Below are 57,671 nucleotides of genomic sequence, written 5' to 3'. Positions count from 1 at the left end.
TCGACAAACCGATGGCGCCCAGCCCGACACCCGCGGCGACGCGGAGCTTGGAGACCTTCTTGGCCTTGGTGGCGCCGGCGATGTTGTCCTTCATGGTGATGATTCCTATCTGCCGTACTTTGCGTGTTTGCGTACTTTTCCTGGGACCGATCTTGCGGACCGGCACCACCAGGTTGCGACAGACGGCTTGCCAGATGGTTCAGAGATTCTTGCGGAATTCTTGCGTCCCCCGGTTGACCTGCGCCGCAACCCTTGAGGCTCGAAATCGATGGGTCTAGATTTACGGTTCGTGGCCGCTGCAGCCGGGGGCGGCCCGGACCGTTGATGGTGACCCGCGATGACTTCCGATCTGATGGGCATGGCCAGTGCCGAGCGCGCCGACCTCGCGGAATTCCTCGCCACGTTGACGCCGCAGGACTGGGAGGCGCCGACGCTGTGCACCCGCTGGAACGTCAAAGACGTTGTCGCGCATGTGATCAGCTATGACGATCTGGGCGCGCTGGGACTGCTCAGACGGTTCGCCAAAGGCTGGATCGTGCGGGCCAACCAGGTGGGCGTCGACGAATTCGCGGCCCTCACGCCGCAACAGCTGCTGGACTTCCTGCGCAGTCATCTCCAACCACGCGGTCTGCCAGCGGGTTTCGGCGGAATGATCGCCCTCGTCGACGGCACCGTCCACCACCAGGACATCCGCCGCGCGCTGGGGCGGCCGCGCGCGGTGCCACCCGATCGACTCGAGCGGATTCTTCCCCTGGTGCCCGGCAACCCTCGGCTCGGTGCGGGACGCCGGATCAGGGGCCTGAGACTGCGTGCCACCGATGTCTCGTGGACACACGGCGACGGGCCCGAGGTGACCGGCCCCGGCGAGGCACTCCTGCTGGCGATGACCGGTCGTCCGGCCGCCCTGGCCGACCTCGAGGGCCCCGGGCTGGCCACGCTGGCGGACCGGGTCCGCGGATAGCGTTCAGGCCGGGCGGATTTCGAAGACGAACTCCGAGTTGCCGATGCGGATGTGATCGCCGTCCTCCAGGGTGGTGCTGCGCCGCACGCGCCGGCCCCGCACCTGCACGCCGTTGGTGGACTTCATGTCGGTGATCAGGAAATCCGTTCCGGTGTCGATGATCACGGCATGGTGGCGGCTGACCTCGGTGTCGTCCAGCACAATCTCGTTGTCGTCCAGCCGTCCGATGCGGGTGGTCACGCCGTTGAGCGGATAGTGCCGGCCGGCCTTGTCACGCAACCGGGCGACGACGCGATCGTCGACCAGCGCCCCCGTCAACTCCGACCGCACGGCGCTCTGCTTGTGGGTGGCCATCACGGCCCGCCTGCCACCCCGCTTGGGTTGGTCGGGGCCCAGCGGCTCCTGGCGCAGGATGCGCTGTTGCAGCGCGTTCACCGTCGGGCCGGGATCGATGCCCAGCCCGTCGGCCAACGCCGTCTTCAAGCGCCGATACGCGCCGAGCGCATCCGACTGCCGCTCGGTGACGTAGTAGGCGGTGATCAGCTGCGCCCACAGCGGTTCGCGATAAGGATGCCGCGCGACAAGCGCTTCCAGCTCACCGATGACGCCATCGGCGCGCCCACAGGCGATCTCGGCTTCGGCGCGTGCGGTGTAGCTTGCCACCCGTTCCTCGAGCAGCATGCTGGCGAACGCGTCGACGAAGGCGAAATTGTGCAGGTCGTCGAGCACCGGCCCGCGCCACTCGCCCAGCGCCGCCGACAGGTGGCTGCTGGCTTCCTCGAAGCGGCCCAGGCTGGCGGCCTGGACACCCGCGGCCTTGTGGGCGCGGAAGCGTCCCAGATCGCAATCGGCGTCGGCGACGTTGAGCTGATAGCCCGGCGGGGCGCTGGCCAACACCCCGTTCGGGTTGGCCACCGCGCCGCGCAGCAGCCGGCGCAGCGTGGAGATGTAGGACTGGATGCTGGTGCGCGCCGCCGGTACCGGGGCCTCGCCCCACACGGCGTCGATCAACGCGTCGACGGACACCGGCCGGTTGCGGTGGACCAGGAGCATCGCGAGCACCGCCCGCTGTTTCGGGGCGCCCAGCGACAACGGCGTGCCGTTGGCCGTCATCGACAACGGTCCCAGGACGCCAAATCCCAGACCTGCGTTCGTCACGCGCTGTCAGCCTCCCGGGGTGTTCGGCGGCCGCACTCGAGGCCTCAGCCCCCCATTTTGAACGCATAGACGCAACGAATGCTGAATCGGCAGGCAGGTTTTGCTGTGATTCGCGCCCGGCCCTCCGGCGTGTGCGGTACGCCCTGGCCGACGATCACGCGGGGCGGCGCGGCCACGCGTCCTCATCGGACAAAGCCGCGTCGCTTACGATCGAGCCTCGTGCCCCACGACGGTAAAGAGCGATCGCAGCTGATCCCCCGGTCGGTGGCCGCCATCGCGGGCATCGTGGGCCTGCTGCTGTGCCTATCCGTCCCGCTGCTTCCGGTCAAACAGACCACCGCAACGGTGCTCTGGCCGCAGGGCAATACCGACGGGCACGTCAGCCAGATCACCGCGCCCCTGGTCTCGGGGGCACCCCGCGCGCTGGACATCTCCATTCCCTGCCCGGACATCGCCACCCTGCCCGCGGGCGGCGGCCTGGTGGTCTCGACCTTGCCGCCCGGCGGCATGGACGCCGGGAAGAACGGGCTGTTCGTGCGGGCCAGCACCGACGTGGTTGTGGTCGCGTTCCGCGACACCGTGGCCGCGGTCGCACAACGCTCGGCCGTGGCCGCCGGGGCCTGCAGCGTGCTGCACGTCTGGGCCAACGCCGGCGCGACCGGTGCCGACTTCGTCGGCATCCCCGGCGCCACCGGGGTGCTGTCACCCGAGAAGAAACCCCAGGTCGGCGGCATCTTCACCGACATGAAGGTGCCCCCGGGGCCGGGGCTTTCGGCCCGCATCGACATCGACACCCGGTTCATCACCGCGCCCACCGCCATCAAGGAAGTCGTGATGGTCCTGGGCGCCCTGGCGGTGCTGATGGCCATCGTCGCGCTCGCGGTGCTGGACCGTCGCAGCCGGGGCGGCAGCTTGATACTGAACTGGCGCTCCCCGATCGCCTGGCTCTCCCGGTACCGGCCCGGCACGCACCTGGCCAACTGGCGCCGGGTGGGAATCGCGACGTGGATCGCCGACGCCGGCGTGATCGCGACCCTGCTGCTGTGGCACGTCATCGGCGCGACCTCGTCGGATGACGGCTACAACCTGACCATCGCGCGCGTGGCCCCCGGCGCCGGCTACATCGCCGACTATTACCGCTACTTCGGCGCCACCGACGCGCCCTTCGACTGGTATCTCGGGGTCCTGGCGAAGATGGCCTCGGTGAGCACGGCCAGCGTGTGGATGCGGCTGCCCGCCACGGTGGCCGCGATCGCCTGCTGGCTGATCATCAGCCATTGGGTGCTGCGCCGGCTCGGACCGGGCCGCGGCGGCCTGGCGGCCAACCGGGTCGCGGTCTTCACCGCGGGTGCGGTGTTCGTGGCGGCGTGGCTGCCGTTCAACAACGGCCTGCGACCCGAACCGCTGATCGCCCTCGGCGTGCTGGTCACCTGGATGCTGGTGGAACGTGCGATCGCGCTGCGGCGGTTGGCGCCCGCGGCGGTGGCCATCGTCGTGGCGCTGCTGAGCGCGACGCTGGCGCCGCAGGGCCTGATCGCCGTCGCCGCGCTGCTGACCGGGGCGCGCGCCGTCGCCCAGACGATCCGGCGCCGCCGGGCGACCGACGGATTGTTGGCGCCGCTGGCGGTGCTGGCGGCCTCGGCGTCACTCATCCTCGTGGTGGTGTTCCGCAGCCAGACGCTGGCCACGGTCGCCGAATCGGCCCGCATCAAATACAAGGTCGGCCCGACCATCGCCTGGTACCAGGATTGGCTGCGCTACTACTTCCTCACGGTGGAATCCAACCCCGACGGGTCGATGGCCCGGCGATTCGCGGTGCTGGTGCTGCTGCTGTGCATGTTCGGGATGCTGGTCACCCTGCTGCGCCGCGGCCGGATCCCTGGCGTGGCCAGCGGCCCGGCCTGGCGGTTGATCGGCACCACCGCTTTCGGCCTGTTGCTGTTGACGTTCACCCCAACCAAGTGGGCGATCCAGTTCGGTGCGTTCGCCGGGCTGGCCGGGGCGCTGGGTGCGGTGACCGCCTTCGCCCTGTCGCGGATCGGCCTGCACAACCGCCGCAACCTGACGCTGTACGTCACGGCGCTGTTGTTCGTGCTGGCCGTGGCAACCTCGGGCATCAACGGCTGGTTCTACGTCGGCAACTACGGGGTGCCGTGGTACGACATCCAGCCGGTCGTCGCCAGCCACCCGGTGACGTCGATGTTTTTGGCGCTGTCCATCGCGACCGGCCTGCTGGCCGCCTGGCAGCACTTCCGGATGGACTACGCCGGGCACACCGAGGTCAAGGACAACCGGCGCAACCGGGTGCTGGCGTCAACGCCGCTGCTGGTGGTCGCGACCATCATGGTCGTCGGCGAAGTCGCCTCGCTGACCAAGGGCGCGGTGTTCCGCTACCCGCTCTACACCACCGGCAAGGCCAACCTCGCCGCGATCACCTCGGGGCTGTCGAAGACCAGCTGCGCGATGGCCGACGACGTGCTGGTCGAGCCCGACCCCAATGCGGGCATGCTGCAGCCGGCGCCCGGGCAGACGTTCGGGCCGGACGGCCCGCTGGGTGGTGTCAACCCGGTCGGCTTCAAACCCGACGGCGTGGGCGACGACCTGAGGTCGTACCCGGTGGTGACCAAGCCGGGCGTGGTGAATTCCACCGGGTCGCCCAACAAACCCAATGCCACCATGACCGACTCCGCGGGCACGGCCGGCGGGCGAGGCCCGGTCGGGGTCAACGGGTCGCATGCCGCGCTGCCGTTCGGGCTGGACCCCGCCCGCACCCCGGTGATGGGCAGCTACGGCGAGAATTCGCTGGCCGCCACCGCGACCTCGGCGTGGTACCAGCTGCCGCCGCGTAGCCCGGACCGGCCGATCGTCGTGGTGACGGCGGCCGGTGCCATCTGGTCGTACAAAGAGGACGGCACCTTCACCTATGGGCAGCAGCTGAAACTGCAGTGGGGTGTCGCCCGTCCCGACGGCACCACCCTGCCGCTGGCAGAGGTGTATCCGATCGACATCGGGCCGGAGCCGGCGTGGCGCAACCTGCGGTTCCCGCTGACCTGGGCGCCACCGGAGGCGAACGTGGCCCGCATCGTCGCCTACGACCCGAACCTGAGCTCGGATCAGTGGTTCGCGGTCACGCCGCCGCGGGTGCCGGTGCTGCAGACCCTGCAGCAGTTGATGGGATCGCACACGCCCGTGCTGATGGACATCGCCACGGCGGCGAACTTCCCGTGCCAGCGTCCGTTCTCCGAACACCTTGGCGTTGCGGAACTTCCGCAGTACCGCATCCTGCCCGACCACAAGCAGACGGCGGCGTCGTCGAACGGGTGGGAGGCCAGCGAGGACGGGGGCCCGTTCCTGTTCACTCAGGCGATGCTTCGTACCTCGACGATCGCGACGTACCTGCGTGGCGACTGGCATCGGGACTGGGGATCGGTGGAGCAGTACTTCCGGTTGGTGCCGGCTGATCAGGCGCCGGACGCCACAATCGAACAGGGTGTGATGACAGTGCACGGCTGGAGCCGGCAGGGACCGATTCGGGCACTGCCATGAGCGATCGCAAGGGCGGCGAAGCCGGGCGCAGCGGGTCGCGAACCGACCAGCAAATGAGCGTCAAGACCCTCGACAACCGCGCGGGCAAAACGGCACCCCGCCAAGACGTGCGCGTGACGCGGTGGGTCGCGACGATCGCCGGGCTGATCGGTTTCATCCTGTCGATCGCGACGCCGCTGCTGCCCGTCGTGCAGACCACCGCGACGCTGAACTGGCCGCAGAACGGCCAGCTGAACAGCGTTACCGCACCGCTGATTTCGCTCACCCCGGTCGACGTGAAGGTAACCGTGCCGTGCTCGGTGGTGCGCGGCCTGCCACCGGAGGGCGGGGTCGTGCTCAGCACGGCGCCCAAGAAGGGCAAGGACGCCGCGCTCAACGCGTTGTTCGTGGTGGGCAACGGCAAGCGCGTCGACGTCACCGACCGCAACGTGGTGATCGCCAGCGCGGCCCGCGACCAGGTGGAGTCCCCACAGTGTCAGCGCATCGAAATCACCTCGACGAAGGCGGGCGCTTTCGCCACGTTCGTCGGGCTGACCGATCCGGCGGGCAAGCCGCTCGGCGGCGGCTTCCCCGACCCGAACCTGCGGCCGCAGATCGTCGGGGTGTTCACCGACCTGAGCGGCCCGGCCCCGGCGGGTCTGCAGCTCTCGGCGACCATCGACACCCGATTCTCCACCACCCCAACGACTTTGAAACTGGCCGCGATGGTGCTGGCCATCGTGTCCACCATCGTCGCGCTGATCGCCTTGTGGCGCCTCGACCAGCTGGACGGTCACCGGATGCGCCGGCTCATTCCGGCGAACTGGCGCACGTTCACCCTGGCCGACGTCACGGTGATCTCCGGCTTCGTGCTGTGGCATGTGATCGGGGCGAACTCGTCGGACGACGGCTACATCCTGGGCATGGCCCGCGTGGCCGACCGCGCCGGCTACATGTCGAACTACTTCCGCTGGTTCGGTAGCCCCGAGGACCCCTTCGGCTGGTACTACAACCTGCTGGCACTGATGACCCACGTCACCGACGCCAGCCTGTGGATGCGGTTGCCGGACTTGATCGCCGGCATCGTGTGCTGGCTGCTGCTCTCGCGGGAGGTGCTACCCCGGCTGGGGCCCGCCGTGGCCGCGAGCAAGGCGGCGAATTGGGCGGCGGGCATGGTGCTGTTGACGGCGTGGATGCCGTTCGACAACGGCCTGCGCCCCGAGCCGATCATCGCCGTCGGTTCGCTGATCACCTACGTGTTGATCGAGCGCTCCATGCGCTACAGCCGGCTGACGCCCGCCGCGCTGGCCGTCATCACCGCGGCCTTCACCCTCGGCGTTCAGCCCACCGGGTTGATCGCGGTGGCAGCGCTGGTCGCCGGTGGCCGTCCGATCCTGCGGATTCTGGTGAAACGCCATCGCCTGGTCGGCACCTGGCCGCTGGTGGCGCCGATGTTGGCCGCCGGCACGGTCATCCTGACCGTGGTGTTCGCCGATCAGACGCTGTCAACGGTGTTGGAAGCCACCAGGATTCGCACCTCGATCGGCCCCAGCCAGGCCTGGTACACCGAGAACCTGCGCTACTACTACCTGATCCTGCCCACCGTCGACGGCTCGCTGTCGCGCCGCTTCGGCTTCCTGATCGCCGCGCTGTGCCTCTTCACCGCGGTCTTCATCATGTTGCGGCGCAAGCGAATTCCCGGAGTTGCGCGCGGGCCGGCCTGGCGGCTGATGGGCGTCATCTTCGGCACCATGTTCTTCCTGATGTTCACCCCCACCAAGTGGGTGCACCACTTCGGGCTGTTCGCCGCGGTGGGAGCGGCGATGGCCGCGCTGACCACGGTGCTGGTGTCGCACGAGAGCTTGCGCTGGTCGCGTAACCGCATGGCCTTCCTGGCGGCGCTGCTGTTCGTGCTGGCGCTGTGTTTCGCCACCACCAACGGCTGGTGGTACGTGTCGAGCTTCGGTGTCCCGTTCAACAACGTGATGCCGAGGATCCACGGAATCAGCATCAGCACTGTCTTTTTCGCGCTGTTCGTGATCGTCGCGCTGTACGCGGCGTACCTGCACTTCGCGCCCAGGGACCGCGGCGAAGGGCGACTCGCACGGGCGCTGACCGCCGCGCCCATCCCCCTCGCGGCGGGCTTCATGGCGCTGGTGTTCATCGCCTCGATGGTGGCCGGCATCGTGCGCCAGTACCCCACCTACTCCAACGCCTGGGACAACCTGCGGGAGTTCAGCGGCGGCTGCGGGCTGGCCGACGACGTGCTCGTCGAGCCCGACAGCAATGCCGGCTTCATGGTGCCTTACCGAACAGGAGAGCCGGACAATTACGGCCCGCTGGGCCCGTTGGGCGGGGTCAGCCCGACGGGATTCACGCCCAACGGCGTACCGGACCGGACCCTGGCCGAGTCGATCAAGGAGACGGAGGTGCCGCAGCCCGGCACCGACTACGACTGGGATGCGCCGACCAAGCTGAAGGCCCCGGGCGTCAACGGCTCGACGGTCCCGCTGCCCTATGGCCTCGACCCCAGCCGGGTGCCGCTGGCCGGCAGCTACACCACCGGCGCGCAGCAGCAGAGCCGGCTCACCTCGGCGTGGTACCAGCTGCCGAAGCCCGACGACGGACACCCACTGGTCGTGGTGACCGCCGCGGGCACTATCGCCGGCAACAGCATCCTGCACGGCCACACGAGCGGGCAGACGGTGGAGCTGGAATTCGGCAGGCCCGGCCCCGGCGGCGCGGTGCAGCCGGCCGGCCGGCTGGTGCCCTACGACCTGTACGGCGAGCAGCCGAAGGTGTGGCGCAACCTGCGCTTCGCGCGTTCCCAGATGCCCGCCGACGCGGTCGCGGTGCGGGTGGTCGCCGAGGACCTGTCCCTGACGCCGGACGACTGGATCGCGCTGACCCCGCCGCGGGTGCCGGAGCTGCGTTCCCTGCAGGAGTACATCGGTTCGAAGCGGCCGGTGCTGATGGACTGGGCGGTCGGGCTGGCGTTCCCGTGCCAGCATCCGATGCTGCATTCCAACGGCGTCACCGAGATCCCGGAGTTCCGCATCACCCCGGACTACAACGCCAAGAAGCAGGACACCGACACCTGGCAGGACGGCGTCAACGGCGGCCTGCTGGGCATCACCGACCTGCTGCTGCGGGCCCACGTCATGTCGACGTACCTGTCCCATGACTGGGGCCGCGACTGGGGATCGCTGCGCAAGTTCGACACCATCGCCGACGCGACCCCGGCGCAGCTCGACCTGGGCACCGCCACCCGCACCGGTTGGTGGTCGCCCGGACCGATCCGCATCAAGCCGTAGCGCGCACGTGTGCAATTTGCGCCGTCATTATTCACCGGTGCAATAACGCGCTGAATTAACGGCGGAGTAATTACCGGTCAGGGGTTTAATTCCGCCATTTTCGGGTTAATACTTTTCCGCTGTGATCCATTTCACATGACAGAAAAGGATAGCCCCGATGCACGCGCTGACACGCCTGGGAACCCGCGTGGCCGCGGCCACGCTCTTGATCGCGCCCACCGCGAGTCTGGCCATCGGGCGGGCGGCCGCCGAGGGCGGCGGCACGACGGTCGTTTTCGACAACTACCTGCGGAGATGCGACTTCAGCAAGGTCAGCACCGCCCCCAAGGTGCCCAGCCCGATGCTCGGCACCGGTTCGGCCATCGTCCGGGCCAGCGGGTCTCGGGCCGTCGCCGAGGTCCATCTCGTCGATGGGCCCGAGCCCGGCATGCATTTCGACGTCGGCCTTATCGAAGAACCCCGACCGTCGTCGTCCACCTGCGGGCCGGGCGACCCGGGGACCGCCTTTACCGGCATGGATCTCGACGGCGCGGGAAACGGTACGGCCACGGTTGCCGACACCATTCGGCCGGGTACCACCGGTGTGTGGGTGATTATCGAGCGGGCGAATGCAAACTCGCAGAACCCGGCGGAGTTCTACACGTCGGAGTTCGTGGTGCCGGTCGGGTCGTAGCCGCCCGCACACCGCCTCTGGCAACGACCGCGAGAAACAGGGACTTCGGTCCCTATCTTGTCGCTCACGTCAACTGCTGCGATGGAGGTATCGACGAGACCTCGGTGAAAGGGAGCGGTGACGGCGTCATCCGGGGAGGCAAGCCAGCAACCGATCGCGCCGGACGAACCCACCGGCGACATCGGTTCGGTGCTGCGTGCCGACATCCGCGACGAGATAGACACATCGTCGGCCGTCGCCGAAGCCGCGGCGACGCTGGCCCGCGGCTCGGCCATGCTCGTGGTGAAGCGGGGTCCCAACGTCGGAGCGAAATTCGTGTTGAACGAACCGGTGATGAACGCCGGGCGCCACCCCGCCAGCGACATCTTTCTCGATGACATCACGGTCAGCCGCAGGCATGCCGAATTCCGTAGCGAGGGCGGCGAATTCCGCGTGATCGATCTCGGCAGCCTCAACGGTACCTATCTCAACCGCGGCGCCATCGACTCCGCGGTGCTGACGAACGGCGACGTGCTCCAGATCGGCAATTTCCGCCTGGTTTTCCTGACCGCGGTGTGACGGGCGATGCGAGCGCGCAGCAGTCGACCCGAGCCGACCTGATGGACGCACGCCGTTTGCGCTTCGGCAGTGCGAGTAAAACCGTTACTAATGTGTCGAAATAGACCGCTCGCCGGGCCCATGGCGGTGTACTTTTCGCCCAATTCGCTTGCGGCCCAGCATATTTGACGGCCAGCCGATGTACGGCACAGACTGGGCGGCCGCGATGGGACCGGTCGTGACGTTTGATCAATTGAGCCGCCACTGCCGCCGAGGCGCGACTGTTGTTGCTTGTCGGCGACTTTTCTTCCATGCCGCCACCGTGGGCGGCTGAATCGCTTAGCGTGGAGGCACCGGATACCAGCAGCCGAGGGTAGGAGACGACGCCGGTGAATGCCGAAGGACACGGCCGCGCTATGGGCGATCCACTCGACGTCGGACCGGCGCGCTCAGATGTGGGCGGCGACGGGCAGCGGGGGGCGCGGCTGACTCGGGACGCGATCCTGGATACCGCGATCGCGCTGATTGACCGTGACGGTCTACCGCAGCTGACGATGCGCCGCTTGGGGGCGGCCTGTGGGGTAGAGGCGATGTCGCTGTATCGCCATGTGCACAGTCGTGGTGATTTGTTGACCGGGATCGTCGATCACATTGTTGACCGGCTGCACGCCGATCAGTTGGCGGCACGGCGCCAGGAGGACGGCTGGCAAGACTATCTGCTGCGTCTGGCCCAGGGGGTGCGCCAGGTGGCCCTCGATCACCCCGAAGTGTTCCCGTTGTTGGCCACGCAGGCGCCCGAGGCGCCCTGGGTGCGTCCGCCGCTGCGCAGTCTGCGCTGGATGGAGAGCTTCCTCGACACGTTGCTCGCCTACGGTTTCAGCGACACCGCAGCGGTGGCCGCCTACCGCACCTACACCACGTTCTTGTTGGGTCAACTGCTGCTGGAAGTACATGCCCAAGGCGCCGAGCTGCACCCCGATCAAGCCCTCCTCGAAGAATCGGCGGCCTCGACGCAGAGGTTGGCGGGCTATCCGCATCTGCAGCGGCTCCAACCGATGCTGTCGCAAGACCACAGCACCGCGGAGTTCGAAGAAGATCTCGAAGCGCTCCTAGACCGCCTCGAACTGTTGCTGGCTCGCCGATAGCCGTTTCTGTGCTGCGGTTTACAACGTAAGCCCGCTGCGTTTACGCTGTAAGCGGCACCGTGCGGCGCTTGTGAGTGGCGGGCAGCGGTTCCGGTGTTCAGCGGCCAAAAAGTGTGCTGCCGTTTCCCGTTTCGCGTCGAAACAATCAGGGGGCTATCGCCGTGCGTGCACATCGAGTGGCCGGGTTCGTCAGTGTCGGGTTGGTGCTGGCGTGGGCGCTGCCGGTCAGCTGGATAAGTGCGGCGGTCGCCGCGGACTGTCCCGATGTGCAGGTGGTGTTCGCCCGCGGTACTGGGGAACCGCCGGGGGTCGGCCCGACCGGACAAGCCTTCGTCGACAATCTGCGCTCGCGGGTTGGAGCGGCATCGTTGGACGTGTATCCGGTCAACTACCCGGCCAGCGACCAGTGGGACACCGGTGTGGACGGGATCCGAGACGCCGGCGCTCATGTGGTCTCCACCGCGCGTGACTGTCCACGTACCAAAATGGTGCTCGGCGGCTACTCCCAGGGCGCCGCGGTGATGGGCTTCGTTACCTCTGCGGCAGTACCCGATGGGGTGGATCCGGCCACCGTGCCCAAACCGCTGGCCCCACAAGTGGCCGATCACGTCGCCGCGGTCGTGCTGTTCGGCATGCCCAACGTGCGGGCCATGAACTTCCTCGGTGAACCACCGGTGGTCATCGGCCCGACCTACGTGGCCAAGACTGTCAAGGTGTGCGTTGCCGAGGACCCGGTGTGCTCGGACGGGCTGAACTTCGCCGCCCACAACGCTTACGCCGATGACGGCAGCATGATCGACCAAGGGGCGGCGTTCGCCGCCGCCCATCTGGGGCAGAGCAACAGCCGCGCCCAGGCACCCAGCCCCGCAGGACCGCCCCCCGCGCCCGGCGAGTGGTCCCAACCCGCTGGCCCCCAGGGCACGGGCTAGGCACCGTGGTCGACGTCGACAGCGGCATCGGGGCCCCTGCGCGCGGCCTCCAAACACCGCGGTATGCCCTCGCCGCCGCCGAGCCCATCACGCAGGATCGTGTGATGAGCCAAACCCCCGCGGCGCTCACCTCGTCCGCTGGCCTGGTCCCATTCACGCACGTGGGTTGGGGATTCGGCCACCGCGAACAGTTTTGGGCCCAGGCCGCGCAGTACATTCTCGAAGGGCTTGGCCACAACCAGCGGATCGAATTCGTGGCCGACGGCAGCCGCGAGCAACTGCACGCCGAATTGGCCAACCTGCCTGGCTTGAGTGAGCGGATCCGGGTCAGCGGTATCGGGGTGACGCCGATAGCGCAGTTCTACGGTGTGCTCCCCGGTACGCAGGTGATGGACCCGGGGCTGGCCGTAGCGACCTGCGTCGCTGCTGTCGACAAGGCGACCGAGGACGGCTACTCCGGTCTTCGGGTGGTCGTGGATGCCACCGCGCTCGCGCGTGCGCATCGTCAGCGAGATGCGTTGGCGCGCTTCGAGTTCCTCGTCAGCCAACAGATGGCGGTGCTGCCGTTTTCGTCGCTGTGCGCCTATGACCGCGGCCAACTCGGCGACGCCGGCGCCGAGGAACTGATCTGCCTGCACCCCCAGGCCGGCCCGCAGCCGCCCCGTTTGCGCTTTCACCCCGTACCCGGGGGCTCGTTCGCGCTCAGTGGCGACATCGACGCCGCCAGTGACGCGCTGTATACCGCTACGCTGCACCGCATCTGGTCGCTGACCGACGATGACCCCGTGACCATCGACGCTTCGGACCTGGAATTCATCACGCACCGGCAGCTGTGCACCCTCGACGACTGCGCGCGCACCGACGGCCGACGCGTCATCGTGCGCACCCACCAACCGATCCCCGCTCGGCTCGCCGGCCTGCTCAACCTCAGCAACGTCGATGTGGCTGCACTGCCACAAGCCGATGCGAACACTGAACCCACCCCGCAACCACTCGAAAGACCACACCTGACGTTCTCCACAGCGCTTAACCAACATGCCTGACAACGGCGAAATCCAGGCCCAGCCAGGGCTATCACCGCAAGGCGTCGAGCCGGCGACGGTGTTTAGCGCCATTGCCGACATCGTTTACCAGGGCTCCACCGCCGAGGAAATCTACGCCGCGATTTGCGTGGCGGCCACCTTGATGGTGCCCGGTTGCGACCACGCCAGCGTGATGCTGCGCGGAAATGACATCGCTACGACGGTGGCGGCCACCGATGCCGTCGCCCGCACGGTCGACAAACTCGAGCAGTCCCTCAATGAGGGCCCCTGCCTGGATGCGATTGCCGCCGAAACCCCCCAAATCGATCCCGATCTCACCGTGGGCAGCCAGTGGCCCACGTTGGCGTCCCGCGTCATCACCGAAACACCGGTGCGCGGCATCATGGGCTTTCGACTGCTCGTCAGCCACCGCAAGGTCGGCGCCCTGAACTTGATGGCCGATCAACCCGACGGCTTTGACGCCACCTCCGTAGAGCGCGCGGTCCTGTTGGCCGCGTTCGCCGGCGTGGCCGCCAACGCGGTCGCCAATGGCGAGGACGCGGCCACTCTGCACCGCGGCCTGCTCAGCAACCGCGAAATCGGCAAAGCCATCGGCATGCTCATGACGCTCAATAACATTGCCGAAGAACAAGCCTTTGATCTGCTGCGACGCATCTCCCAAGAAACCCACGTCAAACTTGCCGACATCGCCGTACAGATCGTGCAGCGCCACAACCGGCCATCGACACAACCTTAGAACCATTGAAGCGTCGGGCTCCGTCGGGCGCGACGTGCAGCCTGTTCTTGAGCTGGTTGTGGTCGAACGCTTCTCGAGTGATGAGCCCTGTGGTGTCGGTTGCGTTATCTCTAAAGTGACTGCGACACAACATTTTTTGTTGCGCATCGACCGGATGCGCAATGTGTCGTAGTGTTGATTAGGCTGGCGGCCTGCCGGTGTGCTGCCCCGGAAGGAAAGGGGTGTGAGTTTATGTACGCGCGCTCCACCACCATCGAGGCGCGACCGTCGGCTATCGATACAGGCATCGCATTTGTTCGCACCACGGTCGTACCGGCACTCCAACACATGGATGGGTGTATCGGCCTGTCGCTGCTAGTCGACCGCAGGACAGGCAGATGCATAGCGACAAGCTCGTGGGAGACCGACAAAGCGATGCACGCGAGTGGCGAGCAGGTACTGCCGCTGCAACACCGGGCCGCCGAAGTATTCGGCGGCAGCGTGGCCGTCGACCGATGGGAAATAGCGTTCTTGCATCGTGATCACCGTGCCGATGCGGGTGCCTGCGTACGGGCGATCTGGTTTACGGCACAGCCCGCTCAGTTCGATCGAGTCATTCAGTTCTATCGAGAGTCGGGACTGCACGCTATGGAGGCGTTCAGTGGGTTCTGCAGCACCAGCCTGATGATCGACCGCGTGTCGTATCGCGGCGTGTCGTCATCGACATTTCAGAGCCTTGGCGCAATGCAGCGAAGCCGCGATCAGGCAGGGTCCCTCATGGGCGGGGAGCTTCACGACCTCGGCGCCGACCAGCATGACGTCGGCGAATTCGACTTAGCGATAGCGGGTTTGCGGGTACCCGAGGTCGTCTGAGCGGCAGCCGAAGCGACAATCGCCGGCGGCGCCCGCTGCGCGCTACTGCGTGACGATCGGCTCGGCGCGTAGCGTCTGACTCATGAGCGACTACGCCGTAGAGGCCGTGGACCGGCTGCCGTTTTCCACCGACGAGAAATCGCAGCGCTACGCGACGGAGAACTACCGCGGGGCGGTGGGGCTCAATTGGTACCTCACCGACCCCACGCTGCAGTTCACCATGGCCTACTACCTCGAGCCCGAGGAACTCAAGCTGGCCGAACGCCACCTGACGCGCATCGGTGAACTGATGGGCGGCCCGGTGGCGCAGTGGGCCGAGGAGACGGATCGCAATCCCCCGCGGCTGCGGCGCTACGACCGGTGGGGCCACGACATCAGCGAGGTGGTCATGCCGACCTCCTTCACCCAGTCCAAGCGGGCGGTCCTGGACGCCCAGCAGGCCCTGCGAACCGAGGCCCGCGAGGCGAAGATGAGCTCGTCGTTCACCATGTTCGCGTCGAATTACCTGCTCAACCAAGCCGATATCGGGATGGGTTGCGCGTTGGGCACCGGCGGCGGCATGGTCCAGTCGCTGGTGGCCGCCTACGCGCCGCCCGATGTGGCCGAACACGTGCTGGCCAAGTTCGCCTCCGGCGAGTGGGCCGGCGAGACGGCGCAGCTGCTGACCGAACGCACCGGCGGCTCGGATCTGGGCGCGCTGGAGACCACCGCGACCCGGCGCGGGGACGCGTGGGTGTTGAACGGCTTCAAGTGGTTCGCGTCCAACTGCGCCGGAGAGGCGTTCGTCGTCCTCGCGAAACCCGAAGGCGCACCGGACTCTTCGCGCGGCGTCGCCAACTTCCTGGTGCTGCGCACCCGCCGCGATGGCTCGCGCAACGGGGTGCGGGTCCGGCGGCTGAAGGACAAGCTGGGCACCCGCTCGGTGGCCTCGGGTGAGGTCGAATTCGTTGATGCCGAAGCCTTTTTGCTGTCCGGCGAACCCACCGACGCCGCCGCGGGGCCGTCGGACGGCAAGGGGCTGGGACGCATGATGGAGCTGACCAACGCCGCGCGCCTGGGCATCGCATTGTTCGCGCTCGGCAACGCGCGGCGCGCCCTGGTCGAATCGCTGTGCTATGCCCGGCAGCGCCGGGCGTTCGGCGGCGCGCTCATCGACAAGCCGCTGATGCGGCGCAAACTCGCGGAGCTGATCGTCGACGTCGAGGCCGCGCAGGCGCTGGTGTTCGACGGGACCGGCGCCACCAACCATCGTCAGCCCCGCAGCATGCGGCAACGGATCGCGGTGCCGGTCACCAAGCTCCGGGTGTGCCGGCTGGGGATCACCGCGGCCTCGGATGCGATCGAAATCCACGGCGGCAACGGCTATATCGAGACCTGGCCGGTGGCGCGGCTGCTGCGCGACGCTCAGGTGAACACCATCTGGGAAGGGCCGGACAACATTCTGTGTCTGGATGTGCGGCGCGGGATCGAGCAGACCCGCGCGCACGAGACGCTGCTGGCGCGGCTGCGCGATGCGGTGTCGGTTGCCGACGACGGCGAGGCCACCCGGCTGGTCGCCGGCCGGATCGAGGACCTCGACGCGGCGATCACCGCGTGGACCAAGCTCGACAGGCAGACGGCCGAGGCACGGCTGTTCCCGCTGGCCCAATTCATGGGTGACGTCTATGCCGGTGCGTTGCTCATCGAGCAGGCCGCCTGGGAGCGGGCCGCCCGCGGCGGTGAGCGCAAGGCGCTTGTCGCGGGACTCTACGCGCAGCGCTGCCTCGCCGATCGCGGGGCGCTGCGCGGGATCGACGCCGACTCCGACGAGGCGCTGGAGCGCTTCGACGAACTGCTCGACGGCGCGCTGAAGATATAGCCAAGGCGTGCAATGGCCAGTCACCGGTTATACCGACCCAGTCCCCAACTCGCCCAACACATCGAGTATTTCGGCTACTGGGCGGGCGCAAGCGCGACCGGCCCGCACACCAGCCGCGCGCTACCGCGAGGGGCGGTCACCGCGATCATCGACGTCAATGGCCGCACCGACCTCGGCTTCTACGCCTCCGACGGTCACACGCCGCTGACGGTCCCGTCCGCGTTCGTCGCCGGTGCGGGCGTGGCCTCCTACGTCATCCGGATCATGCCCGACCACAGCATCATGACCATCCATTTCCGACCCGCGGGTGCTTTGGCATTCCTCGGGCATCCGCTGGGCGACCTGGAGGATGCTCTCGTCGGACTGCAGGATCTGTGGGGTTCGAGCGCAGAGCGGCTACGCGAGCAACTCATCGCGGCGGGCTCGGCACAACGGCGGTTGGCGTTGCTGGAGGCGTTTCTGGTCCGGCGGATGCGCCCGGATGCCGTAGGTCCGCATCCGCGCCTGGCGTCGGTATTGCGGTCCGCGGATCTCGACCCATCCATGCGGGTCTCGAGAGCCCAGCTGCTGACCGGACTTTCGCGCAAAAGGTTCACCGCGCTGTTCCGTTCCGAAGTCGGACTGTCCCCAAAGGCCTATCTTCGGGTGCGCCGTTTGCAGGCGGCGCTGCGCGCGCTCAACACCCCGACGCGGGGTGCGACCATCGCCGCCGATCTCGGATATTTCGACCAGCCCCACTTCGTGCGCGAGTTCGGCTCGTTCACGGGTTTTTCGCCCACGCAGTACTCGCGGCGACGATCGTCGATGCCCGGCCACGTCCAGCTGGGCGCGATGCCGGACTGATTCGCGAACGGGGCCAAAATATCCAAGCCGTACCGCCGCGGGGCGCCGATGATGGCGTCATGGACAGGAACCTCATGGCAGTCGCGGACACCGGGCTGTTGGTCGCGGCGATCCGCGCCCACGAAACCGCCCGGGAAGACCGGCTTTTCGCTGACCCCTTCGCCGAACGGCTGGCGGGCGAGCGCGGACGCGAGTTGCTTGCCGCGGCCCTGGCCTCAACCGGCGAACGGTCCACCGTACAGATCATTGTGCGCACCCGACTCTGGGATGAGGCGCTGCTGCGAGCCGCACGGAAAGCCCGGCAGATCGTCATCCTTGCTGCAGGCATGGATGCCCGTGCCTACCGGCTGTCCTGGCCCGCCGGTACCGTCGTTTACGAACTGGATCAGCCGAAGGTGTTGTCGGCCAAAGCCAGTCTGCTTGCCGGTGAGCAGCCTCGGTGCCGGCGCGTCCCGGTGAGCGTCGACCTGACCGACGACTGGCCCGCCGCCATCGGCTCCGCCGGCCTGGATTCATCGGCGCCGTCGGTCTGGCTGATCGAAGGCCTCTTGCAATACCTGGACACGACCGCGGTGGATGCATTGTTCGATCGGGTCGACGCTCTGGCGGCGCCCGGCTCGATCCTGCTCTACGACGTCGTCGGCAAGACGCTCCTGGAATCGGCGGGCATGGCGCCGCTGCTCGAGTCGATGGCGCGCAGCGGCGCCCCGTGGCTCTTCGGCACCGACGAGCCGGGTCGGTTGGCGCAACGCCTTGGCTGGTCGGCAACGGTCACCGACGTCGCGGAACCGGGCAATCGGTACGGTCGCTGGTATGCGCCGGCGGCGCCGATGGACGAGGCGAATGTGCCTCGCGGCTATTTCGTCGAGGCCACCAAGTAGCACGACGTCGGTCGGGCGATCGCGGACTAGATCGGGATGAGCCCGTGCTTGCGCGCGGTGCGGAACCAGAGTTGCTTCTCCCGCAACAGTTTCAGCGACTTGCGCAGCAGCAGCCTGGTCTCGTGCGGGTCGATGACCGCGTCGATGAAGCCGCGCTCGGCGGCGGTCCACGGGATCGCCATGTTGAGGTTGTAGCCCTCGATGAAGTCCTTCTTGATCTGCTGTGCCTCGGGCGTGGTGGGGTCGGGGAACCGCTTCATCAGCAGCTGCGCGGCCCCCTCGGCACCGATCACCGCGATGCGCGCGGTCGGCCAGGCGAAGTTGAAGTCGGCGGTCAGCTGCCGCGACCCCATCACGGCGTAGGCGCCGCCGTAGGACTTGCGGACCGTGATGGTCACCTTCGGCACGTCGGCCTCGACGACCGAGTACAGGAACCGGCCGCCGCGCTTGATGATGCCGTTCTTCTCCTGCTCGGCGCCCGGCAGGAAGCCGGGAGTGTCCACGACGAACACCAGCGGGATGTTGAAGGCGTCGCAGAAGCGGATGAATCGCGCGGCCTTATCGGAGGCCTCGTTGTCGATCGAACCCGACAGATGCATGGGCTGGTTGGCGATCACGCCGACCGGATGCCCGTCGACACGGGCGTACCCGGTGATGATGGCCGGCCCGTGCTGGGCGGCGACGTCGAGGAAGTCGCCGTCGTCGAAGATCCGCAGCAGGATCTCGTGCATGTCGTAGGCCATGTTGTCCGAGTCCGGCACGATCGAGTCGAGCTCCAGATCGGTCGGCGTCGTCTCCGGCTCCAGACCGGGGTTGACGATCGGCGGCTCGCTGACGGCGCTCGACGGCAGGAACGACAGGAAGTCCCGCACGTACTGGAACGCCTCGGCCTCGGAATTCACCACCTGGTGGATGTTGCCGTTGCGGGCCTGCGCGTCGGAGCCACCGAGCTCGTCGAGCGTGACGTCTTCGCCGGTGACCTCCCGGATCACGTCCGGCCCGGTGACGAAGAAGTAGCCCTGGTCGCGCACCGACACCAGCAGGTCGTCCTGGATCGGCGAATACACCGCTCCCCCAGCGCATTTGCCGAAGATCAGGGAGATCTGCGGCACCAGCCCGCTCAAAGCCTCGTGGCGGCGGCCGAGCTCGGCGTACCACGCCAGCGAGGTGACGGCGTCCTGAATCCGCGCGCCGCCGGAGTCCTGGATGCCGACGATCGGGCAGCCGACCATCGCGCACCACTCCATCAGCCTGGCCACCTTGCGGCCGAACATCTCGCCCACCGTGCCCTGGAACACCGTCTGGTCGTGCGAGAACACCCCGACCGGCCGGCCGTCGATCATGGCGTGTCCGGTGACGCACCCGTCGCCGTAGAGCGCATTCGGGTCGTTCGGCGTCTTGGCCAGCGCACCGATCTCGAAGAAGGTGCCCGGGTCGACCAGCGCGTGGATGCGGGCGCGGGCGCTGGGGATGCCCTTCTTGTCGCGCTTGGCGACCGCCTTCTCACCGCCGGGCTCCTTGGCCAGTTCCAGGCGAGCGTAGAGCTCGGCCAGCTTCTCGGCGGTGGTGTGCTGGATGGGAGCTGCCCCCGAAGCTGGCACGGTCTCCGTCACTACTTGCCCACCTCACTCGTCTGACTGGTTTCGGCCTCCACCTTATTCAGCACGTCGGAGAGGTGAGCACCGACCTTGCCGATGATCGGTTCGTCGATGGCCTGGATGTGTTCGCCACCGATCGGCACCACCTCGAGGTCGGCCACGTACTCGCCCCAACCGCCGTCGGGCTGGCGGACCGCATAGCGCGGCTCGAACTCGATGACGTCGTCGTGGTAGCGATCGGCCATGTACAGGGTCACGTGGCCGTCGTACGGCTCGATCTGGACGGTCTCGAGCGCCCGGTTGTCCAGGTAGGACGTCCGCTGGTGCTCGACGATGCCGCCCGGGATCTGCACCCCACTCTGCTGGACGACGTCCAGCACGAACTTGACCTGGCCCTCGTCGTCGAGCTTTTCGAGCTCCTCATAGGGGATCGCGGGGATCTCCACGTTGAAGGTGCGCTCGGCGAACTTCGCGTAGCGGTCCCAGCGCTTGCGGGTCTCCTCCTGCGTCTGGGGGATCTCCTCCCCGGCGCGCACCGTGTCGATCATTCCGACGAAGCGCACGTCTTCACCCGCGCGCTTCAGGCCGATCGCGCACGCGTACGCCAGCGCGCCGCCGAGCGACCACCCGGCCAGGATGAACGGCTTGCCCGCGTTCATCTCCAACAGCTTCGGCACGTATTGGGCGGCCCGTTCCTGAACGGTGCCCTCCACGCGCTCGAAGCCGTACATCGGCGTGTCCGCGGGCAACCGGTTCAGCAGCGGCTCGTAGACCACGGTCGAACCGCCGGCCGGATGGAACACGAACACCGGGGGTTTCGAGCTGCCCTCGGGGCGCGCCCGCAGGGTGCGGACGAAGCCGTCGATCTGCCCGGCCTCCAGGTACCGGCGGACCTTCTCGGCCAGCGCCTCGATGGTGTCCGAGGTCAGGACGTCCTCGGCGGTGATGTCACCCTCGGCGCGCTCGGAGAGCCGCTGCGCCATCTTGGCCGCGGCGTCCCCGTCGAGCTTGGGCAGCGGGTTGAAGATGCCGCCCGGCGACTTGCCCGTGACGATCGCCCAGGTGGCGAAAGTGACCCGCTCGGCCGCATCACGCGGCGGCACATCGGAATTCAGCGCCTTGGACACCGCCTCCTGGCTGAGCGCCCCCGCGAGGTCCGGCTTCGCGCCGTTGGTCGCCGCACCCTTCGGGCCGGACGGATCCGTCGGTGGCGGCGGGATCGTCGCGTCCGGCGCCGGCGGGGGCGGCTGCGTCTCGGGCTCGGCCTGTGGATCCGCTGCGGGCGCGGCGGCCGACGTCGGCGTGGCCCCGCTGAGCAGCTGGGCCTGCTCCTTGGCGATCTCCTCGGGCGTCAGCGTCTTCTGGTGCTCGTGCAGCTGCTCGACCTCGTCGCGGTGCTCGATCGCGTACTCGATCAGCTTCTCGACGGCGTACAGGTTCGCGTCGCGCACGGCCGTCAATTGGATGGGCGGCAGGTCGAAGTCGTATTCGACGCGGTTCTTGATCCGCACCGCCATCAGCGAGTCCAGGCCGAGCTCGATCAGCGGCACCTCCCACGGCAGGTCCTCGGGCTCGTAACCCATGGCCGCCGAGACGATCAGGCCCAGCCGCTCGCCGATGGTCTCGCCGGAATCCGGCGTCCACCGGCCCACGCTGGACGGCAGGTAGCGGTTGGTCAGGCTGTCCGACAGCGTCTCGGCGTCGGACTCCTCGGCCGGCGTGGCGGGCGCCTCGACCGCGGCGGTCGTGGCCGGCGCGGCGATGGCCGCCCCGGCGCCCACCGCGGTGGGCAACGCGGCCACACTCTGGCCCGCCCGCGACACCAGCGCGTCGTAGACCAGGGTGAAGGACTCGTCGATGCGGGCGTGCACCTGCACCGAGGCGCCCCCGGGGTGCCGCGTCATCGTCGTCACCAGCCGGGCGCCCGCGCCGGGCACCGCGCGCTGCTCGGACGCCACCAACTGGGCGTCCGAAAGCACCTGTACCGCAGCCGATCTCACCAACGCGGCCAGGTCCGTCTCACCGTTGCGGGGCGCGTACTCCCAGACGTGCCGGCCGTCCGGCAACGCGACGTGGGTACCCGGCATGATCACCGAGCCGTCGCCGGAGAAGTGCACGTCGAGCCAGTGCTCTTTGCGCTTGAACCGGGTCGGCGGGATGTTCGCGTAGTCCTCGGGGCCTTGCGCACGGCTGAACAACGTGCGGATGTCCAGATCGTGGCCGTGGACGTAGAGCTGGGCCATCGCCGAGATCATCGACTCGACGTCGTCCTGCTTGCGGGCCAGCGTCGGAATCAGTTGGGCGTCATGCAGACCCGTGGCGGCGGTGGTCAGGCCGATCTGCATCAGCGCCACCGGGTTGGGTGCGAGCTCCAGGAAGGTGGTGTGGCCGCTGTCGACGGCGTTGCGCACACCGTGGGTGAAGTACACCGAGTGCCGCATGCCCTTGACCCAGTAGTCGACATCGTGCACCGGCTCGCCGCCGGGCTTGATGTAGGTGCCCTCGTGCACCGTCGAGAAGATCCCGACCGTCGGGCTCAGCGGGTGAATCCCCTGCAACTCGGCGGAGAACTCGCCGAGCAGCGGATCCATCTGCGAGGTGTGGCCCGCGCCCTTGGTCTGCAGCTTGCGGGCAAAGCGGCCCTCGGCCTCCGCGCGGGCGACGATCGCGTCGATCTGGTCGGGTGGGCCACCGATCACGGTCTGGCTGGGCGCGGCGTAGACGCACACTTCCAGGCCGGGGAAGTCGCCGAACACCGTCTTGAGCTCGTCGGCGGAGTACTCGACCAGGGCCATGAAACGGATGTACTCGCCGAACAGCATCGACTCGCCCTCGCCCATCAGATGCGAGCGCGACGCGATCACGCGGGCCGCGTCCGCCAGCGACAGGCCGCCGGCGAAGTACGCCGACGCGGGCTCGCCGAGCGACTGGCCCACCACCGCAGCGGGTTTGGCCCCGTGGTGCTTGAGCAGCTCGCCCAGCGCGATCTGGATCGCGAAGATGACGACGTTGGAAGTCTCGATGCCGTAGTCGACCGAGTCGTCGAGGATCATCTCGAGCACCGAGTAGCCGCGCTCGTCCTGGATCAGCGCGTCGACCTTCTCGATCCACTCGGCGAAGACCTCGTTGCGCAGGTACAGGCTCTTGCCCATCTTGCGGTGTTGCGCACCGAAACCGGCCATCGCCCACACCGGGCCGCTGGTCACCGGCCCGTCGGTACTGAACACGTTGGGCTTCTGCTTGCCCTCGGCGACCGCGCGCAGGCCCTTGATGGCCTCCTCGTGGTCGTGGGCCAGCACCACCGCACGCGAGCGGCCGTGGTTGCGCCGCGACAGCGCCCGGCCGATCGATTCCAGCGACGACGCCTGCCCCTCCGGGCTCTCCATCCAGTCCGCGAGCTCGGCGGCCGCCGCCTTCTTGCGCGACGTCAAGAACCCCGACACCGCGAGCGGGATCAGCGGCTTGGACGGCTCCGACTCCTCTTGCGCGGCAAGCTCTTCCAGCGCGATCGCTTTGAGGCGCAGCGCCTCGTCGGTCACGCCCGGCAGCTCGTACTCCGGTTCCTCGGCCTCGGAGGCGTCGGGGATGATGTTGCCGAAGTCGTCGAACCGCAGCGAGTGGCTCTCCAGCGTGGGCGCCTCGGTCTGCTCGGCGGCGGGCGCGGCGGCGACGGGCTGCGGCTCGGGCTCACGCTCGATGACGTCGCGCGGCAGCACCTCACGCACCACCAGGTGCGCGTTGGCCCCGCCGAAGCCGAAGCTGGACACTCCGGCCAGCGCGTAACCGCCGTAGCGCGGCCAATCACTGGCGCTGTCAATGACTTTCAGGCGCATGCCGTCGAAGTCGATGTAGGGACTGGGGCCGGCGAAGTTGATCGACGGCGGCAGCTTGTCGTGCTGCAACGCCAGCACCACCTTGGCCAGGCTCGCCGCGCCGGCGGCCGACTCCAGGTGTCCCACATTGGTTTTCACCGCGCCCAGCAGGGCCGGGCGGTCGGCGGGGCGGCCCCGGCCGACGATGCGGCCCAGCGCCTCGGCCTCAATAGGGTCACCCAGGACGGTGCCGGTGCCGTGCGCCTCGATGTAGTCCACGGTGCGCGGGTCGATGCCCGCGTCCTTGTAGGCCCGGCGCAGCACCTCGGCCTGGGCGTCCTGGTTGGGGGCGATCAGGCCGTTGGACCGGCCGTCGTGGTTGACCGCGCTGCCGGCGATGACGGCCAGGATCTGGTCGCCGTCGCGGCGGGCGTCGTCGACCCGCTTGAGCACGAACATGCCGCCACCCTCGGAACGGGTGTAGCCGTCGGCGTCGGACGAGAAGGACTTGATCCGGCCGTCGGGGGCCAGCACGGCGCCGATCTCGTCGAAGCCCAGCGTCACCAGCGGGGTGAGCAGCGCGTTGACGCCGCCGGCCACCGCCACGTCGCATTCGCCGTTGCGCAGGGCCTGCACGGCCTGGTGCGTCGCCACCAGCGAGCTCGAGCAGGCGGTGTCCAGCGCGACCGAGGGCCCGCGGAAGTCGTAGAAGTACGACACCCGGTTGGCGATGATCGAGCTGGCCGTGCCGGTGATCGCGTAGGGGTGCGCGACGGTGGGGTCGGACACCGCAAGGAATTGGTAGTCGTTGTTGGAGAAGCCGACATAGACGCCCACGGACTCGCCGCGCAGGCTCGACGCCGGAATCCGGGCGTGCTCGAGCGCCTCCCAGGTGAGCTCGAGCGCCATTCGCTGCTGCGGGTCGATGTTGTCGGCCTCGGTCTTGGCGACCGCGAAGAACTCGGAGTCGAAGCCCTTGATGTCCTTCAGGTAGCCGCCGCGGGTGCGGGCGGTGCCGACGCGCTCGGCGATGCGCGGCTCCTCGAGGAACTCCGACCAGCGCCCCTCGGGCAGATCGGTGATGGCGTCGCGGCCCTCCATGAGCGCCGCCCAGGTCTCGTCCGGGGAGTTCATGTCGCCGGGCAGCCGGGTCGACAGGCCCACGATCGCGATGTCGACCCGCTCGGCCGGGCCGGTGCGGGTCCAGTCGGCGCCGTCGAGCTCGTCGTCGGGGACCTCGGGCTCGCCCTCGATGATGCGCGTGGCCAGCGATTCGATCGTCGGGTGCTGGAAGGCCACCGCGACCGACAGGGTGACACCGGTCATGTCCTCGATGTCGGCGGCCATCGCCACGGCGTCGCGCGACGCCAGGCCCAGCTCGACCATCGGCACCGACTCGTCGATCTCGTCGGGCGATTTCCCGACGGCCCGGCCCACCCAGTTGCGCAGCCATTCGCGCATCTCGGGGACGGTCATGTCGGTCCCCTTGGCAGGCCGTGTGGCGGGCACCTCCCCGTCAGGGCCGGGAGTGGTCTCTTCGGGATTGGTGTCGGGGTGCTCAGTGTCAGCCATGGTCCTCAGGGATTCAGTCAGTGGAGCTGGCGAAGGCCGTCGGCGAACCGACGCCGCTTCGCAGACTGCCGTCGAGGTAAGCCGCGCGGCAGGCGCGGTGCCCGATCTTGCCGCTGGAGGTACGCGGGATGGTTCCCGACTGCACTAGCAGCAGGTCGCGGACCGTCACGCCGTGGCGCACGGCGATCGCGGCCCGGATGTCGTCGGCGATGGGCTGGTAGTCCATCTTGTGCGAGCCGGCGGCGCGCTCGGCGACGATCACCAGCTGCTCGGAGCCGTCGTCCGGGTCGTACTTGATGCCGGCGTGCGGGTTGTCGAACACTTCCTTCGGCAGCTGGTTGGCCGGCACCGAGAAGGCGGCGACGTAACCGGTGCGCAGCGCCTTGCTGGCTTCCTGCGCCGAGTATTCGAGGTCCTGCGGGTAGTGGTTGCGGCCGTCGATGATGACGAGGTCCTTGATGCGGCCCGCGATGTAGAGGTGGCCCTTGTGGTAGGTGCCGTAGTCGCCGGTCTTGACCCACATGCCGTCGTCGGGGGCCCCCTCGGCGTGCGACTGGCTGATCCGCGACTTGAGGATGTTGCGGAAGACGTCGTTGGTCTCTTCTTCCTTGCCCCAGTAGCCGATGCCCAGGTTGTTCCCGTGCAGCCAGATCTCGCCGATCTGACCGTCGGGCAGCTCGCTGGCGGTCTCCGGGTCGACGATCACGGCCCACTCGTCCACGCCGATGATGCCGGCGGAAACCTGCGGAACGGCCTTCGGCGAATCTGCGTCGACCTCGACGAAGCGTTGCTTGTTCAGCTCGTCGCGGTCGACGTGGATGACCGTGGGCGCCTCGTCCATTGGTGTGGTGGAGACGAACAGCGTCGCCTCGGCAAGGCCGTAGGACGGCTTGATCGCGGTCTCGCGCAGACCGTAGGGCGAGAACGCCTCGTAGAACTTGCGCATCGACGCCGGGGACACCGGCTCGCTGCCGTTGAGGATCGCCTTGACGTTGCTCAGGTCCAGCGGCGGCTCACCCTCCTTGGGCACCCCGCGGACCGCGGCGTGCTCGAACGCGAAGTTCGGCGCCACGGTGATGACCTCGCAGTCCGGCGCGTCCTCCGGCTTGCGCGCCATCTCGCGGATCCATCGGCCGGGCCGGCGCACGAAGGCGGCCGGGGTCATGAAGGTGAAGTTGTGACCGATCACCGGCGACAGCAGGGCGGTGATCAGCCCCATGTCGTGGAAGAACGGCAGCCAGGACAGGCCGCGGTCGGCCTCCTTGCCTTCCAGGCCGTTGAGCACCTGCAGCACGTTGGTGGGCAGGTTCAGGTGCGTGATCGCGACGCCGGTCGGGGTGCGGGTGGAGCCGGAGGTGTACTGCAGGTAGGCGATGGTGTTCTCGGTGGCCTCCGGCGGCTCCCAGGTCGACGCGACCTCGTTGGGCACCGCGTCGACGGCGATGACGCGGGGGCGCTCCTTGGCCGAACGGGCGCGGATGAACTTGCGGACGCCCTCGGCGGCCTCGGTGGTGGTCAGGATCGTCGACGGGGTGCAGTCGTCGAGCACGGCGTGCAGGCGGCCGACGTGGCCCGGTTCGCTCGGGTCGAACAGCGGCACCGCGATCCGGCCGGCGTACAGCGCGCCGAAGAGCGCCACGAGGTAGTTCAGGTTCTGCGGGCACAGGATGGCGATGCGGTCGTCGGGGTGGGTGACCTGCTGCAGCCGGGCGCCCACGGCGCGGTTGCGGGCGCTGAACTCCGACCAGGAGATGTCGCAGGCGACGCCGTCGCGCTCGGTGGAGAAGTCCAGGAACCGATAGGCGAGCTTGTCGCCGCGAACCCTCGCCCATTTCTCAACGTGCTTGACCAAGTTCGTGTTGTCCGGGAACTTGATCTTTCCATTCACGATGAACGGGTTGTGGTACACCATGCCGCTCTCCTGTCGCACCTGTTTTCGGTCGGCTCGGCCGACGCGTTGTTCCTAGGTCGGCTCCGCCGACGGCTTCCTCAAGCCGGCTCGGCCGACGGTTACATGTCTACGCGCACACCGGACCTCGCTCCGCACCCGCTGGGGAACGCCGGTGATGTGCCAGCCCCCGCCGGCATCGACCCCGACCGGGTGCGCGACAAAGGTCCGATAGCTCTTAAATTCTTCTTAATGTTACGGGGCTGCCTACGGCAGACCAAATCACAAGGTACCGCTGATCGCCATCGGCAACCGCTTCCTAACGCCTGTGTCCCACCGCCCGGTCATCCGTGTTTCGGTTGTGGCGCATTTGCGATCAGACCGTGAGCCCAGTTGAGCGTCCAGTCGGTCGCGGGTGCCCCGTCGATGCTCCAGCACTGCGTTGTGGCGTACAGCGCGTGGACCGGCTGACCCGCGCCGCCGGCCAACGTGTTCAGCGTCGTCGGCAGGTTGGCGATGCTGAACGCCTCCTCCGGAGCGGCGCAGATCAGGTCACCCGGCGCGCAGATCTCGTTGGTCTTGCCGTTGAGGTCGCCGAAGCCGCCGGGGCGCGCGCCGGTCATGGTCAGGCCCATCCCGGACAGGATCGGCACCTCGTGCAAGGTGACCTCGGCGCCCTGCCCCGGCGGGTTGGGCCCGATGTCGTTGCCGACGCCCATCTGGCGACGACCGTCCGCGATCAACGTCACACCCAGCACCAGGTCGTCGTCGACGGGTCCGCGGCCGTTGCCGATGTCGCTGGCGATGTCGCCCGCGATCACCGCGCCCTGCGAGAAGCCCATCAGCACGTAACTGGTCAGCGGGCACTTGGCGTTCATGTCGGTCATCGCCTGCACCGTCGCGCGGGTGCCCTCGGCCCGGCTGGCGTTGTAAGACATCTGGGTGTCCCCGCTCAGCGGATTGTGGAACTGCGCGGTGTACGGCGTGGTGTAGGCCTGCAGGCGCGACGACGGGAACTGCTCGGTGAGGGTCGCGGTCGTCTTGTGCAGCAGCGCGTTGGGGAATTGGACGGGGCTGGCCGGGTCGTCCTGCACGGCGGACTCCCACGTCCCGGGAACGTTGACCAGGAACACGTCGGGGCACGACGCGTCCTGCGAGGCGGGTCGCGGCTTGTGTGGGTGCGTGGCCGTCGACGACGGGGGCAGCACGCCGGGCGGCACCGCGCTGGGCTCCGACTGGTGGCCGCGCAGCAGGGTCACCGCGGCCAGGATGGCCAGGAAGACGACGGCGGCGACCGACAATGCGGCGATCCACGCGAGGGTGCGTTGGCGCTTACGCCGCGCGCTTTTAGCCATGTTCTCCTGCCAGCAGTGTCGGTGGATCGCAGCTACGCGGTCCTCCCGACCCCTGCTGCACCTCCTACACGGTACCGGCTCTGCCCAATGGGCCAGTCGGGCAAGGACCTGCTAGCGAATGGCGCCGACCCGCTGCGCCGCGTTTGCGATCGCCGCTAGCGAATGGCACCGACGATGTCGCCCGACATCGCGCCGAGCTGGCCCGACCACGAGCCCCAGTCGTTGCCGCCGCCGCCCGGGAAGTCGAAGTGCCCGTTGTGCCCGCCGTTGCTGCGGTACTGCTGATAGAACTCCCGCGAACTGCCCATCGCCGCGCCGGCCTGGCCGATCATCGCGGCGTCGTCGCCGCCCATGTTGGTCGGGCTCCACACCCACACCCGGGTGTTGTTCTGCGCCAGCAGCGAGGCGTGCACGTACGGGTCGTGCCACTTCCACCGGCCCAGCTGCGGGGCGCCCCACATGCCGTTGCCGTCGACGCCGCCGAACTGCTGCAGGCCGGCCAGGATGGCGCCGTTGTAGTTGGTGCTCGACGGGTAGAGGAACCCGGACAGCGAACCGGCCATGCCGAACCGGTCGGGGTGGAAGGCGGCCAGCGCCATCGCGGCGTAGCCACCCTGCGAGGCGCCGACGGCGGCGTGGCCGCCGGGCGCCAGGCCCTTGTTGGCGGCCAGCCAGTCGGGCAGCTCGCTGGACAGGAAGGTGTCCCACTGCTTGCTGCCGTCCTGCTCCCAGTTGGTGTACATGCTCCACGCGCCGCCGGCCGGGGCCACCACCGAGATGCCCTTGCCGCCGAGCGTGTTCATCGCATTGCCGGCGGTGACCCAGTTGCTGACGTCCGGGGCCGCGTTGAAGGCGTCGAGCAGGTAGACCGCGTGCGGGCCGCCGGCCATGAAGGCCACCGGAATGTCGCGGCCCATCGCCGCCGACGGGACCATCAGGCTTTCGTAGCCCGCCGCCCTGGCTTTGCCGACGGTTGCGGCGGTCTGCAGCGCGAAGGCCAACCCGACGGCCAGCACGGCTACGCAGAACACCCGGAAAAGCGCCGACATACCCCGCACGACCGTCATGTCCACCCTCCATCGTGTAGTCGCTGAAAGCACATTAGCCAGGGCCGTAGTTCCCCCGCGCGCCGGGTAGTGAAACAAGTCACACACGCCGCGAACGACGAGCGGCGGAAACCCCGAAGGGTTCCCGCCGCTCGTCGTACCGCTTGGCGTGTTTAGGTGCCCTGGCCGTTACCGGCGTTGGTGGCCGCGGCCGTGGCCGGACCCGCACCCGGGGTGGCGCCCAGCACCGACTGCAGGTCAGGCTTCATCGCCTGCAGCTGTGCGCCCCAGTAGGGCCAGTCGTGGGTGCCGTTGGCGTCGAAGTTCCACACCGCGTTGTGGCCACCGGCCCCGTTGTAGGCGTCCTGGAACTTCAGGTTGCTGGTCCGCACGAAGCCCTCGAGGAACTTCGCGGGCAGGTTGTCGCCACCCAGGTCGGACGGCTTGCCGTTACCGCAGTACACCCAGATGCGGGTGTTGTTCGCGACCAGCTTACCGACCTGCAGCGACGGGTCGTTGCGGGCCCACGCCGGGTCATCCTTCGGGCCCCACATGTCGGCGGCCTTGTAGCCACCGGCGTCGCCCATGGCGAGGCCGATCAGCGACGGGCCCATGCCCTGCGACGGGTCCAGCAGCGCCGACAGCGAGCCGGCGTAGACGAACTGCTGCGGGTGGTAGGCGGCCAGGATCAGGGCCGACGAACCGGCCATCGACAGGCCGACCACGGCGCTGCCGGTCGACTTGACCTGCTTCTGGCTCTCCAGGTACGAGGGCAGCTCGCTGGTCAGGAAGGTCTCCCACTTGTAGGTGACGCAGCCGGCCTTACCGCAGGCGGGCTTGTACCAGTCGGAGTAGAAGCTGGACTGGCCGCCGACGGGCATCACCGTCGAGATGCCCGACTGGTTGTACCACTCGAACGCCGGGGTGTTGATGTCCCAGCCGTTGAAGTCGTCCTGCGCACGCATACCGTCGAGCAGGTACAACGCGGGCGAGTTCGGGCCACCGCTTTGGAACTGGATCTTGATGTCGCGGCCCATTCCGGCGGACGGAACCTGCAGGTACTCCACCGGCAGACCCGGGCGCGAGAAGGCCCCGGCGGTCGCCGAGCCCCCGACGGCGCCAATCAGGCCCGAGAGCAGCGCCGCACCAGCGGCCGCCACAACGAGCCGGCGCGGCATCCCCGCCACGGCGCCGCGCAATCTGTCGACAAGCGTCATCCTTGCTTCCTCATCCTTCTTGCAGCCCTCGGCGCATTTCACCGACCGGCCACTTTCTTGATTGGGTCGAACTGCCCGCGCGCGGGCGCGGCAGTGCTCGTGTAGTCAACCACACGTTATGCCATTCGGTCGCATCGAGGCGCTGCCGTCAACAGTCGAGCGGCCGTCCTACCCAGCGGATTTCAATTCAAACATGTGTCTAAAAGGCGCCGATTTCGCGTGTGCCTGACGGCTATTGCGAGCTGGTGAGAGGCCAAATGTGATGTTGCTGCCATTTTTTCGCCGCGAGCGCGCTGTGATTTGTTCGGCGTATGCCGAAAATTCTTCTGCGCGACGCTTACTCGCGCGGCGGGGGCGGTGCTTCCGGCGGTATCGGCAGCCCACATCGCGCCAGTTCGTAGCGCGGCACCCGGTCGATCCGGTACCCGGTGAACTGGAAGGAGTTCACCAGGTTGGACAGGAATCGGTGCGGGGTCATCGGCGCGCGCACCGAGCTGAGCACTGCCTTCGTGTCGGGGCATTGCAGCGCCGCGACGGCCTCCGCGACCCACTGCGCGTCCAGATAGCCCGGAATTCCCGGCGGGACCTTCACCCAGGGTCCGTCGGCGATCACCCAGTCCGGAAAGAGGTTCTTGTCGTGCCCGATGCGGCCGTGCTTGAGCCGTTCGGTGTGTTGCGCAAGCGGATTCGCCAAACCGATCTGATCGATCACCCTGACGTCGAGCCCGACGTTCATACCGACCATGCCGAGGTTGGTGAAAAACACTGTGTGCTGCGGTCTTTGCGCGGACTTGTCGCCCGGTGCCGGCTGGGCCTGCGGCACCAGGTCCCACTGGATGTAATTGCCCGACGGCAGCAGCAGCGCGCCGTCGGGGGTGTTGTCGAGGGCGGTCAGGATGGCCGCCATCCGCGGGTAGCCCAGGTAGTCCGCGGCGGTCAGCGGGTGCGCGTTGCCGGTGGCCTGGGAGTAGAAGCGGCGTTCGTCGACGATCCCGGAGTAGGTGACGTGGGTGGCGTCGTCGCCCATCCCGGGTGAATTCGCCGCCCACAGTGCCCATCCGGCCAGCCCCAGCCACAACGCACCGGCGGCGCCGGCGACCCAGTTGCCGGTCTCCCGCGAGTAGTCCTGGCCGTCGGGGATGGCGATCGGGATGACGGCGACCGGAGCGAGCAGGCAGAACAGCGGGGCCAGCAGCACCCGGGCGTGCATGAAGTCGCCGCCTTGCCGGGTCCAGTAGAGGGCCTGCAACAGCCCGCTGATCAGCACCCACGCCACCACCGCGGGCGGGCTGTGCACGGCGCGGGCCACCCGCCCGTAGTTGGGAGCCAGCGCGGGGCGCAGGAACGACGGCCGCCGGCGGGCGGCGAACAGCAGCACGCCCAGCGGCACGAGGAGCACCAGCGGGATCCACACCACGTACGGCGCGTTGAAGTTCGCGAGGTAGATCATGCCCTGGGACCACTTGTCCCCGGCCGCGTCCTTGGCCAGGGCGGTGCCCGGCACCAGCAGGCCGTAGTAGCCCATCCGGAAGATCTCGTAGCCGACCGGCAGGAAACCCCCGGCAACCACGATCAGCACCCGGCGGCGCCAGGTCCGGGCCGCGACCAGCATCATGATCAGCGCCAGCCCGCCCATGAGTGCCAGCTCCGGCCGGACCAGCACGCTGAACCCGGCGACGAACGCCAGCAGGCCGGCGAACACCTTGTTATCGGTGCGGTTGCGCACCGGCTGCGCCCAGCAGACCATCATCCACCACAGCAGGCCCAGATAGGCCAGCGCCAAACCGCTTTCCAGCCCGGAGGTGGCGAAGTCCCGCGCCGGCGGCAGCGCGATGTAGACCAGCGCCCCTGCGGGCAACATGATGGCCCTGCGGCCCCGCAGGCTCGGCGCGTACAGCCGCGCGGCGCCGAGCATCAGCAGCGCCACCCCCACCACCGAGAGCGCCAGCGCGAGCGCGAGCGCCACGTACTCCATGCGCAGCGGGCCGCCGACCCAGCTGCCGGCGTACATCAGGTAGGTCCAGGCCGTGGAGGTGTTGGCCTCCACCCGTTCGCCCTGGTTGAACACCGGCCCGTTGCCCGCGAGCAGATTGCGCACGGTGCGCAGCACGATCAGCCCGTCGTCGGCGATCCAGCGCCGCTGCCAACTCCCCCAGCCGAACAGGATGGCGACCAGCGCCACGCTGATCCACAGGCTGACCCGCACCATCCTGGTGTACGGAAACACCGGCCAACCGGGCCGCCTGATCACCGGCCGGCTGCGCATCATGCGCGCTTTGAGAGCCTGCAGTTCGGGGCTAACCGAAGGCAACGGCGGCTCCAAATGTCAACATCCACGCCAGCGCCAGCAGCTGAAAAACCCGGTCGCGCAGCACTATGTCTTCGGGTTCCCCGGCCAGCCCGCCGTCCACGTCGACCGCGTAGCGCAGGATCGCGATGGTGAACGGAACCATGGACACCACGAACCAGCGCGCCTCGCCGTGCTCCTTGTCGAAGGCCCACAGGCCGTAGCAGACCACCAACGCGGTGGCCGACAACGTCCAGACGAACCGCAGGTAGGTGCTGGTGTAGTTCTCCAGCGCCCGGCGGATCTTGGCCCCGGTGCGTTCGGCCAACTGCAGCTCGGCGTAGCGCTTGCCGGCCGCCATGAACAGCGACCCGAACGCCATCATCAGCAAAAACCATTGCGTCAGATGGATATTGGTCGCCGCACCACCGGCGATAGCTCGGATCAGGAACCCCGACGACACGATGCAAATGTCCATCACCGCTTGGTGTTTGAGGCCGAAGCAGTACGCCAACTGAATGGCGATGTAGACGGCCATCACCGCCGCGAGGTTGGGTGTGAGCAACCAACCGATGACCAACGACGCCGCGCCCAGCACCACGGCCAGGGTGTAGGCCAGCCACTCGGGCACCACGCCGGCCGCGATCGGGCGGTATCTCTTCGTCGGGTGCTCGCGGTCGGCCTCGACATCGCGCGCGTCGTTGATGAGGTAGATCGATGAGGCCGCCAAGCAGAACACCACGAACGCCACCGCCACCTTGCCCAGCACGTCGTGGTAGTTGTAGTGAACCGGCCCGCCTAACGCCGCCACCGGGGCGAGCAGCACCAGTACGTTCTTCACCCACTGCCGGGGTCGGATCGCCTTGATCACCCCGGAGACCAGGTTTGCCGGCGGTCGGGTCACGACGTCCTCACTCATGCGGCTTACCTCTTACAACCTCTTGCACCTGTCCTGCACGGCGGGCGATCGCCGCAACCACGGCACCCAGGGCGATGCCGAACGCCACGTCGCTGGGGTAGTGCACGCCCAGCAGCATCCGCGACAGCGCCATCGGGGGCACCAGGACAGCGGGCAGCGGCAGGCCCGTGGTCCGGCCCATCAGCACCGCCGCGGCGGTGGTCGAAGTGGCATGTGCCGACGGGAAACTCAGTTGGCTGGGCGTGCCGACGTTGACGGCGACCGCGGGATCGTGCGGGCGCTTGCGGCGCACGATCCGCTTGACGACGACGGCCGCGGCGTGTGCGGCGAACGCCCCGGCCCCGGCCACCAGCCAGTCCCGGCGCCGCTTCGGGGACAGCACCGCTCCGAGCGCGGCGACGGCCACCCAGCCGAGGCTGTGCTCGCCGAAGTGGGACAGCGCGCGTGCCACCGGCAGCGCCCCGGGACGATCGCTCAGTGCCGCCTGGACGGCGACCAGCGCGGCCACCTCACCGCGGGGTGCCTCTGCCGCGGCGGCTTCATGCATGTTCTGCAGCGGGCAGCAACGCCGTCTCCCACTTCTGCTTGCTGGACAACACGGGCAGCGCGTCGCGATACACCCGGCGCATCTCGTCGAACCGGCTGAGCAGTTGGCGCTGGCGGCGCAGCGATGCGAACAATAGCGAGAACATCTTTCGCCGGTCCCGCTGCCGGTAGACCACGCCGCAACCGTCGGCCGTGGTGACCGTGACGCCGTCCACCGTGCACAGCCGGAACCAGCGCGCGTCCTGGGTGGGCACGTTGAACTCGGGGCGGGTGCGGGATTCGGTGTCGGCCTTGGTCATGTTGTGCAGGATGCCGCGGGCCAGCCGGTAGCTGATCGACACCGGATTCACCGGCGGCTTCATCGCCTTGGTCTTGTTTCGCGGCGCCGGCAGCTCGCTGGCCGCCGGCAGTACGACCGCGTCCGGGTATTCCTTGCGCAGCCGATGCACCTCCGGCAGGCCCGATTCCAGGATCGAGAAGATGTGCTCAGGGCCGGCCAGGAAGTCGTCGATGGCCCGGTTCTGAATAGCGACAGTCGAATACTCAAGGCAGGCAAGGTGTTTCAGCGTCGCCTTGAGGTGGCTGCGGACCAGTCCGGTGATGTCGCCGTCCCAGTGCAGTGCCGCGACGACCAACCGGTTGCGCAGGTGGAAGTAGGCCTGCCAGTCGATGGCGTCGTCCTTGTCGCTCCAGGCCATGTGCCAGATCGCGGCGCCGGGCAGCGTGACCGTCGGGTAGCCGTGCTCGCCGGCGCGCAGGCCGTACTCGGCGTCGTCCCATTTGATGAACAGCGGCAGCGGCTGGCCCAGTTCCTCGGCGACCTGGCGCGGGATCATGCACGTCCACCAGCCGTTGAAGTCGACGTCGATCCGCCGGTGCAGCAGGGCGCTGCGATCGTTCTTGTCGTTCAACGGAAATTCGGCGAAGTTGTGGTCGTACTCGGCGTGCGGCGCGGCGGTCCACATGAAGTTCGCCTGGTTGACGACTTCGCCCATGATGTGCAGGTGCGACGGCTCCTGCAGGTTGAGCATCTGCCCGCCGATGAGCGTCGGCTTCTTGGCGAAGCGGTTGAGCGCCAGCACCCGCAGGATCGTGTCCGGCTCGATGCGGATGTCGTCGTCCATGAACAGGATCTGTTGGCAGTCGGTGTTTTTCAGCGCCTCGTACATCACCCGGCTGTAGCCGCCGGAGCCACCGAGGTTGGGCTGGTCATGGATGGACAGCCGGCTGCCCAGTCCCGCGGCCGCCGCGGCGAAGTCCGGGTGGTCGCGCACCTTGCGGGTGCCCTGGTCCGGCACGATGACCGCGCCGATCACCTTGTCCACCAACGGATCCGCGGTCAGGTCGGCCAGCGCGTTGACGCAGTCGGCCGGGCGGTTGAACGTGGGGATGCCGACCGCGATGTTGGCCGTGCCCGGCGCGGGCTCGGTGGCGTACCAGCCGCCGCTGATGAGATTGACCGCGGTGTCGGTGGTGATGTCGAACCAGATCCAGCCGCCGTCCTCGAACGGCTTGAGCGGTATCTCGATCTCGACGACGGCCGGCTGCTCGTCGGTGCCGACGAACTGGCGGCCCTCCACCGAGATCCGCACCCCGGTGGCCTTGGTCCGGTACACGTCGACGCGCCCGGTCCCGGTCAGCTCGACCCGCAGCGCCACCGACTGACAGATGGACCAGCGGCGCCAGTAGCTGGCCGGGAACGCGTTGAAGTAGGTGGCGAACGACACCTCGGACTCTCTGCCGATCTCCAGCGAGGTGCGGCTGGTCGCGTGGGCGCGCCGCGCGTTGGTCGTCGACTCCTCGAGATACAACTTGCGCACGTCGAGCGGTTCACCGGGACGCGGCAGGATGATCCGGGACAGCAGGCTCACGGCAGTCATTAGGCGCCACTCCTCCTCATCGCTTTGCTCTGCATCGTCGCCGGCGCGCATCCGCGCGTGCCTTCCTCTTTGTTCTGGGCGTCGATCAGGGATGCGCCGTCCCGCAGGTGCGGCGCGAGCACGTTGTCGTACATGTTCAGCGCGCTGGCGATGGCCATGTGCATATCCAGGTATTGATAGGTGCCCAGCCGGCCGCCGAACAGGACCTTCGACGACGCCGTCTCGGCCTTCGCCCTGGCTCGGTAGGCGGCCAGCAGCGCGCGGTCGGCTTCGGTGTTGATCGGATAGTAGGGCTCGTCGTCGTCTTCGGCGAACCGCGAGTACTCCCGCATGATCACGGTCTTATCGACGGGATAGTCGCGCTCGGTGTGGAAGTGACGGAACTCGTGGATGCGGGTGTAGGGCACGTCGGGGTCGTTGTAGTTCATCACCGGAGTGCCCTGGAAGTCGCCGATGGGCAGCACTTCCAGCTCGAAATCCAGGGTGCGCCAGCCCAACCGGCCCTCGGCGTAGTCGAAGTAGCGGTCCAGCGGCCCGGTGTAGACGACCGGCGCGTCGGGGCTGTCCGCGCGCAGTTGGTCGCGCACGTCGAACCAGTCCGTGTCCAGCCTGACCTCGATGCGATCGTCGGCGGCCATGTTGCGCAGCCAGGCCGTGTAGCCGTCGACGGGCAGGCCCTCGTAGGTGTCGCTGAAGTAGCGGTTGTCGAAGGTATAGCGCACCGGCAGCCGGGTGATGTTCGCGGCCGGCAGCTCCTTGGGGTCGGTCTGCCACTGCTTGGCCGTGTAGCCCTTGACGAAGGCCTCGTAGAGCGGCCGGCCGATCAGCGAGATCGCCTTCTCCTCGAGGTTCTGCGCGTCGGCCGTGTCGATCTCGGCGGCCTGCTCGGCGATGAGCTTGCGGGCTTCGTCCGGGGTGAAGTACCTGCCGAAGAACTGCGACACCAGGCCCAGCCCCATCGGGAACTGGTAGGCCTGCCCGTTGTGCATCGCGAAGACGCGGTGCCGGTAGTCGGTGAAGTCGGTGAACTGCCGCACGTAGTCCCAGACCCTCTTGTTGGAGGTGTGGAACAGGTGGGCGCCGTACTTGTGCACTTCGATGCCGGTGTGCGGCTCGGCTTCTGAGTAGGCGTTGCCACCGATGTGCGGTCGGCGGTCCACGACGAGGACGCGCTTCCCGAGCTGGGTAGCAATGCGCTCGGCAATGGTCAGTCCGAAGAATCCAGAGCCGACGACGAAAAGATCGAAACGAGCGGTCATCGGTTGCTTAGGGTATCCGACCGCGTGGCCCTAACCCATTTGGCGAGGCCATGCAGCGGCGTCGGCCCTGTGACGACGGCCGTTGGGGCGCCCCGGGCCCGCGATCACGGTCGGGGTCGCAATACCCTCACGATTCAATATCACCACTCTAGTAACAGGCTCACCACTCGTACCATCGACCTTGTGTGATTCCCACCAGTTAGGAGCGGTGGGACGCGCCGACACAACACATAGTCAGATAGAGGAGACTTCCGTGCCGAACCGACGCCGACGCAAGCTCTCAACAGCCATGAGCGCGGTTGCCGCCCTGGCAGTGGCGAGTCCTTGCGCGTACTTCCTTGTCTACGAATCGACCGCCGGCAACAAGGCGCCCGAGCACCACGAGTTCAAGCAGGCCGCGGTGATGAGCGACCTGCCCGGCGAGCTGATGGGCGCGCTGTCGCAGGGCCTGTCGCAATTCGGGATCAACATGCCCCCGATACCCGCCTTGAGCGGGGGCGCGACCAGCACACCGGGTCTCGCCAGCCCCGGTCTGGGCACCCCTGGCCTCGGGACTCCCGGGTTGGGGACGACGGGCCTGACCAATCCGGGCGTGACCAGCCCCGGCCTGACCAGCCCCGGCTTGACGAGCCCGGGCCTGACGAGCCCCGGTGCGGCCCCCTTGACCCCCGGGCTGACCGCGCCCGGCGCGTTGCCGACCGCCCCCGGTGGCGGTGTCGCGACCCCGGGCGCCGGCCTCAACCCGGCGCTGTCCAACCCCGGGCTGACCAGCCCGGCCGGGGTCACCCCGGGCCTGGGTGGCCCGGGGCTGTCGCCGAGCGAGGTGCCGATCGACTCCGGGGCCGGCCTGGACCCGGGCGCGGGTGGCACCTACCCGATCCTGGGCGACCCGTCGACCTTCGGTAACGCGTCGCCGATCGGTGGCGGTACCGGCCTGGGTGGTGGTTCGGGCAGCGGCGCCAGCGGCGGTCTGGTCAACGACGTGATGCAAGCCGCCAACCAGCTGGGTGCCGGCCAGGCGATCGACCTGCTCAAGGGCCTGGTCATGCCGGCCATCACGCAGGGCATGCATGGCGGCGCGGGTGCCGCGGGTGCCCTGCCCGGTGCGGCCGGTGCGCTGCCGGGTGCGGCAGCGGGTGCCCTGCCGGGTGCCGCGGGTGCCCTGCCGGGTGCCGCGGGTGCCCTGCCGGGTGCCGCCGCAGGCGCTCTTCCCGCCGCCGCGGGTGCGGCCGGTGCGTTGCCGGCGGCCGCCGGTGCGGTACCGACGCTGCCCCCGGTCTAGTCCCTTACAAACCCTCCACAAGACGGCACCGCAGAATCATCTGCGGTGCCGTCGATTTTGTGCAGATTCGCCGGCGTTCAGATCGTGTCGTCCCATAGATAACATTAGAAACACACGTAACATCGGCTGGTGTCTCGCAGTCGCGCGCCAACGATGCTGCTCACCGCCATGGCGGCGACCGTCGTCCTCGTCTCGTGGGTCGCGGACACGACACGCGATCGCGGCGCCCCCGGCGCGGCGCCGTCACGCGGCACCCAGCTCGTCGAGCAGCCGCTGGTCGGGCTCGGCGCGGGCGTCACGGTCCGCGAAATCAGTCAGGCCACCCCGTTTTCTCTGGTCGCCCTCACCGGCGACCTGGCCGGCACGTCGACCCGCGTGCGCGCCAAGCGCCCCGACGGCTCGTGGGGGCCCTGGTATCAGACCGAATACGAAACGGCGGCGCCCGATCCGGCGTCCCGAGCGGGCGGCGACGAGTCCGCCGGGTCCGACCGTCCCGGCGCGGCGACGGAGGGGCCACGCGGCACCGATCCGGTGTTCGTCGGCACCACCACGACCGTCCAGATCGCGGTCACCCGTCCGCTCGACGCGGCGGTGACCCGACCGCCGCCGGCGCCCCCGAGCGAGAAGACCGATCTGGGCTACAAGCCGGCATCCAGGGAACAGCCGTTCGGCCAGAACATCTCGGCCGTTCTCATCTCCCCACCGCAAGCGCCGGCCGAGACGCATTGGACGCCACCGGCCGGGGTGTTGATGCCCGGCCAGGCTCCGCCCATCATCAGCCGCGCGCAGTGGGGCGCCGACGAGTCGCTGCGCTGCGGTAGCCCGCAGTACGACAACGGGATTCGCGCGGCTGTCGTGCACCACACCGCGGGCAGCAATGACTATTCGCCGCTGGAGTCGGCCGGCATCGTCAAGGCGATCTACACCTACCACAGCAAGACGCTGGGGTGGTGCGACATCGCCTACAACGCGCTGGTCGACAAGTACGGCCAGGTATTCGAGGGCAGCGCGGGCGGACTCACCAAGGCGGTCGAGGCCTTCCACACCGGCGGATTCAACCGCAACACCTGGGGCGTGGCGATGATCGGCAATTTCGACGACGTGCCCCCCACGCCGATCCAGCTCAGGACCATGGGCCGGCTGCTGGGCTGGCGGCTGGGCCTGGACAACGTCAACCCCAAGGGCACGGTGCAACTGGAGTCGGCGGGCAGCCACTACACCACCTTCCCGGCCGGCTCCATCGCGACGCTGCCGACCATCTTCACCCACCGCGACGTCGGGAACACCGACTGCCCGGGCAACGCCGCCTATGCGCTGATGGACGAAATGCGGGACATCGCATCGCATGTCAACGATCCGCCGGAAGAACTGCTCAAGGCGCTGCAGGGCGGTGCCATCTATGACCACTGGCAGGCGATCGGCGGGATGAACAGCGTGCTGGGCTCGCCGACCTCTCCGGAGGACAGCGCGGAAGGCGATGCCCGCTTCGTCACGTTCGCCCGAGGCGCGATGTACTGGTCGCCCGAGACCGGCGCCCAACCGGTCACCGGCGCCATCTACGATGCCTGGGGCTCGGAGAGCTACGAACGCGGCCCGCTGGGCTTGCCGACCAGCGCGGAAATCCAAGAGCCGCTGCAGATTACCCAGAACTTCCAGCACGGCACGCTGAACTACGAGCGCCTGACCGGAAACGTCACCGAGGTCGTGGACGGGATCACGGTTCCGCTGACTACCGAATTACCAAGCGGCCCAACGGTTCCGGCCGAGCACTTCTCGCTGCCGTCGCACCCCACGCCGACGTGACCGCCGGCTAGAGCCACCAGCGTTCCAGCACCCGGCCCACCCCGTCGTCATTGTTGGTGGTGGTGACCTCGTCGGCGGCCGCCTGCACGTCCGGATGCGCGTTGCCCATCGCCACGCCGTGCCCCGCCCAGCGCAGCATCGGCAAATCGTTGGGCATGTCGCCGAACGCCACCACCTCCTCGCGGGCGATCTCCAGCGGCCGGGCGACCTCGTCGATGCCGGTGGCCTTGCTGATGCCCAGCGGCACGATCTCGATCAGGCCGTTGTTGGTGGAGTAGGTGATGTCGCCCTCGATGCCGACGTGCTTGGCCAGTTCGGCCGCCATGTCCGCGCTGCGGGCCCCGGATCGACGGATGAGCAGCTTGATGGCCGGGGCGCTGAGCAGATCCTGGATGGACACCTCGGTGTTGTCCGGGTTCAGCCAGGCATGCTCGTAGCCGGGCGAGCTGACGAACTGGGGCGTCGCCGTGTCATGGGCGCTCTCGCCGATGCGCTCGACGGCCAGCCCCGCGCCGGGGATGACGCGGGTCGCCAGCTCCGCCAGCTCGGCCAGGGTGTCGACGGGCAGCGTGCGGGTCGACACCACCCGGTCGGTCGCGGCGTCGTAGATGACAGCACCGTTGGCGCACACCGAAACTGGGGCGAAGCCCAGCGCATCGACGACGGGCCGGATCCAGCGCGGCGGACGGCCGGTCGCCACCACGAACTGCGCGCCGCAGGCCACCGCGGCGCGGATCGCGTCGCGGGTGCGCGGTGAGATCCTCTCGTCGTCGTCGAACAGGGTGCCGTCGACGTCGCAGGCGATGAGTGCCGGCAGGGTCATCGGAACCGCCCGCCCCGGCGGCTGGCCGCTCCGCTCAATGCCGCCCGCTCTGTTCCTGGCCGGGCCGCGTCACGCCGTCGGTGCCGTACTTCTGCAGCCGCTCCTGCAACTCCGACAGCCGCAGCGCCCGGGAATCCTCCTGGGTGGGCGCGCTGCCACCCAGCCTGCGCGGCACCCAGAATTCGTCCTTCGGGTGCGGATATTCGTCCTGCACCCGATACAGCAGGTCATTCATCGCCGAACGCAGCAGCAGGTTGAGCTCCTCGGGCGTGCCCCGCGGCGGCAACGGCTGCCCGGCCGCAACGGTGATCGGAACCTTGTTGCGAAACACCTTCTTCGGGTGGTCCTTGGGCCAGATCCGGTGAGCGCCCCACACGACGATCGGAACGATCGGCACCTGGGCGTCCAGCGCCATGCGCGCCGCCCCGGTCTTGAACTCGCGCAGTTCGAAACTGCGGCTGATGGTGGCCTCGGGGTGCATCCCGATCAGCTCGCCCTCGCGCATGCGCTGCACGGCCACATCGAGGGCGTCGTGCCCCGACCGGCGATCCACCGGGATCAGCCGGGCGTGATTGATGACGTAGTTGACGGCCTTCACGTCGGCCATCTCGGCCTTGATCATGAAGTAGGCGCGCCGCTTGCGCTCACGCACGGCCATCAGCGTCGGGAGCCAGTCCAGGTAGCTGGTGTGGTTCTGGGCCAGCAGGGCGCCGCCGCGCGCCGGAATGTTCTCCAGGCCGTGGTAGGTGAACGTGGTCCCCTGCATCGCCACCATCGGCGGCACGATCCACTCCGCCAGCCGGTAGAACCCCTCGGGCATGTCTTCTCCTTCGCCTACTGCGACGGGCGCTCGGTCCTTTTGGCCGAGCGGGCCGCCGCCTCGGTAGCCTCCATCCGGGCGGCTTCCGCCAGGGTTGGCGCTGCGCCGCCTAGCCGGTGCGGCATCCAGTACGCACCGGGCTCGCCCGGATAGTGCCGTTGCGCCCGGTGCAGCAAGGTGGTCATCGAGTCGCGCAGGGCAGCGTCGGTCTGCGCGATGTCCGCGCGCGCCGAGAGCGGCGCGCCTACCTGCACAGTAATAGGTATTTTGGCGCGGCCCACATTCCGCGGGTGGTCCTTGGTCCAGATCCGCTGCGCCCCCCAGACGATCACCGGCACGATCGGGACCCCGGCTTCGATGGCCATCCGGGCCGCGCCGGTCTTGAACTCCTTGAGCTCGAAGCTGCGGCTGATCGTTGCTTCCGGGTAGACGCCGACCAGCTCACCTTCGCGCAGCCGCTGCACCGCGATCGCATAGGCAGCCGCCCCGGCGCCGCGGTCCACCGGGATGGTCCGGGTGTGTTTGATCAGGAAATTGACCGGCTTGACCTGCTGCATCTCGGCTTTGATCATGAACCTCAGCCGACGTCCCCGGCGGTGTACGGCCAGCGCGGCGGGCAGGAAGTCGACGTAGCTGGTGTGGTTGATCGCCACCACGGCGCCGCCCCGCTCGGGGATCTGCTCCTCACCCCGGTAGGTGATTCGGGTGCCGGTGGCCTTGACCGCCAGTCGAGCGAGAAGCTCCAAAGCGCGGAAGGTCGGCTCCACCATCGATCACTACTCCGACGCCCCTGCGGACCGGGCCCGGCGGGCCGCCCGGGCGGCCGCCTCCTCGGCCTCCAGCTGGGCCGCCTGCGCCAGCGACGGAGCGCCTCCGCCCAACCGGTGAGGCACCCAGAACTCGCCGGCCGGGTGCGGCCCGTACATCTCCTGCGCGCGCTCCAGCAGATGCTGCATGCGCGAATGCAGCAGCCCCTTCAGTTCCTCGATGCCGAGCGTGGGCTCGATCGGTTCGCCGACCAGCACCGTGATCGGAACCTTCGGACGCCACAGCTTCTTCGGGTGGTCCTTGGTCCAGATCCGCTGGGCGCCCCAGACGATGTGCGGAACGATCGGCACGCCGGCCTCGACGGCCATCCGCGCGGCCCCCGATTTGAATTCCTTGATCTCGAAGCTGCGGCTGATCGTGGCTTCCGGGTAGACGCCGACCAGCTCGCCGTCCTTCAAGTGCCGGACGGCGGCCTCGAAGGAGGCGGCGCCGTCTTGCCGATTCACCGAGATGTGCCGCAGGCTGCGCATGATCGGCCCGGTGATCTTGTGGTCGAAAACCTCCTGCTTGGCCATGAACCGCACCTTGCGACCCAGGCCCTGCTTGTAGGCCGGCAGTCCCGCGAAGGTGAAGTCCAGGTAGCCCGTGTGGTTGATCGCGATCACCGCACCGCCGCTCTTCGGCAGGTTCTCCACCCCTGTGATGGTGATCTTCAGACCCTGGACACGCCACACCAGGCGGGCGAGCTGAATGACAGTCCCGTAAACCGGTTCCACAGCAGTTCAGCCTAATGCTCTCAACCCTGCGCCGCCCCAACAGCCGGAAATCCCCGGTGGACCGACGGGCTCGGGGTGCTCCGTCACCGGACCGCGGTGACGGGCCGACGGTGCCGGCTCGCGCTAAGCTCGGGGGCTGAAAAGCCGTCACCCCCGGCCGAGGCCGCGGCAGCCTTTAACCGGCCCCAGGAAGGTATCAGTGCAGGTCACCAGCGTCGGCCACGCCGGATTTCTGATTCGGACCCAAGCGGGCAGCATCCTTTGCGACCCGTGGGTCAACCCCGCCTACTTCGCGTCGTGGTTCCCGTTCCCGGACAACAGCACGCTGGACTGGGACGAGCTCGGCGGGTGCGACTACCTGTATGTGTCGCACCTGCACAAGGACCACTTCGACGCCAAGAACCTGGCCGAGCACGTCAACAAGGACGCGGTGGTGTTGCTGCCGGACTTCCCGGTGCCCGATCTGCGAAATGAGTTGGAGAAGCTGGGTTTTCACCGGTTCTTCGAGACCAGCGACTCGGTCAAGCACCGGATTGGCGGGTCCAAGGGCGAGCTCGACGTCATGATCATCGCCTTGCGGGCGCCCGCCGACGGCCCGATCGGTGATTCGGCGCTGCTGGTATCCGACGGCGCGACAACGGTTTTCAACATGAACGACGCCCGGCCCGTTGACCTCGACGTGCTGGCGTCCGAGTTCGGGCACATCGACGTGCACATGCTGCAGTACTCGGGGGCCATCTGGTACCCGATGGTCTACGACATGCCTGACCGCGCCAAGGAGTCGTTCGGCGTGCAGAAGCGGCAACGGCAAATGGACCGCGCCCGCCAGTACCTCGCCCAGGTCGGGGCGACGTGGGTGGTCCCGTCGGCGGGCCCGCCCTGCTTCCTGGATCCGGAGCTGCGCCACCTCAACGACGACCACGGCGATCCGGCCAACATCTTCCCCGACCAGATGGTGTTCCTGGACCAGATGCGTAGGCACGGCAACGACGGCGGGCTGCTGATGATCCCCGGCTCGACCGCCGACTTCACCGGCTCCACCCTGAATTCGCTGACCCATCCGCTGCCCTCCGACGAGGTCGAGGCCATCTTCACCACGGGCAAGGCCGACTACATCGCCGACTACGCCGAACGCATGGCGCCGGTCGTCGCCGCGCAGCGGGCCGGCTGGGCGCCGGCCACCGGGGAGCCGCTGCTGGAACCGTTGCGCGCCCTGTTCGAGCCGATCATGTCGCAAAGCGACGAGATCTGCGACGGGATCGGCTATCCCGTCGAGCTGGTGATCGGACCGGAGACCGTGATCCTGGACTTCCCGAAACGAACTGTGCGGGAACGGATTCCGGATGAGAAGGTGCGCTACGGGTTCGCGATAGCACCGGAGTTGGTCCGCACCGTGCTGCGCGACGGCGAGCCGGACTGGGTCAACACCATCTTCCTGTCGACCCGGTTCAGGGCCTGGCGAGTGGGCGGCTACAACGAATACCTGTACACGTTCTTCAAGTGCCTGACCGACGAACGGATCGCCTACGCCGACGGCTGGTTCGCCGAGACCCACGACGACTCGGCCTCGGTCACGCTGGACGGCTGGGAGATCCAGCGCCGCTGCCCGCACCTCAAGGCCGACCTGTCGAAATTCGGTGTGGTCGAGGGAAACACGTTGACCTGCAACCTGCATGGCTGGCAGTGGCGACTCGACGACGGGCGCTGCCTCACCGCGAAGGGTCACCAGCTGCGGAGTTCGCGGGCGTGAACGACTCCTACGATGACGGCCTGGTCCAGCTGGACCGTGCGGCGATCACGTTGCGCCGCTACCACTTTCCCTCTGGCACGTCGAAGGTGATCGCACTCGACGCGATCCGCGGGTACAAAGCCGAGGGCCTGGGGCTCTTCACCCACCGGTTCCGGATATGGGGCAGCTCGGACTTTCGCCGCTGGCTGCCGCTCGACATGAGCAGGCCGTTCAAGTCGAAGCTGATCACGCTGGACGTACCGGGCACGCGGCCCGCCCCCGCGTTCACCCCGGCGCGCCCCGACGAGTTCACCGCCCTGTTGGACGCACTGCTCAGCCGGCGCGGCTAGGACCCCGCCGCGCGGTCGGTGAGAGCTTGGCGCGCCGCGTTGTAGCCGGGGATGAAGGTGATCCCCGGGCCGCCGTGGCAGCCCGCGCTGCCCAGGTAGAGGCCCTCGATCGGGATCGGCTGGCCGCGGAAACCCCGCGGGCCGGGGCGGTTGGGCCCGATCTGGTTGGCGTTCAACAGCCCGTGGCAGTAGTCGCCGCCCGGGGCGCCGAACATCACGCCCATGTGCCGGGGGGTGAAGGTGGTGTGCCGGATGATGCTGCGTTCGAAATTCGGCGCGAGCCTGGTGATCTTGTCGATCACCCGCTGGCCCATTTCGACCTTGGCCTGCCCGTAGTCCACGTCGCCCTCGATCGGGAAGAAGAGCGCGAACGCCGACGCGGCGTGCTTTCCCTCCGGCGCCAGGTCGGGGTCGTTCTGCGAGGGGATCTGCAACACGACGGTCGGGTCGGCCGGGACGATGCCGCGCCGCGCGTCCTCCCATTGCTGCTGGACTTCCTCCGGTGTGCAGAACAGGCCGATCGAGGCCTGCATGGCCGGTGAGTTGAGGGCCTCGTACGGCGCGGCGAAGACGGGTGCCTCCTCGAGTGCGAAGTGCATCTGCAGGTAGCTGCCGCGGTGGTCGATGCGCGCATAGCGCTCCCGGATGTCGGCGGGCAGCGCGCCGTGTTCGATCATCTCGTTGAGCGTGACGTCCGGGGCGATGCCGGAGACCACGATCGGGGCGTTCAACGTCTCGCCCGCCTCGGTGCGCACCCCGGTCACCCGCCCGTCGGCGATCAGGATCTCGGTCACCTTGGTGCGCAACCGGAGTTCGCCGCCATGGCTTTGCAGCACGTCGCACAGGTGTGAGGTGAGGGCGCCGATGCCGCCGCGCAGCTTCTTCATCTGCATGCTGTCGCCGTCGGGCACGCCGAGGCCGAAGGCGAGCGCGGCGGCGCTGCCGGGCGTGGACGGCCCCCGGTAGAGCGTGTTGACGGCCAGCACGGTCATCGAGCCGCGGATCGCACCGAACTTCTCGCGGTCCGGCAGGTAGCGGTCCAACACGTCGGTGACCGAGCCGAACAGCATGTCGTCGATCGCCGAGCGTTCGAATTCGTTTGTCGCACAGGCGTACATCTCGTCGATGCTCTTGGGTGGTGTGCCGGCCTCGAACCGGCCCAGCGCGCGGGTCGGCCCCTGGCTCCAGGCCATCAACCCCGCCATCCCGTTGACCGCGTCGGCGCCGTGCACCTCGTTGAGATGGGTGAAGAGCTTGATGGGGTCGCTGTACTGCACCAGCGGATCGTCGCCGACACCGCGCACGGCCACCGACATCACGTCCAGGTCGATCGTCGCAATGGTGTCCAGGCCCAGCTCGTCGACCACCACCTGGGACGTCGGGAATTGCACCGAGCCGGCGATCTCGAACTGGTACCCGTCGAAAAGCTCGACGGTGGAGGCCATGCCGCCCGCGTAGAGCTTGGGATCCAGGCACACGGTACGCAGCCCGGCCTTCTGCAGCAGCACGGCGGCGGTCAGCCCGTTGTGGCCCGCACCGATAACTATCGCGTCGTAATCAGTCATGTCCTGCCCTCCGGAATGGAGGCTCGCACGACGCCAAAGTTTTGTCAATTATGACGAAACTTCACGGGCGGTCGCCGTGACCCAGGTGTCGGTAATCCCCGCCCGCAGCGCCTCCAGTGCCGCATGGCACAGCCGCGCGAGTTCGCCCAGCGACCGCTCGTGGCTGTCCATCCAGACCTCCATCGCGCCGAACACCGCGGCCGCAATGCATCTCGCGGTGACGGCGGTACGCACCCGTCGGTCCGCCGTCGGACCCGCGGCGCCGTTGGCCCCGCGGCTGCGCCGTTGCAGCTGCGCGGCAATGGCGTCGGCGAAGTCGGCCTGGACCTCCCGGATGTGGCGGACGATGCGGCCGGGGTCCAGCTCGTCTTGCCGCAGGGCGGCGATCTTGGTGACGGCGTCGACGTCATACGGGAACGAGAAAATGGCCGCCTGCACCGAGTCGATGATGGGTTCTTCGGCGGGCCTGGCATCCAGGGCGGAGCGAAACCAGTGCAGCCCGGTGTAGTCGGCGAACAGCAGATCGTGCTTGGAGCTGAAGTGGCGGTAGAACGTCCGCAGCGACACCCCGGCGTCGGCCGCGATCTGCTCGGCCGAGGTGTCTTCCACGCCCTGAGCCAGGAACCGCACCAGGGCGGCCTGCCGCAACGCTTCGCGAGTGCGCTCGCTGCGCGCCGTCTGCGCGGGCCTGACCATGCGAAGAAGGTATCAAGCCGGCGGCGTTGCCATTGCTTTTGTTGTGTCAATATTGACAAAACTTTGCGGCCGGGGTGAGACTGCGCCCATGGTCTCGCTACTCACCCACGCGGTACTCGGCCTGGCGGTCATCAGCTGGATCGTCACGGCGAACAGAGGAGTTTTCGCCCGGCCGGCCGACGGCCCGCTCTTCTCGCCGATGGAAGTCGTGTACTACGTCGTCGGCATCGCGTCGGTCGCCCTCGGCTGGTATTTCAACATCACCTTCGTGCAGCAGTATTCGCACGGATCCACCAACCCGCTCTGGGGCGAACACGGCAGCTGGGTCGAATACATCAAGCTGATGTTCACCAACCCGGCCGCCAGCTCGGCCAGCCAGGACTACACGATCGCCAATGTTGTTCTGCTGCCGCTTTTTACGATCGTGGACGGCTACCGCCGCGGCCTGCGCCACCCGTGGCTGTACTTCGTGTCCAGCCTGTTCACCAGCTTCGCGTTCGCATTCGCGTTCTACTTCGCGACCATGGAACGTCAGCGCCGGCACGAACGGGACCGCTCGACGGTCCACGCCTAGCCCACCGGCTTGGTGGCCCGCCACTTCTGCCGGCCGGCCCGGACCTCGGTGTGGACGTCGCTGAACCCCGCGGCCCGAAGCCGCCCGGGCAGGTCCGCCGGCGCGATCGGGTTGTAGGTGTCGGCGACGTGGATCAGCCGGAACGCCAACGACGGCACGCCGTCGCTGCCGGCGAACACCCCTCCGGGGTGCAGCACCCGGAACGCCTCGGCGAACAGGCGGTCCTGCAGCTCGGGGCGGGGCACGTGGTGCAGCATCGTGAAGCACACCACCGAGGTGAAATGGTCTGCGGGCAATCCGGTTTCACCGCCGTCGCCGTGGATGATGCGCGCCCGGTCGCCAAACATGCGCTGCAGGCGATCGGCCATCACGGCGTCCACTTCGACCGCGGTGAGCGACGCCGTGCGATCCAGCAGGGCGCGCAATGTCGCCCCGTATCCGGGGCCGATTTCCAAAGTGCGCGCGCCCAATTCGACGTCTCGCAGCGCCCAGGGCAACAACTGATCGGCCACTGCCTTTTCCCAGTCCGCTGAGCTGCACCGGCGTCGGTGCAGGAGATTCATCGCCATCCTGATCCCGCCTTTCTGTGGGTCATCCAGAACGCTATGCGACCATCCATAGTGCGGGCTTCCGATATCCTGCCGAGATATGTCGAAATTCAGCCACCACGGGCCGGCGACGTCGTCGCAGACGTTGCCGCCGGGGGCGCAGATCCAACGGCACCGGCATCCCCTGCACCAGATCGTCTACCCGTCGTCGGGTGCGGTCTCGGTGACGACCCCGGCGGGCACGTGGATCACGCCGGCGAACCGTGCCATCTGGATACCGGCGGGGTGCTGGCACGAACACAAGTTCCACGGCACCACGCAGTTTCACGGCGTCGCGCTGGACCCGGCCCGCTATCGCCGCGGCCCCGGGGCGCCCGCCGTCCTAGCGGTCACTCCATTGATGCGCGAACTGATCATCGCGTGTTCGCAGACCGACGGCACCGACACCGACGCGCATCACCGGATGCTGGCCGTGCTGCAGGACCAGTTAGAGGCGACCGGCGTCGGGGAACCGCTGTGGATTCCCACCCCGGCCGACGACCGGCTGCGTCAAGCCTGCGCGTTGATCGCCGAAAATCTACGAGAGTCGTTGACGCTGAAGGAGATTGGCAACCGAGTCGGCGTCGGCCAGCGCACGCTGAGCCGCCTCTTCAGCGACGAGCTGGCCATGACGTTCCCGCAGTGGCGCACCCAGGTCCGGCTGCAACACGCCCTCGTGCTGCTCGCCGAGCGGCGTGACGTCACCTCTGTGGCAGCCGAATGCGGTTGGGCCACACCTAGTGCCTTCATCGACAGCTACCGGCGAGCGTTCGGACACACCCCCGGCCAGCTGGCCGCAAAGGGCTTCTAGCCGATGGGCTCCAGCACCTCGGTCCCGACGAACGGCACCAGCGCCCCGGGCACCCGCACGCTGCCGTCGGGCTGCTGGTGGTTCTCCAGGATCGCCACCAACCACCGCGTGGTGCCCAGCGTGCCGTTCAGCGTCGCGGCGGTCTGCGGTTTGCCCGCCTCGTCGCGATACCGGGTGGCCAGCCGGCGGGCCTGGAACGTCGTGCAATTCGACGTCGACGTCAGCTCGCGATAGGCGCCCTGCGTGGGAACCCAAGCCTCACAATCGAATTTGCGCGCGGCCGACGATCCCAGATCGCCCGCGGCGACGTCGATCACCCGGTAGGGCACCTCGATGCGCGCCAGCATCTCACGCTGCCAGCCCAGCAGCCGCTGGTGTTCGGCCTCGGCGTCGGCGGGTGTGCAGTAGACGAATCCCTCGACCTTGTCGAACTGGTGCACCCGAATGATGCCGCGGGTGTCCTTGCCGTAGCTGCCGGCCTCGCGCCGGAAGCACGACGACCACCCGGCATACCGCAGCGGCCCGCCGGACAGGTCCAAGATCTCGTCGGAGTGATAGCCCGCCAGCGGCACCTCCGAGGTGCCCACCAGATACAGATCGTCGGCCTCCACCCGGTAGACCTCCTCGGCGTGCGCGCCCAGGAATCCGGTGCCGGCCATCACCTCCGGGCGCACCAGCACCGGTGGAATCATCGGGACGAAGCCGTTCTCGACGGCCAGCCGCAACGCCAGCTGCAACAGGCCCAGCTGGAGCAGCGCGCCCTTGCCGGTCAGGAAGTAGAACCGCGACCCGGACACCTTGGCCCCGCGCTGCATGTCGATGAGCCCGAGCGATTCGCCGAGTTCCAGGTGGTCCTTCGGGTTGCCGATCGCCGCGGGCTCGCCGACCAGGTCGAGGACGGCGAAGTCGTCCTCGCCGCCGGCGGGCACCCCGTCGATGACGACGTTGGAGATGGCCATGTGCGCCGCGGTGAACGCCGTCTCCGCGTCGGCCTGGGCGGTTTCGGCGGCCCTCACCTGCTCGGCCAGTTCCTTGGCGCGTGCCAGCTTGGCCGGGCGCTCCTCGGGGGACGCCGCCCCGACGCTCCTGCTGGCGGCCTTCTGCTCGGCCCGCAGGGAGTCGGCCGACGAGATCGCGGCCCGGCGGGCGGCGTCGGCGGTCAAAAGGGCGTCTACCAGCGACGGGTCCTCGCCACGACTGAGTTGGGAGCGGCGCACGACGTCGGGGTCTTCCCGGAGCTGCTTCAGGTCGATCACGGCCCTGAGACTACTTTCACCGCTGCCGGCGGATTCGCGGCGCATCCACCCGCTTGGTCGCAGGACTCACATCAGTAACTTTTGTCACGCGTCTCAGGTGCTGCTGTCAGAATGGAGCCGATGTCGCAAGCGCCCGAGAAGGAACTTTCGGACGCCCGGGAAGCCCGGGCGGTCGAGTCGACCGATGAGTCGTCCGGTCAGCAGCCGTCCACCTTCCTATGGCCGCGCAGCCTGCAGGCCCGCGCGACCCGGCGCGCGCTGCTGCTGACCGCGCTCGGTGGCCTGTTGATCGCCGGGCTGGTCACCGCGATCCCGGTCGGTGGTCCCGGCTCGGGCCGCTTCCTCGACAGCAGCCCGGTGCGCAGCACCGGCACCAAGAGCGACGCCGCCTTCAACCGCGCCTCCCCCGGGGAGTGCCTGATGTGGCCGGACACCTCCCCGGAGTCGGCCAGGATCGTCAACTGCGGTGACGACCACAAGTTCGAGGTCGCCGAATCCATTGACATGCGGACGTTCCCGGGCTCCGAGTACGGGCCCAACGCCGCGCCCCCGACGCCCGCGCGCATCCAGCAGATCACCCAGGAGCAGTGCGAGGCCGCCGTCCGCACTTACCTCGGCGCCAAGTTCGATCCGAACAGCCGGTTCACCGTCAGCCTGCTGTGGCCCGGCGACCGGGCCTGGCGCCAGTCCGGCGATCGCCGCATGCTGTGCGGCCTGCAGCTGCCCGGCATGAACAACCAGCAGCAGGTGTTCAAGGGCAAGGTCGCCGACGTCGACCAGTCCAAGGTGTGGCCGGCCGGCACGTGCCTGGGCATCGATTCGGCGACCAACCAGCCGACCGATGCGCCGGTCGACTGCGCGGCGCCGCACGCGATGGAGGTCACCGGCACGGTCAACCTGGCCGAGAAGTTCCCCGGTGCCCTGCCGGCCGAGCCGGACCAGGATGGCTTCATCAAGGACTCGTGCACCAAGATGACCGACGCGTACCTGGCGCCGGTCAAGCTGCGCACCACCACCCTGACGCTGATCTACCCGACGGTGCCGCTGGCCAGTTGGACGGCCGGCAGCCGCGAGGTGGCCTGCAGCATCGGCGCGACGCTGGGCAATGGCGGCTGGGCCACCCTGCTGAACAGCGCCAAGGGGCAGCTGCTGATCAACGGCCAGCCGCCGGTGGCGCCGCCCGACATTCCCGAAGAGCGGCTCACCATGCCGCCGATTCCGCTGCAGGTCCCGGCGCAGTCGCCGACCAGCCAGTCCGGCTCGGGTGCCGGCACGGGCTCGGTCCCGGAGATCCCGCCGAACAACCAGCACCTGCCCGGCCAGCAGCCGGTTCAGCAGCCCCAGCAGGCTCCACAGCAGCAGGCGCCGCCGCCGGCGGACAACGGCGCCCCGCCGGCCAATCCGGCACCCGAGGCGCCGACGCCGCCACCCCCACCGCCTGCGCCGCCGGCGAACCCCGCGCCGGAGGCACCGCCCGCCGGGCCGGCGCCCCCGGGAGGCTAGCCGGGTGCCCATGCGGATGGATCCGCAGCGCTTCGACGAATTGGTCTCCGACGCCCTCGACCTGATTCCGCCCGAGCTGGCGGCCGCCATGGACAACGTCGTCGTGCTGGTCGAAGGCCGCCATCCCGAGGACGCCGAACTGCTCGGGCTGTACGAGGGGGTGGCGCTGACCGAGCGCGACTCCGACTACTTCGGCTCGTTGCCGGATGCCATCACCATCTATCGCGAGGCGCTGCTGGACGTCTGCGAATCGGAGGACGAGGTCGTCGAGGAGGTGGCCATCACGGTGATCCACGAGATCGCTCACCACTTCGGCATCGACGACGACCGGCTGCACGAGCTGGGCTGGGCCTGAGGGCCTGGCCCGCCCGCCGGATTCCCGGGCGCGGCATCCCGGATTTGTCGGCGCCGGGTGCTATGAACTCACCTATGAGCATTGACTGCCGCGACTGCCGGGCAGGCTTAGATCACTGTCACGGCACCATCATTCGCCACCCACTGCACCGGTCGGAATGCACGGAGCCGGACTGCTTCACCCCCGAGTTGTTGCCGCACGCCTTCGTCATCGACTGCGACGCCGTCGGCTGCACATGCACCGAGGTCATCGCGCTGGCCGTCTGACCGGAGTCAGCCCATCGGGTCGGTGCTCGACCGCACCGCGTCCGCGGCCGGGGTCGCCTCTTCCTCCGGGTAGAACGGCGGCGTCAAGCTCCCCCACCGCACGCAGCTCCACCGCCCGTCGGTGATCGGGGTCAGCGCCACCGATTCGGTGTTGTCCAGGTGGTTGTCCAGCGCGAAGTCGGCTTCCACGCCGGCCAGCACGGCGGCGGCCAGCCGGATCGCCGCGCCGTGGCTGACCAGAACGATGTCGCCGTGGAAGTCGTCGTTGTCGAGATAGCGCAGGCGCAGGTCGGTGAGCACCGGGACGTACCGGTCCAGCACGTCGTTGCCGGTTTCACCGCCCGGGAGCGCGACGTCGAGTTCGCCGCGGTGCCAACGCTCGTAGACCGCGTTGAACTCGGCGACCGCGTCGTCGTCGTTGCGGTTTTCCAGCCGCCCGACCTGGACCTCGTGGACGCCCGGCACCTCGATGGGCGGCACCTCGACCTGCCCCCCGATCACCGCGGCGGTCTGCAAGGCTCGCGTGGCCACCGAGTGCGCGAGCATCGCCGGCCGCCCGGAGCCGCGGGCGAACGCGCGGGCCTGGTCGCGGCCCAACGGGGTCAGCTCCGCGCCCGGCGGGCGCGTGTCGAGCCGGCGCTCGACGTTTCCGAATGACTGGCCGTGGCGCACCAGGATCAACCGGCCGCTCACGCCCGCGACCCCCGCTCGTCGGGCGTTCCGCCGCGCAGCCGCGCCAGCCAGCGCGCGCCCTCGTCGGCCGACGGCGGCAATGCACCGGCGGGTGAGCCGGTGGGCCAGGATCCCAGGTATCGCACATCAGCACAACGACGGTGCAGCGCTTTGAGTGCCTCGGCGACGGCATCGTCGTCGATGTGGCCCACGCAGTCGGCGAAAAACCGGTAGGTGCCGAGTCCGGTTCGGGTAGGCCGGGATTCGATGCGGGTCAGGTCGATGCCGCGGACGCCGAATTCGGCGAGCGCGGCCAGCAGCGCACCGGGTGCGTTGTCGATGCTCAGCACCACCGAGGTGCGGTCGGCCCCGGTGCGGGCCGGCGGTGGACCCGGTCGGCCGACCAGGAGGAAGCGGGTGCGGGCGTTGGGTTCGTCGACGACACCCCCGGCCAGGGTGTCGAGCCCCCAGCGGGTGGCGGCCAGCGGCGAGGTCACCGCGGCGTCGACGTGTCCCTCGGCCACCTGCTGGGCGGCGTCGGCGTTGGAGTACGCGGGTCGCAGTTTGGCGTCGGCGAGATTGGCGGCGACCCACTGACGCACCTGGGCTGCCGCCACACCGAAGGCCGCCAGGGTCCGCACCTCCGCCGCGCTGCGGCCGGGTTTGACGACGATGCTGAACGCGACGTCCAGCGTGGTTTCGGCGAATACCTGCAGGGGCGATCCGATGGCCAGGCTGTCCAGGGTGGGCGTCACCGAACCGTCGATTGAATTCTCGATCGGGACGCAGGCGTAGTCGGCGGCGCCGTCGCGCACGGCGTCCAGCGCCGCGGAGGTGCTTTCGACGGGGGAGGGTTGCACTTCTCCGCCCGGCCCGGGAACCAGGCCGGCGGCAGTGATCTGTCGCAGCGCCGCCTCCGTGAACGTCCCCTCCGGACCGAGGTAAGCGATGCGGGTCACGTCCCAACCCTAGCGGCGTCAGGCCAGAAACCCCTTGCGACGCCCACGCCGGTGAGTTAACTTAGGCTTACCTAATCGAAGGATGAGAATGGTGTTACCGCTGAGTTGCCCCGCCCCGACCACTGCCGAACGGATTCGCAGCGCGTGTGTCCGCGCCGGTGGCGCGCTGCTCGCCATCGAGCATGACGACCCGGTCCCGACGCCCGTGCATCACCTGATGGACGACGGGTCGGTCGCGCTGGCGGTCCCCGTCGAGCGGGCGCGCGAGCTCGAACGCCCCATCTCGGGGTGCCCGGCGCTGCTGGAACTGACCGACTACGCGCCGCTTCCGCTGCGCGAACCGGTCCGTTCGCTGGTCTGGGTGCGCGGCCACCTCCAGGAGGTACACCCCAGCGAGATCCTCGCCACCCTCGACCTGATCGCCGCCGAATGCCCGAATCCGGCGCTGCTGGGCGTCGATACCCCGCGCTGTGCGCCGCCCGACGGCGAGGAATCGCGCTACACGCTGCTGCGGCTCGAGATCGCCTCGGTGGTGGTCACCGACGCCACCGGCGCGGAGCCGGTCAGCGTCGGCGATCTGCTCGATGCCCGGCCCGACCCGTTTTGCGCGCTCGAGTCGAGCCTGCTGTGGCACCTGGACACCGCCCACAGCGATGTTTTGGCGCGACTGGTGTCCAGGCTCCCGGCTCCCCTGCGGCGCGGTCACGTGCGACCGCTGGGCCTGGACCGCTACGGAGTGCGGTTCCGCGTCGAGGGCGACGACCGCGATCACGACGTCCGGCTGCCCTTCCACAAACCCGTCGACGACATGACCGGCCTGAGCCAGGCCATCCGGGTGCTGATGGGCTGCCCGTTCATCAACGGACTTCGCGCGCGCGGCTAGCGGTACCCGGCTGGGACAGATCGCGCCGTACCGGCGCGGCGGGGCGCCGGGCACGTACGTTTACCGGGTGAACGGCGACCGCTCACCGCAACGCCGGCGGCCCCCCGGGGGGAGCCCGCCCGCGCAGCCGCGCCCCGGCCAACCACGTCCCGAGCCGCCGCAGGTCATCCGCCACCCGGCCGGCCCGCCGGTGTCGCCGACCGCGCAGACCCAGCCGCTGCGCCAACCGCCGCCACCGCTCGCCGCCGCGCCGGCGTCGCCGGTTCCGCCGCCGCCCCGACCGCACGCGCCGCGTGCGTCCCGGAGGCACAAGTTCCGCTGGGTCCGTGCGGTCGTGTCGGTCCTGCTGGTGGGCCTCCTGCTGATCGGCGCCGGCATCGTCGCGGGGGCGGCCTGGTTCGACCACAAGCTGCACCGCGAGCAGGTGCTCGCCGACTACCCCGATCGGCCCGCGGCCGGCCGGGGCGTCAACTGGCTGATCGTCGGGTCGGACAGTCGCCAGGGGCTCAGCGCCGAGCAGCAGCAGGACCTGGCCACCGGCGGCGACATCGGTAACGGCCGTACCGACACGATCTTGCTGGTGCACGTGCCGGGCGTCGGCGCCGGAGTGCCGACGACCATGGTGTCGATCCCGCGCGATTCGTACGTGCCGATCCCGGGTCACGGCAAGGACAAAATCAACTCCGCGTTCGCGATCGGCGGCGCGCCGTTGCTGGTCCAGACGGTGGAGCAGGCCACCGGGCTGCGCCTCGACCATTACGCCGAGATCGGGTTCGGCGGCTTTGCCGCGCTGGTGGACGCGCTCGGCGGGGTGACGGTGTGCCCGAAGGCCGCCCTCGACGACCCGTTGGCCGGCATCGAGCTGCCGGCGGGCTGCCAGTCCCTCAACGGCCGCAACGCGCTCGGCTATGTCAGGTCGCGCGATACCCCGCGGGCGGATCTGGACCGGATGGTCAACCAACGGCAGTTCGTGGCGGCGCTGCTGCATCGGGCCGCCAGTCCCGCGGTCTGGCTCAATCCGTGGCGCTGGTTTTCGGTGCCGCGGGCGGCCGCCGACGCCCTGACCGTCGACCGGGGCGACCACGTCTGGGATCTGGCCCGCCTCGGCTGGGCACTGCACGGGTCGACGGCCACGATGACCGTCCCGATCGGCGAGTTCACCAGCGGTGATGCCGGGTCGGTGGTGGTGTGGAACCACGACGAGGCCGCCCAGTTGTTCCAGTCGTTGGCGTCCGACGCGCCCCTACCCCCGGCCACCTCAACCGAACAGCAATAGCGGACGGGCTAGCTGTCGTGACCTGAGAGGTTGTTGACGGCGTGCCTGCTTGAAAGTGGGAGGACCTCCTGACGGAGTGGATG

46 protein-coding genes and 1 pseudogene (1 of these 47 running past the window's edge) are annotated in these 57,671 nt (G+C 68.5%); 24 read left to right on the top strand and 23 right to left on the bottom strand.

What is annotated here, in order from left to right; genetic code table 11:
• On the bottom strand, positions 1 to 94 hold the start of the coding sequence (locus ACYQ8K_RS16290) for a hypothetical protein (RefSeq protein WP_459970491.1). The gene continues 146 nt to the left of window position 1, outside the view; the window shows 94 of its 240 coding nt (coding positions 1-94); it begins with the start codon at positions 92 to 94; its stop codon lies beyond the left edge, outside the window.
• 243 nt (positions 95 to 337) lie between these two features.
• Here ACYQ8K_RS16290 and ACYQ8K_RS16285 point away from each other — a divergent pair, with 243 nt between their 5' ends.
• On the top strand, positions 338 to 961 hold the full coding sequence (locus tag ACYQ8K_RS16285) for a maleylpyruvate isomerase family mycothiol-dependent enzyme (protein ID WP_459970489.1): 624 nt from the start codon (positions 338 to 340) through the stop codon (positions 959 to 961).
• 3 nt (positions 962 to 964) lie between these two features.
• Here ACYQ8K_RS16285 and ACYQ8K_RS16280 read toward each other — a convergent pair whose 3' ends face one another.
• The gene (locus ACYQ8K_RS16280) at positions 965 to 2,119 is read right to left on the bottom strand and encodes a BTAD domain-containing putative transcriptional regulator (RefSeq protein ID WP_459970487.1); all 1,155 of its coding nucleotides are present in this window, start codon (positions 2,117 to 2,119) and stop codon (positions 965 to 967) included.
• Positions 2,120 to 2,338: 219 nt separating this feature from the next.
• On the opposite strand from ACYQ8K_RS16280, the gene ACYQ8K_RS16275 reads away from it, so the two are divergent.
• The 12 genes from ACYQ8K_RS16275 (at position 2,339) to ACYQ8K_RS16220 (ending at position 18,455) form a co-directional block, all read left to right on the top strand.
• Entirely contained in the window at positions 2,339 to 5,665 is a 3,327-nt protein-coding gene (locus ACYQ8K_RS16275; protein ID WP_459970485.1) for an arabinosyltransferase domain-containing protein, read from the top strand.
• A 53-nt stretch (positions 5,666 to 5,718) separates the two neighbouring features.
• Positions 5,719 to 8,958, top strand: coding sequence for an arabinosyltransferase domain-containing protein (locus ACYQ8K_RS16270; RefSeq protein WP_459970534.1), 3,240 nt, complete (start codon positions 5,719 to 5,721; stop codon positions 8,956 to 8,958).
• Positions 8,959 to 9,115: 157 nt separating this feature from the next.
• Positions 9,116 to 9,631 (top strand): hypothetical protein, encoded by a 516-nt coding sequence (locus ACYQ8K_RS16265; RefSeq protein WP_459970484.1) that lies wholly within the window; start codon positions 9,116 to 9,118, stop codon positions 9,629 to 9,631.
• Between the two features lie 117 nt (positions 9,632 to 9,748).
• Positions 9,749 to 10,189: an FHA domain-containing protein gene (locus ACYQ8K_RS16260; RefSeq protein ID WP_459970482.1), complete on the top strand. Its 441-nt coding sequence runs from the start codon at positions 9,749 to 9,751 to the stop codon at positions 10,187 to 10,189.
• Between the two features lie 395 nt (positions 10,190 to 10,584).
• Positions 10,585 to 11,313, top strand: a complete 729-nt coding sequence (locus tag ACYQ8K_RS16255; protein ID WP_459970480.1) for a TetR/AcrR family transcriptional regulator — start codon at positions 10,585 to 10,587, stop codon at positions 11,311 to 11,313.
• Positions 11,314 to 11,519: 206 nt separating this feature from the next.
• On the top strand, positions 11,520 to 12,242 hold the full coding sequence (locus ACYQ8K_RS16250) for a cutinase family protein (protein WP_459970532.1): 723 nt from the start codon (positions 11,520 to 11,522) through the stop codon (positions 12,240 to 12,242).
• Positions 12,243 to 12,346: 104 nt separating this feature from the next.
• Positions 12,347 to 13,285 (top strand): MEDS domain-containing protein, encoded by a 939-nt coding sequence (locus ACYQ8K_RS16245; RefSeq protein ID WP_459970479.1) that lies wholly within the window; start codon positions 12,347 to 12,349, stop codon positions 13,283 to 13,285.
• The gene (locus tag ACYQ8K_RS16240; protein ID WP_459970477.1) at positions 13,278 to 14,021 is read left to right on the top strand and encodes a GAF and ANTAR domain-containing protein; all 744 of its coding nucleotides are present in this window, start codon (positions 13,278 to 13,280) and stop codon (positions 14,019 to 14,021) included. Before ACYQ8K_RS16245 ends, ACYQ8K_RS16240 begins: the two co-directional genes overlap by 8 nt.
• A 231-nt stretch (positions 14,022 to 14,252) precedes the next feature.
• A complete protein-coding gene (locus ACYQ8K_RS16235; RefSeq protein ID WP_459970475.1) occupies positions 14,253 to 14,873 on the top strand; it encodes a hypothetical protein in 621 nt (206 codons plus the stop codon).
• Positions 14,874 to 14,955: 82 nt separating this feature from the next.
• Positions 14,956 to 16,731: an acyl-CoA dehydrogenase family protein gene (locus tag ACYQ8K_RS16230; protein ID WP_459970473.1), complete on the top strand. Its 1,776-nt coding sequence runs from the start codon at positions 14,956 to 14,958 to the stop codon at positions 16,729 to 16,731.
• 12 nt (positions 16,732 to 16,743) lie between these two features.
• Positions 16,744 to 17,574: a helix-turn-helix domain-containing protein gene (locus ACYQ8K_RS16225; RefSeq protein WP_459970471.1), complete on the top strand. Its 831-nt coding sequence runs from the start codon at positions 16,744 to 16,746 to the stop codon at positions 17,572 to 17,574.
• A gap of 59 nt (positions 17,575 to 17,633) precedes the next feature.
• Positions 17,634 to 18,455 carry an SAM-dependent methyltransferase gene (locus ACYQ8K_RS16220; protein ID WP_459970470.1) on the top strand — a complete coding sequence of 274 codons (822 nt, stop codon included), beginning with the start codon at positions 17,634 to 17,636 and terminating at the stop codon, positions 18,453 to 18,455.
• 26 nt (positions 18,456 to 18,481) lie between these two features.
• On the opposite strand, the gene ACYQ8K_RS16215 is transcribed toward ACYQ8K_RS16220, so the two are convergent.
• From ACYQ8K_RS16215 to glf, 11 genes are all read right to left on the bottom strand, one after another.
• Positions 18,482 to 20,056, bottom strand: coding sequence for an acyl-CoA carboxylase subunit beta (locus tag ACYQ8K_RS16215; protein WP_459970530.1), 1,575 nt, complete (start codon positions 20,054 to 20,056; stop codon positions 18,482 to 18,484).
• A gap of 11 nt (positions 20,057 to 20,067) precedes the next feature.
• Entirely contained in the window at positions 20,068 to 25,341 is a 5,274-nt protein-coding gene (gene pks13 / locus ACYQ8K_RS16210) for a polyketide synthase Pks13 (RefSeq protein ID WP_459970528.1), read from the bottom strand.
• A gap of 109 nt (positions 25,342 to 25,450) precedes the next feature.
• Complete coding sequence (fadD32, locus tag ACYQ8K_RS16205) at positions 25,451 to 27,349, bottom strand: long-chain-fatty-acid--AMP ligase FadD32 (protein ID WP_459970468.1); 1,899 nt, start codon at positions 27,347 to 27,349, stop codon at positions 25,451 to 25,453.
• A 320-nt stretch (positions 27,350 to 27,669) separates the two neighbouring features.
• Positions 27,670 to 28,680, bottom strand: coding sequence for a carboxylesterase Culp6 (gene culp6 / locus ACYQ8K_RS16200; protein ID WP_459970466.1), 1,011 nt, complete (start codon positions 28,678 to 28,680; stop codon positions 27,670 to 27,672).
• Positions 28,681 to 28,835: 155 nt separating this feature from the next.
• Positions 28,836 to 29,738 (bottom strand): esterase family protein, encoded by a 903-nt coding sequence (locus tag ACYQ8K_RS16195; RefSeq protein WP_459970526.1) that lies wholly within the window; start codon positions 29,736 to 29,738, stop codon positions 28,836 to 28,838.
• Between the two features lie 161 nt (positions 29,739 to 29,899).
• A complete protein-coding gene (ag85A, locus tag ACYQ8K_RS16190) occupies positions 29,900 to 30,943 on the bottom strand; it encodes a diacylglycerol acyltransferase/mycolyltransferase Ag85A (RefSeq protein WP_459970464.1) in 1,044 nt (347 codons plus the stop codon).
• Positions 30,944 to 31,280: 337 nt separating this feature from the next.
• Positions 31,281 to 33,254 carry a terminal beta-(1->2)-arabinofuranosyltransferase gene (aftB, locus tag ACYQ8K_RS16185; RefSeq protein ID WP_459970463.1) on the bottom strand — a complete coding sequence of 658 codons (1,974 nt, stop codon included), beginning with the start codon at positions 33,252 to 33,254 and terminating at the stop codon, positions 31,281 to 31,283.
• Positions 33,241 to 34,149, bottom strand: a complete 909-nt coding sequence (locus tag ACYQ8K_RS16180; RefSeq protein WP_459970461.1) for a decaprenyl-phosphate phosphoribosyltransferase — start codon at positions 34,147 to 34,149, stop codon at positions 33,241 to 33,243. Before ACYQ8K_RS16180 ends, aftB begins: the two co-directional genes overlap by 14 nt.
• Positions 34,142 to 34,696, bottom strand: a complete 555-nt coding sequence (locus ACYQ8K_RS16175; protein ID WP_459970459.1) for a phosphatase PAP2 family protein — start codon at positions 34,694 to 34,696, stop codon at positions 34,142 to 34,144. Before ACYQ8K_RS16175 ends, ACYQ8K_RS16180 begins: the two co-directional genes overlap by 8 nt.
• Complete coding sequence (locus ACYQ8K_RS16170; protein ID WP_459970458.1) at positions 34,689 to 36,575, bottom strand: glycosyltransferase; 1,887 nt, start codon at positions 36,573 to 36,575, stop codon at positions 34,689 to 34,691. The genes ACYQ8K_RS16175 and ACYQ8K_RS16170 overlap by 8 nt, the downstream gene beginning before the upstream one ends.
• The gene (glf, locus tag ACYQ8K_RS16165; protein WP_459970457.1) at positions 36,575 to 37,834 is read right to left on the bottom strand and encodes a UDP-galactopyranose mutase; all 1,260 of its coding nucleotides are present in this window, start codon (positions 37,832 to 37,834) and stop codon (positions 36,575 to 36,577) included. Before glf ends, ACYQ8K_RS16170 begins: the two co-directional genes overlap by 1 nt.
• Positions 37,835 to 38,087: 253 nt before the next feature.
• On the opposite strand from glf, the gene ACYQ8K_RS16160 reads away from it, so the two are divergent.
• Both ACYQ8K_RS16160 and ACYQ8K_RS16155 read left to right on the top strand, forming a co-directional pair.
• Positions 38,088 to 39,116: a PirG gene (locus ACYQ8K_RS16160; protein WP_459970456.1), complete on the top strand. Its 1,029-nt coding sequence runs from the start codon at positions 38,088 to 38,090 to the stop codon at positions 39,114 to 39,116.
• 129 nt (positions 39,117 to 39,245) lie between these two features.
• Complete coding sequence (locus ACYQ8K_RS16155) at positions 39,246 to 40,919, top strand: N-acetylmuramoyl-L-alanine amidase (RefSeq protein WP_459970455.1); 1,674 nt, start codon at positions 39,246 to 39,248, stop codon at positions 40,917 to 40,919.
• A 7-nt stretch (positions 40,920 to 40,926) separates the two neighbouring features.
• On the opposite strand, the gene ACYQ8K_RS16150 is transcribed toward ACYQ8K_RS16155, so the two are convergent.
• The 4 genes from ACYQ8K_RS16150 to ACYQ8K_RS16135 are packed head-to-tail and all read right to left on the bottom strand — an operon-like array spanning position 40,927 to position 44,106.
• Positions 40,927 to 41,742, bottom strand: a complete 816-nt coding sequence (locus tag ACYQ8K_RS16150; RefSeq protein WP_459970453.1) for an HAD family hydrolase — start codon at positions 41,740 to 41,742, stop codon at positions 40,927 to 40,929.
• 34 nt (positions 41,743 to 41,776) lie between these two features.
• Positions 41,777 to 42,562, bottom strand: a complete 786-nt coding sequence (locus ACYQ8K_RS16145) for a lysophospholipid acyltransferase family protein (RefSeq protein WP_459970452.1) — start codon at positions 42,560 to 42,562, stop codon at positions 41,777 to 41,779.
• 14 nt (positions 42,563 to 42,576) lie between these two features.
• Positions 42,577 to 43,332, bottom strand: coding sequence for a lysophospholipid acyltransferase family protein (locus tag ACYQ8K_RS16140; RefSeq protein WP_459970450.1), 756 nt, complete (start codon positions 43,330 to 43,332; stop codon positions 42,577 to 42,579).
• Between the two features lie 6 nt (positions 43,333 to 43,338).
• The gene (locus tag ACYQ8K_RS16135) at positions 43,339 to 44,106 is read right to left on the bottom strand and encodes a lysophospholipid acyltransferase family protein (RefSeq protein WP_459970448.1); all 768 of its coding nucleotides are present in this window, start codon (positions 44,104 to 44,106) and stop codon (positions 43,339 to 43,341) included.
• Between the two features lie 199 nt (positions 44,107 to 44,305).
• Between ACYQ8K_RS16135 and ACYQ8K_RS16130 the strand changes: the two genes are divergently transcribed.
• Both ACYQ8K_RS16130 and ACYQ8K_RS16125 read left to right on the top strand, forming a co-directional pair.
• On the top strand, positions 44,306 to 45,856 hold the full coding sequence (locus ACYQ8K_RS16130; RefSeq protein WP_459970446.1) for a Rieske 2Fe-2S domain-containing protein: 1,551 nt from the start codon (positions 44,306 to 44,308) through the stop codon (positions 45,854 to 45,856).
• On the top strand, positions 45,853 to 46,185 hold the full coding sequence (locus ACYQ8K_RS16125; protein WP_459970445.1) for a hypothetical protein: 333 nt from the start codon (positions 45,853 to 45,855) through the stop codon (positions 46,183 to 46,185). Before ACYQ8K_RS16130 ends, ACYQ8K_RS16125 begins: the two co-directional genes overlap by 4 nt.
• Here ACYQ8K_RS16125 and ACYQ8K_RS16120 read toward each other — a convergent pair.
• Both ACYQ8K_RS16120 and ACYQ8K_RS16115 read right to left on the bottom strand, forming a co-directional pair.
• The gene (locus ACYQ8K_RS16120) at positions 46,182 to 47,750 is read right to left on the bottom strand and encodes a phytoene desaturase family protein (protein ID WP_459970443.1); all 1,569 of its coding nucleotides are present in this window, start codon (positions 47,748 to 47,750) and stop codon (positions 46,182 to 46,184) included. The genes ACYQ8K_RS16125 and ACYQ8K_RS16120 overlap by 4 nt on opposite strands.
• Positions 47,751 to 47,798: 48 nt before the next feature.
• Positions 47,799 to 48,446 (bottom strand): TetR/AcrR family transcriptional regulator, encoded by a 648-nt coding sequence (locus ACYQ8K_RS16115; protein ID WP_459970441.1) that lies wholly within the window; start codon positions 48,444 to 48,446, stop codon positions 47,799 to 47,801.
• 88 nt (positions 48,447 to 48,534) lie between these two features.
• Here ACYQ8K_RS16115 and ACYQ8K_RS16110 point away from each other — a divergent pair, with 88 nt between their 5' ends.
• Positions 48,535 to 49,020: a DUF2834 domain-containing protein gene (locus tag ACYQ8K_RS16110; RefSeq protein WP_459970439.1), complete on the top strand. Its 486-nt coding sequence runs from the start codon at positions 48,535 to 48,537 to the stop codon at positions 49,018 to 49,020.
• Here ACYQ8K_RS16110 and ACYQ8K_RS16105 read toward each other — a convergent pair.
• The gene (locus tag ACYQ8K_RS16105) at positions 49,017 to 49,589 is read right to left on the bottom strand and encodes a class I SAM-dependent methyltransferase (protein WP_459970437.1); all 573 of its coding nucleotides are present in this window, start codon (positions 49,587 to 49,589) and stop codon (positions 49,017 to 49,019) included. The two genes, ACYQ8K_RS16110 and ACYQ8K_RS16105, sit on opposite strands and share 4 nt — an antisense overlap.
• Positions 49,590 to 49,668: 79 nt before the next feature.
• On the opposite strand from ACYQ8K_RS16105, the gene ACYQ8K_RS16100 reads away from it, so the two are divergent.
• Positions 49,669 to 50,418: an AraC family transcriptional regulator gene (locus ACYQ8K_RS16100; RefSeq protein WP_459970436.1), complete on the top strand. Its 750-nt coding sequence runs from the start codon at positions 49,669 to 49,671 to the stop codon at positions 50,416 to 50,418.
• On the opposite strand, the gene serS is transcribed toward ACYQ8K_RS16100, so the two are convergent.
• Positions 50,415 to 51,674 (bottom strand): serine--tRNA ligase, encoded by a 1,260-nt coding sequence (gene serS, locus ACYQ8K_RS16095; protein ID WP_459970434.1) that lies wholly within the window; start codon positions 51,672 to 51,674, stop codon positions 50,415 to 50,417. The two genes, ACYQ8K_RS16100 and serS, sit on opposite strands and share 4 nt — an antisense overlap.
• Before the next feature lie 111 nt (positions 51,675 to 51,785).
• On the opposite strand from serS, the gene ACYQ8K_RS16090 reads away from it, so the two are divergent.
• The 3 genes and pseudogenes from ACYQ8K_RS16090 (at position 51,786) to ACYQ8K_RS16080 (ending at position 53,798) form a co-directional block, all read left to right on the top strand.
• On the top strand, positions 51,786 to 53,177 hold the full coding sequence (locus ACYQ8K_RS16090) for a septum formation family protein (RefSeq protein WP_459970432.1): 1,392 nt from the start codon (positions 51,786 to 51,788) through the stop codon (positions 53,175 to 53,177).
• 4 nt (positions 53,178 to 53,181) lie between these two features.
• Positions 53,182 to 53,606 (top strand): annotated as a pseudogene (locus ACYQ8K_RS16085) (metallopeptidase family protein); the annotation flags it as partial.
• Positions 53,607 to 53,798 carry a hypothetical protein gene (locus ACYQ8K_RS16080; protein WP_459970524.1) on the top strand — a complete coding sequence of 64 codons (192 nt, stop codon included), beginning with the start codon at positions 53,607 to 53,609 and terminating at the stop codon, positions 53,796 to 53,798.
• A gap of 6 nt (positions 53,799 to 53,804) precedes the next feature.
• Here ACYQ8K_RS16080 and ACYQ8K_RS16075 read toward each other — a convergent pair whose 3' ends face one another.
• Together ACYQ8K_RS16075 and pheA are read right to left on the bottom strand one after the other, a co-directional pair.
• On the bottom strand, positions 53,805 to 54,491 hold the full coding sequence (locus tag ACYQ8K_RS16075) for a histidine phosphatase family protein (protein WP_459970430.1): 687 nt from the start codon (positions 54,489 to 54,491) through the stop codon (positions 53,805 to 53,807).
• A complete protein-coding gene (gene pheA, locus ACYQ8K_RS16070; protein WP_459970428.1) occupies positions 54,488 to 55,429 on the bottom strand; it encodes a prephenate dehydratase in 942 nt (313 codons plus the stop codon). Before pheA ends, ACYQ8K_RS16075 begins: the two co-directional genes overlap by 4 nt.
• 88 nt (positions 55,430 to 55,517) lie before the next feature.
• Between pheA and ACYQ8K_RS16065 the strand changes: the two genes are divergently transcribed.
• Complete coding sequence (locus ACYQ8K_RS16065) at positions 55,518 to 56,312, top strand: DUF2470 domain-containing protein (RefSeq protein WP_459970426.1); 795 nt, start codon at positions 55,518 to 55,520, stop codon at positions 56,310 to 56,312.
• Between the two features lie 67 nt (positions 56,313 to 56,379).
• On the top strand, positions 56,380 to 57,588 hold the full coding sequence (locus ACYQ8K_RS16060; RefSeq protein WP_459970425.1) for an LCP family protein: 1,209 nt from the start codon (positions 56,380 to 56,382) through the stop codon (positions 57,586 to 57,588).
• Positions 57,589 to 57,671 lie beyond the last annotated feature (83 nt).

This window comes from Mycobacterium sp. MUNTM1 (assembly GCF_054660795.1).
This window is presented reverse-complemented; position numbering and strand designations above follow the sequence as displayed.

Excerpts from the sequence above, each read along its gene's own strand:
- ACYQ8K_RS16285 (WP_459970489.1), top strand. The coding sequence starts at position 338 with ATGACTTCCGATCTGATGGGCATGGCCAGTGCCGAGCGCGCCGACCTC.
- ACYQ8K_RS16270 (WP_459970534.1), top strand. The coding sequence starts at position 5,719 with ATGAGCGTCAAGACCCTCGACAACCGCGCGGGCAAAACGGCACCCCGC.
- ACYQ8K_RS16265 (WP_459970484.1), top strand. The coding sequence starts at position 9,116 with ATGCACGCGCTGACACGCCTGGGAACCCGCGTGGCCGCGGCCACGCTC.
- ACYQ8K_RS16255 (WP_459970480.1), top strand. The coding sequence starts at position 10,585 with ATGGGCGATCCACTCGACGTCGGACCGGCGCGCTCAGATGTGGGCGGC.
- ACYQ8K_RS16245 (WP_459970479.1), top strand. The coding sequence starts at position 12,347 with ATGAGCCAAACCCCCGCGGCGCTCACCTCGTCCGCTGGCCTGGTCCCA.
- ACYQ8K_RS16240 (WP_459970477.1), top strand. The coding sequence starts at position 13,278 with ATGCCTGACAACGGCGAAATCCAGGCCCAGCCAGGGCTATCACCGCAA.
- ACYQ8K_RS16235 (WP_459970475.1), top strand. The coding sequence starts at position 14,253 with ATGTACGCGCGCTCCACCACCATCGAGGCGCGACCGTCGGCTATCGAT.
- ACYQ8K_RS16230 (WP_459970473.1), top strand. The coding sequence starts at position 14,956 with ATGAGCGACTACGCCGTAGAGGCCGTGGACCGGCTGCCGTTTTCCACC.
- ACYQ8K_RS16225 (WP_459970471.1), top strand. The coding sequence starts at position 16,744 with ATGGCCAGTCACCGGTTATACCGACCCAGTCCCCAACTCGCCCAACAC.
- ACYQ8K_RS16220 (WP_459970470.1), top strand. The coding sequence starts at position 17,634 with ATGGACAGGAACCTCATGGCAGTCGCGGACACCGGGCTGTTGGTCGCG.
- pks13 (WP_459970528.1), bottom strand. The coding sequence starts at position 25,341 with ATGACCGTCCCCGAGATGCGCGAATGGCTGCGCAACTGGGTGGGCCGG.
- fadD32 (WP_459970468.1), bottom strand. The coding sequence starts at position 27,349 with ATGGTGTACCACAACCCGTTCATCGTGAATGGAAAGATCAAGTTCCCG.
- culp6 (WP_459970466.1), bottom strand. The coding sequence starts at position 28,680 with ATGGCTAAAAGCGCGCGGCGTAAGCGCCAACGCACCCTCGCGTGGATC.
- ag85A (WP_459970464.1), bottom strand. The coding sequence starts at position 30,943 with ATGACGCTTGTCGACAGATTGCGCGGCGCCGTGGCGGGGATGCCGCGC.
- ACYQ8K_RS16180 (WP_459970461.1), bottom strand. The coding sequence starts at position 34,149 with ATGAGTGAGGACGTCGTGACCCGACCGCCGGCAAACCTGGTCTCCGGG.
- ACYQ8K_RS16175 (WP_459970459.1), bottom strand. The coding sequence starts at position 34,696 with ATGCATGAAGCCGCCGCGGCAGAGGCACCCCGCGGTGAGGTGGCCGCG.
- ACYQ8K_RS16170 (WP_459970458.1), bottom strand. The coding sequence starts at position 36,575 with ATGACTGCCGTGAGCCTGCTGTCCCGGATCATCCTGCCGCGTCCCGGT.
- glf (WP_459970457.1), bottom strand. The coding sequence starts at position 37,834 with ATGACCGCTCGTTTCGATCTTTTCGTCGTCGGCTCTGGATTCTTCGGA.
- ACYQ8K_RS16150 (WP_459970453.1), bottom strand. The coding sequence starts at position 41,742 with ATGACCCTGCCGGCACTCATCGCCTGCGACGTCGACGGCACCCTGTTC.
- ACYQ8K_RS16145 (WP_459970452.1), bottom strand. The coding sequence starts at position 42,562 with ATGCCCGAGGGGTTCTACCGGCTGGCGGAGTGGATCGTGCCGCCGATG.
- ACYQ8K_RS16140 (WP_459970450.1), bottom strand. The coding sequence starts at position 43,332 with ATGGTGGAGCCGACCTTCCGCGCTTTGGAGCTTCTCGCTCGACTGGCG.
- ACYQ8K_RS16120 (WP_459970443.1), bottom strand. The coding sequence starts at position 47,750 with ATGACTGATTACGACGCGATAGTTATCGGTGCGGGCCACAACGGGCTG.
- ACYQ8K_RS16115 (WP_459970441.1), bottom strand. The coding sequence starts at position 48,446 with ATGGTCAGGCCCGCGCAGACGGCGCGCAGCGAGCGCACTCGCGAAGCG.
- ACYQ8K_RS16110 (WP_459970439.1), top strand. The coding sequence starts at position 48,535 with ATGGTCTCGCTACTCACCCACGCGGTACTCGGCCTGGCGGTCATCAGC.
- ACYQ8K_RS16105 (WP_459970437.1), bottom strand. The coding sequence starts at position 49,589 with ATGGCGATGAATCTCCTGCACCGACGCCGGTGCAGCTCAGCGGACTGG.
- ACYQ8K_RS16100 (WP_459970436.1), top strand. The coding sequence starts at position 49,669 with ATGTCGAAATTCAGCCACCACGGGCCGGCGACGTCGTCGCAGACGTTG.
- ACYQ8K_RS16090 (WP_459970432.1), top strand. The coding sequence starts at position 51,786 with ATGGAGCCGATGTCGCAAGCGCCCGAGAAGGAACTTTCGGACGCCCGG.
- ACYQ8K_RS16080 (WP_459970524.1), top strand. The coding sequence starts at position 53,607 with ATGAGCATTGACTGCCGCGACTGCCGGGCAGGCTTAGATCACTGTCAC.
- ACYQ8K_RS16065 (WP_459970426.1), top strand. The coding sequence starts at position 55,518 with ATGGTGTTACCGCTGAGTTGCCCCGCCCCGACCACTGCCGAACGGATT.